The organism is Methanobrevibacter sp. (genome assembly GCF_030539875.1).
GTDB lineage: Archaea > Methanobacteriota > Methanobacteria > Methanobacteriales > Methanobacteriaceae > Methanocatella.
In genome coordinates, this window is the sequence record NZ_JAUNXI010000005.1 from 57,672 (window position 1) to 109,958 (window position 52,287).

At 33.3% G+C, this 52,287-nt stretch carries 48 protein-coding genes (1 of these 48 cut by a window edge); 31 read left to right on the forward strand and 17 right to left on the reverse strand.

Translation table 11 applies throughout. The features are described 5' to 3' along the window. Nucleotides 1–61 carry the 3' end of a magnesium transporter gene (locus Q4Q16_RS02880; RefSeq protein ID WP_303346122.1) on the forward strand. The gene continues 1,202 nt to the left of window position 1, outside the view, so 61 of the gene's 1,263 nt are visible here — the last part of the coding sequence; its start codon lies off the left edge, out of view; the stop codon is at nucleotides 59–61. 8 nt (nucleotides 62–69) lie between these two features. Here Q4Q16_RS02880 and Q4Q16_RS02885 read toward each other — a convergent pair whose 3' ends face one another. Both Q4Q16_RS02885 and Q4Q16_RS02890 read right to left on the reverse strand, forming a co-directional pair. Continuing rightward, the gene (locus tag Q4Q16_RS02885; RefSeq protein ID WP_303346124.1) at nucleotides 70–933 is read right to left on the reverse strand and encodes a hypothetical protein; all 864 of its coding nucleotides are present in this window, start codon (nucleotides 931–933) and stop codon (nucleotides 70–72) included. Next, complete coding sequence (locus Q4Q16_RS02890; protein WP_303346125.1) at nucleotides 926–1,864, reverse strand: hypothetical protein; 939 nt, start codon at nucleotides 1,862–1,864, stop codon at nucleotides 926–928. The genes Q4Q16_RS02885 and Q4Q16_RS02890 overlap by 8 nt, the downstream gene beginning before the upstream one ends. Nucleotides 1,865–2,038: 174 nt before the next feature. On the opposite strand from Q4Q16_RS02890, the gene Q4Q16_RS02895 reads away from it, so the two are divergent. From Q4Q16_RS02895 to amrS, 5 genes are all read left to right on the forward strand, one after another. Then, nucleotides 2,039–2,437 (forward strand): Zn-ribbon domain-containing OB-fold protein, encoded by a 399-nt coding sequence (locus Q4Q16_RS02895; protein WP_303346127.1) that lies wholly within the window; start codon nucleotides 2,039–2,041, stop codon nucleotides 2,435–2,437. Beyond that, complete coding sequence (gene cfbA / locus Q4Q16_RS02900; RefSeq protein ID WP_303346129.1) at nucleotides 2,409–3,323, forward strand: sirohydrochlorin nickelochelatase; 915 nt, start codon at nucleotides 2,409–2,411, stop codon at nucleotides 3,321–3,323. The genes Q4Q16_RS02895 and cfbA (Q4Q16_RS02900) overlap by 29 nt, the downstream gene beginning before the upstream one ends. Nucleotides 3,324–3,406: 83 nt before the next feature. Continuing rightward, nucleotides 3,407–3,886, forward strand: a complete 480-nt coding sequence (gene cfbA / locus Q4Q16_RS02905) for a sirohydrochlorin nickelochelatase (RefSeq protein ID WP_303346131.1) — start codon at nucleotides 3,407–3,409, stop codon at nucleotides 3,884–3,886. Nucleotides 3,887–3,944: 58 nt separating this feature from the next. Further along, nucleotides 3,945–4,871 (forward strand): thiamine-phosphate kinase, encoded by a 927-nt coding sequence (thiL, locus tag Q4Q16_RS02910; RefSeq protein ID WP_303346133.1) that lies wholly within the window; start codon nucleotides 3,945–3,947, stop codon nucleotides 4,869–4,871. After that, nucleotides 4,858–5,730, forward strand: a complete 873-nt coding sequence (gene amrS / locus Q4Q16_RS02915) for an AmmeMemoRadiSam system radical SAM enzyme (RefSeq protein WP_303346135.1) — start codon at nucleotides 4,858–4,860, stop codon at nucleotides 5,728–5,730. Before thiL ends, amrS begins: the two co-directional genes overlap by 14 nt. A gap of 41 nt (nucleotides 5,731–5,771) precedes the next feature. On the opposite strand, the gene Q4Q16_RS02920 is transcribed toward amrS, so the two are convergent. The 3 genes from Q4Q16_RS02920 to Q4Q16_RS02930 are packed head-to-tail and all read right to left on the reverse strand — an operon-like array spanning nucleotide 5,772 to nucleotide 10,269. Continuing rightward, nucleotides 5,772–7,028, reverse strand: a complete 1,257-nt coding sequence (locus tag Q4Q16_RS02920) for a UbiD family decarboxylase (RefSeq protein WP_303346136.1) — start codon at nucleotides 7,026–7,028, stop codon at nucleotides 5,772–5,774. A 7-nt stretch (nucleotides 7,029–7,035) separates the two neighbouring features. Then, nucleotides 7,036–8,061 carry a 5-(carboxyamino)imidazole ribonucleotide mutase gene (gene purE, locus Q4Q16_RS02925; protein WP_303346137.1) on the reverse strand — a complete coding sequence of 342 codons (1,026 nt, stop codon included), beginning with the start codon at nucleotides 8,059–8,061 and terminating at the stop codon, nucleotides 7,036–7,038. A gap of 60 nt (nucleotides 8,062–8,121) precedes the next feature. Then, a complete protein-coding gene (locus Q4Q16_RS02930) occupies nucleotides 8,122–10,269 on the reverse strand; it encodes a Tex family protein (protein WP_368660208.1) in 2,148 nt (715 codons plus the stop codon). A gap of 246 nt (nucleotides 10,270–10,515) precedes the next feature. Here Q4Q16_RS02930 and Q4Q16_RS02935 point away from each other — a divergent pair, with 246 nt between their 5' ends. After that, nucleotides 10,516–12,222 carry a glycosyltransferase gene (locus tag Q4Q16_RS02935; RefSeq protein ID WP_303346140.1) on the forward strand — a complete coding sequence of 569 codons (1,707 nt, stop codon included), beginning with the start codon at nucleotides 10,516–10,518 and terminating at the stop codon, nucleotides 12,220–12,222. Between the two features lie 36 nt (nucleotides 12,223–12,258). Here Q4Q16_RS02935 and mmp11 read toward each other — a convergent pair whose 3' ends face one another. From mmp11 to hacA, 5 genes are all read right to left on the reverse strand, one after another. Beyond that, nucleotides 12,259–13,194 carry a methanogenesis marker protein 11 gene (mmp11, locus tag Q4Q16_RS02940; protein ID WP_303346141.1) on the reverse strand — a complete coding sequence of 312 codons (936 nt, stop codon included), beginning with the start codon at nucleotides 13,192–13,194 and terminating at the stop codon, nucleotides 12,259–12,261. 8 nt (nucleotides 13,195–13,202) lie between these two features. After that, nucleotides 13,203–13,619, reverse strand: a complete 417-nt coding sequence (ribH, locus tag Q4Q16_RS02945) for a 6,7-dimethyl-8-ribityllumazine synthase (RefSeq protein ID WP_303346142.1) — start codon at nucleotides 13,617–13,619, stop codon at nucleotides 13,203–13,205. A 146-nt stretch (nucleotides 13,620–13,765) separates the two neighbouring features. Then, nucleotides 13,766–14,770, reverse strand: coding sequence for an isocitrate/isopropylmalate family dehydrogenase (locus tag Q4Q16_RS02950; protein ID WP_303346143.1), 1,005 nt, complete (start codon nucleotides 14,768–14,770; stop codon nucleotides 13,766–13,768). Continuing rightward, entirely contained in the window at nucleotides 14,748–15,224 is a 477-nt protein-coding gene (locus tag Q4Q16_RS02955) for a 3-isopropylmalate dehydratase small subunit (protein ID WP_303346144.1), read from the reverse strand. The genes Q4Q16_RS02950 and Q4Q16_RS02955 overlap by 23 nt, the downstream gene beginning before the upstream one ends. A 4-nt stretch (nucleotides 15,225–15,228) precedes the next feature. Further along, nucleotides 15,229–16,473 carry a homoaconitase large subunit gene (hacA, locus tag Q4Q16_RS02960; protein ID WP_303346145.1) on the reverse strand — a complete coding sequence of 415 codons (1,245 nt, stop codon included), beginning with the start codon at nucleotides 16,471–16,473 and terminating at the stop codon, nucleotides 15,229–15,231. 121 nt (nucleotides 16,474–16,594) lie between these two features. Here hacA and Q4Q16_RS02965 point away from each other — a divergent pair, with 121 nt between their 5' ends. Continuing rightward, the gene (locus Q4Q16_RS02965) at nucleotides 16,595–17,803 is read left to right on the forward strand and encodes a DUF2264 domain-containing protein (RefSeq protein WP_303346147.1); all 1,209 of its coding nucleotides are present in this window, start codon (nucleotides 16,595–16,597) and stop codon (nucleotides 17,801–17,803) included. On the opposite strand, the gene Q4Q16_RS02970 is transcribed toward Q4Q16_RS02965, so the two are convergent. Next, on the reverse strand, nucleotides 17,800–19,038 hold the full coding sequence (locus Q4Q16_RS02970) for a nucleotide sugar dehydrogenase (RefSeq protein WP_303346149.1): 1,239 nt from the start codon (nucleotides 19,036–19,038) through the stop codon (nucleotides 17,800–17,802). The genes Q4Q16_RS02965 and Q4Q16_RS02970 overlap by 4 nt on opposite strands. Nucleotides 19,039–19,113: 75 nt before the next feature. Here Q4Q16_RS02970 and rfbD point away from each other — a divergent pair, with 75 nt between their 5' ends. The 17 genes from rfbD to Q4Q16_RS03055 all read left to right on the forward strand — a co-directional run bounded on the left by rfbD (nucleotide 19,114) and on the right by Q4Q16_RS03055 (nucleotide 37,791). Then, nucleotides 19,114–19,953, forward strand: a complete 840-nt coding sequence (gene rfbD / locus Q4Q16_RS02975; protein WP_303346151.1) for a dTDP-4-dehydrorhamnose reductase — start codon at nucleotides 19,114–19,116, stop codon at nucleotides 19,951–19,953. A 163-nt stretch (nucleotides 19,954–20,116) separates the two neighbouring features. Beyond that, nucleotides 20,117–20,983, forward strand: a complete 867-nt coding sequence (gene rfbA, locus Q4Q16_RS02980) for a glucose-1-phosphate thymidylyltransferase RfbA (protein ID WP_303346152.1) — start codon at nucleotides 20,117–20,119, stop codon at nucleotides 20,981–20,983. Between the two features lie 4 nt (nucleotides 20,984–20,987). Then, a complete protein-coding gene (gene rfbC, locus Q4Q16_RS02985; protein WP_303346154.1) occupies nucleotides 20,988–21,548 on the forward strand; it encodes a dTDP-4-dehydrorhamnose 3,5-epimerase in 561 nt (186 codons plus the stop codon). 4 nt (nucleotides 21,549–21,552) lie between these two features. Next, a complete protein-coding gene (rfbB, locus tag Q4Q16_RS02990) occupies nucleotides 21,553–22,560 on the forward strand; it encodes a dTDP-glucose 4,6-dehydratase (RefSeq protein WP_303346156.1) in 1,008 nt (335 codons plus the stop codon). A 182-nt stretch (nucleotides 22,561–22,742) separates the two neighbouring features. Continuing rightward, the gene (locus tag Q4Q16_RS02995) at nucleotides 22,743–23,009 is read left to right on the forward strand and encodes a hypothetical protein (protein WP_303346158.1); all 267 of its coding nucleotides are present in this window, start codon (nucleotides 22,743–22,745) and stop codon (nucleotides 23,007–23,009) included. A gap of 1 nt (nucleotide 23,010) precedes the next feature. Beyond that, complete coding sequence (locus Q4Q16_RS03000) at nucleotides 23,011–23,289, forward strand: hypothetical protein (RefSeq protein ID WP_303346160.1); 279 nt, start codon at nucleotides 23,011–23,013, stop codon at nucleotides 23,287–23,289. Nucleotides 23,290–23,307: 18 nt separating this feature from the next. Then, the gene (locus Q4Q16_RS03005; protein WP_303346164.1) at nucleotides 23,308–24,393 is read left to right on the forward strand and encodes a CDP-glycerol glycerophosphotransferase family protein; all 1,086 of its coding nucleotides are present in this window, start codon (nucleotides 23,308–23,310) and stop codon (nucleotides 24,391–24,393) included. Between the two features lie 4 nt (nucleotides 24,394–24,397). Beyond that, the gene (locus Q4Q16_RS03010) at nucleotides 24,398–25,357 is read left to right on the forward strand and encodes a glycosyltransferase family 2 protein (RefSeq protein WP_303346166.1); all 960 of its coding nucleotides are present in this window, start codon (nucleotides 24,398–24,400) and stop codon (nucleotides 25,355–25,357) included. Nucleotide 25,358: 1 nt separating this feature from the next. Further along, nucleotides 25,359–26,318 carry a glycosyltransferase family 2 protein gene (locus tag Q4Q16_RS03015; protein ID WP_303346167.1) on the forward strand — a complete coding sequence of 320 codons (960 nt, stop codon included), beginning with the start codon at nucleotides 25,359–25,361 and terminating at the stop codon, nucleotides 26,316–26,318. 12 nt (nucleotides 26,319–26,330) lie between these two features. Continuing rightward, nucleotides 26,331–27,188 carry a glycosyltransferase family 2 protein gene (locus Q4Q16_RS03020; protein WP_303346168.1) on the forward strand — a complete coding sequence of 286 codons (858 nt, stop codon included), beginning with the start codon at nucleotides 26,331–26,333 and terminating at the stop codon, nucleotides 27,186–27,188. A 51-nt stretch (nucleotides 27,189–27,239) separates the two neighbouring features. Next, nucleotides 27,240–28,643 carry an undecaprenyl-phosphate glucose phosphotransferase gene (locus Q4Q16_RS03025; protein WP_303346169.1) on the forward strand — a complete coding sequence of 468 codons (1,404 nt, stop codon included), beginning with the start codon at nucleotides 27,240–27,242 and terminating at the stop codon, nucleotides 28,641–28,643. 155 nt (nucleotides 28,644–28,798) lie between these two features. Beyond that, entirely contained in the window at nucleotides 28,799–31,441 is a 2,643-nt protein-coding gene (locus Q4Q16_RS03030) for an OB-fold nucleic acid binding domain-containing protein (RefSeq protein ID WP_303346170.1), read from the forward strand. Nucleotides 31,442–31,463: 22 nt separating this feature from the next. Beyond that, nucleotides 31,464–32,399, forward strand: coding sequence for a DNA repair and recombination protein RadA (gene radA, locus Q4Q16_RS03035; protein ID WP_303346171.1), 936 nt, complete (start codon nucleotides 31,464–31,466; stop codon nucleotides 32,397–32,399). Between the two features lie 60 nt (nucleotides 32,400–32,459). Continuing rightward, entirely contained in the window at nucleotides 32,460–33,365 is a 906-nt protein-coding gene (locus Q4Q16_RS03040) for an AEC family transporter (RefSeq protein WP_303346173.1), read from the forward strand. Nucleotides 33,366–33,666: 301 nt separating this feature from the next. Beyond that, nucleotides 33,667–35,658, forward strand: a complete 1,992-nt coding sequence (locus tag Q4Q16_RS03045) for a CoB--CoM heterodisulfide reductase iron-sulfur subunit A family protein (protein WP_303346175.1) — start codon at nucleotides 33,667–33,669, stop codon at nucleotides 35,656–35,658. A gap of 165 nt (nucleotides 35,659–35,823) precedes the next feature. After that, entirely contained in the window at nucleotides 35,824–37,092 is a 1,269-nt protein-coding gene (gene glyA / locus Q4Q16_RS03050; protein WP_303346177.1) for a serine hydroxymethyltransferase, read from the forward strand. 6 nt (nucleotides 37,093–37,098) lie between these two features. Continuing rightward, a complete protein-coding gene (locus Q4Q16_RS03055; RefSeq protein ID WP_303346178.1) occupies nucleotides 37,099–37,791 on the forward strand; it encodes a dihydromethanopterin reductase (acceptor) in 693 nt (230 codons plus the stop codon). On the opposite strand, the gene Q4Q16_RS03060 is transcribed toward Q4Q16_RS03055, so the two are convergent. Together Q4Q16_RS03060 and Q4Q16_RS03065 are read right to left on the reverse strand one after the other, a co-directional pair. Further along, nucleotides 37,777–38,103 (reverse strand): DUF192 domain-containing protein, encoded by a 327-nt coding sequence (locus tag Q4Q16_RS03060; RefSeq protein ID WP_303346180.1) that lies wholly within the window; start codon nucleotides 38,101–38,103, stop codon nucleotides 37,777–37,779. The two genes, Q4Q16_RS03055 and Q4Q16_RS03060, sit on opposite strands and share 15 nt — an antisense overlap. A 63-nt stretch (nucleotides 38,104–38,166) precedes the next feature. Then, entirely contained in the window at nucleotides 38,167–38,826 is a 660-nt protein-coding gene (locus Q4Q16_RS03065; RefSeq protein ID WP_303346182.1) for a DsbA family protein, read from the reverse strand. 354 nt (nucleotides 38,827–39,180) lie between these two features. Between Q4Q16_RS03065 and Q4Q16_RS03070 the strand changes: the two genes are divergently transcribed. The 5 genes from Q4Q16_RS03070 to Q4Q16_RS03090 all read left to right on the forward strand — a co-directional run bounded on the left by Q4Q16_RS03070 (nucleotide 39,181) and on the right by Q4Q16_RS03090 (nucleotide 48,307). Beyond that, nucleotides 39,181–40,422, forward strand: a complete 1,242-nt coding sequence (locus Q4Q16_RS03070; RefSeq protein ID WP_303346184.1) for a methionine adenosyltransferase — start codon at nucleotides 39,181–39,183, stop codon at nucleotides 40,420–40,422. 114 nt (nucleotides 40,423–40,536) lie between these two features. Then, the gene (gene ileS, locus Q4Q16_RS03075; RefSeq protein ID WP_303346185.1) at nucleotides 40,537–43,773 is read left to right on the forward strand and encodes an isoleucine--tRNA ligase; all 3,237 of its coding nucleotides are present in this window, start codon (nucleotides 40,537–40,539) and stop codon (nucleotides 43,771–43,773) included. 10 nt (nucleotides 43,774–43,783) lie between these two features. Then, entirely contained in the window at nucleotides 43,784–45,922 is a 2,139-nt protein-coding gene (purL, locus tag Q4Q16_RS03080; protein ID WP_303346186.1) for a phosphoribosylformylglycinamidine synthase subunit PurL, read from the forward strand. Nucleotides 45,923–45,942: 20 nt separating this feature from the next. Further along, a complete protein-coding gene (gene glp / locus Q4Q16_RS03085; RefSeq protein WP_303346188.1) occupies nucleotides 45,943–47,160 on the forward strand; it encodes a gephyrin-like molybdotransferase Glp in 1,218 nt (405 codons plus the stop codon). 16 nt (nucleotides 47,161–47,176) lie between these two features. Beyond that, nucleotides 47,177–48,307, forward strand: coding sequence for a site-2 protease family protein (locus Q4Q16_RS03090; RefSeq protein ID WP_303346189.1), 1,131 nt, complete (start codon nucleotides 47,177–47,179; stop codon nucleotides 48,305–48,307). Nucleotides 48,308–48,403: 96 nt separating this feature from the next. Here the strand turns inward: Q4Q16_RS03090 and Q4Q16_RS03095 are convergent, their stop codons facing one another. Further along, nucleotides 48,404–48,817 carry a ferritin family protein gene (locus Q4Q16_RS03095; protein WP_303346191.1) on the reverse strand — a complete coding sequence of 138 codons (414 nt, stop codon included), beginning with the start codon at nucleotides 48,815–48,817 and terminating at the stop codon, nucleotides 48,404–48,406. 12 nt (nucleotides 48,818–48,829) lie between these two features. Next, a complete protein-coding gene (locus Q4Q16_RS03100; RefSeq protein ID WP_303346192.1) occupies nucleotides 48,830–50,056 on the reverse strand; it encodes an FprA family A-type flavoprotein in 1,227 nt (408 codons plus the stop codon). Between the two features lie 261 nt (nucleotides 50,057–50,317). Here Q4Q16_RS03100 and Q4Q16_RS03105 point away from each other — a divergent pair, with 261 nt between their 5' ends. Beyond that, nucleotides 50,318–51,379, forward strand: coding sequence for a site-specific integrase (locus Q4Q16_RS03105; protein WP_303346193.1), 1,062 nt, complete (start codon nucleotides 50,318–50,320; stop codon nucleotides 51,377–51,379). An 83-nt stretch (nucleotides 51,380–51,462) separates the two neighbouring features. Here the strand turns inward: Q4Q16_RS03105 and Q4Q16_RS03110 are convergent, their stop codons facing one another. Both Q4Q16_RS03110 and Q4Q16_RS03115 read right to left on the reverse strand, forming a co-directional pair. Beyond that, complete coding sequence (locus Q4Q16_RS03110; RefSeq protein ID WP_302512025.1) at nucleotides 51,463–51,900, reverse strand: type II toxin-antitoxin system VapC family toxin; 438 nt, start codon at nucleotides 51,898–51,900, stop codon at nucleotides 51,463–51,465. Next, nucleotides 51,897–52,130, reverse strand: coding sequence for an AbrB/MazE/SpoVT family DNA-binding domain-containing protein (locus Q4Q16_RS03115; protein ID WP_296807597.1), 234 nt, complete (start codon nucleotides 52,128–52,130; stop codon nucleotides 51,897–51,899). The genes Q4Q16_RS03110 and Q4Q16_RS03115 overlap by 4 nt, the downstream gene beginning before the upstream one ends. Nucleotides 52,131–52,287: the final 157 nt, after the last annotated feature.

Below are 52,287 nucleotides of genomic sequence, written 5' to 3' on the forward strand. Positions count from 1 at the left end.
TTCAATTTCAAGTCTGATTTTAATTTCCGTGTCTTTATTATTGTTGCATGTTCTTATCTAAAACAGAGTTTAATACCATGTTTTTAAAATAAATTGACATTCGTTTGTTCTAAAGTAATCGTATTTTAGATTATTCCTAAAATTTTTAGGAACGCTTACTAAAACGGCTTTTGGATGCGGTTTGTCTAAATGAACAAACACCACAGCATTTTCATCATCATAGAAATTGATTTTATCATTTAAACTAATACACTCAGACATCACGTTTTGCCATGGTTTTCCTTTAACAACTCTTGTTGTATCAATAATATACCTTAATTCATATTTTTCACTTTCATCAATTAATAAAAAGTAATTAGCATTTATTATGCTTTTCTTAAAAATTTTAAAGTAATTACAGCTATTAGATTCCTGATCGTGGTTATGGCGGCATTTTCCTTCATTTTGAAAATCTTTTATAACATATTTTTTGTAAAAATCACATTTTACAAGTCTATTTACAGCAAAAACATTGTCCGAATCATCATTAGAACCGATTTTTACACTTGAAATACTACTCTTCTGAGGGATTAGTTCCATTGAAGAGTGAAATTTTGAATCAAAAATTTCTTCATCAACAAATTTTTTATAATTTTTACCAAGTACAACGAATTTCTGATACGAAACGCTATTTGGTATTATTTCACCTTCTTCATTTATAATTGCAAGGCCTGCCATTCCTTTATTGTATTCAAACCATTTATTGGGATTTCCAGGATTGTTAATTAAATTATCTGCAATTTCTGATGTTAAACTTCCTATATTTTCATTTTCTGCCGTGATAATGATTTTTTCACTTGTATTTTCAATAAATGTTAGAATAATTACAAGAATCAGTAAAATTATTATTATAACTGTCATGATTTCTATTGTTGCACTTCCCTTATTATCCATCTTCAATCAACCCATATTTCTTTCTGTGAGATGAATCTAAAATTAAACTATTCCAGTCATCTGGATTAATCTTTTCCCCATTATAATGGTCTGCAAATACAACATGGTCAGAACAGGATAATGACTCATTTTTTAAAGGGGTATGTGTTTGAATAAAAACTTCTAAACCATAATGAGGACATTTTCCTTTTCCTTCCAATCTGCATAAATAACAGCTTCCATCAGCGCTTTCATGAAAATAGCCATTTTTAAGACAATCGTCAAGTATATCCGAATCCCCATGATGGATATATGGATCATAAGGACATTTTTTAATAATTAGTGGTGCCGTTGCTTCAATATATGATTCCGGGGAATCTAGATTATGTAAAAGCATATAACCTGATAGTGCAGTTTTATAATGTATTTTATTATCATATGTTAGGATTCCTGATAAAATAGTTAGTTTGGAAATCGGTAAAGGGTCTCTGAGCCCTTCAATTGAAGTATTTTTCGCAACGATTTTAGAGTATTTTTCTCTGCCTTTTTCAACGTTTAATTTCACTTTAAAAAGTATTTTCCAGGGGGAATTGGTATTTTCAACAGATAGCGTTTCTGAAGTAATCTTTACATCATATTTTTCCTTATATTCTTTATTTTTTTCATTCAATATGTTGTTCAAGTTCTTTTTTATCTGGTCTTTGCTGTTTAATACCGGCAGTCCGTTGTAGACTTTCTGAGTTGCTTTATCTATTGATTTTCTTTGATTAAATTCTAAGTTTTGTATGTAGTCATCAATAATATATTTGAAATTATCATTTTGCTTGAATTCAATATTTTTATTTTGGATGTAATTTATGGAAGTTATGACAAAAATGCAGATTAACAACAACGATATTATTAAAATAGCCGTTGTTCCTATAATCATATTTCCTTTAGAGTCGATTTTCATTTTTAAAATTATATGTCAAAATTTATAAATTAGTTTTGTAAGTGCGACTCTATGACTTAGCACACAAAATTATTACTTTTTTTAAAAAAAAGCTTAAAATGGTAATAAAAATAGTACTTATATATATAATTTAAAATATATATTATCGTATTAAAATATATATGGAGGATTCACATGTCTGATACTGTAAGAACATGGCGTCATATACAACAAAGATACAACCTAATTGGTACAAAATGTAACACCTGTGGTGAATTATTTTTCCCATCTCGTGTAGTTTGTCCTAATTGTAGAAGAAAAGGAAACCTTGAACCTTTCCAATTCTCAGGAAAAGGTAAAATATACACATTTTCAGTAATTAGATCAGCACCTGAAGATTTTAAAAAATCAGCACCTTACGCTGTAGCTGTAATTGAGCTTGAAGAAGGTGCAAAATTAACTTCACAGCTCGTAGACACCGATGTTGATAATATCGAAATTGGTGATGATGTGGAAATGGTATTTAGAAAAATAAGAGAAGATGGAGAGGACGGAGTTATCTCTTATGGGTACAAATTCAAAGTTGTCAAATAATGTTGGCGTAATTTTAGTTAGCCACGGCAGTACTTTACCTTTTGCTCAAGAGGTTTTCACTGAAATTAAAGAGAAGTTCATCAATAAAAGTGGTTTTACTACCGAAGTCGGCTACATGAAAGTATCCGAACCAACTATTTCTGGTGCTGTTGAAGTATTAAAAGAAGAAGTTGATGATTTAAATAAAATTATTGCACTTCCAGTATTTTTAGCTCCGGGAATTCATACTAATATTGATATTCCACAGTTATTAGGTCTTGAACCTTTAGAAGTGGATCCGAGATGCCCTGATGGAAATTATCCAAAAGATCATTACTTATCAATAGCCGGTGACGTTGATTTTGATGGTGAAATTGAGCTGTTAAATTCAATTGGTCCCCGTGATGAACTTTTAGATATTATTGATAAAAGGATTAATGAGGCATTATCCAAATCTAAATTGGATGATAGTGCAAAAACAGGAATTTTACTTGTTACTCATGGTTCCAGATTAAATTATAATAAAGAATTTGCCACAGCATTATATGATAAGTTTGAAAAAACTTGTGATTATCCATCTAGTTTTGGATTTATGGAATTATGCGGTCCAAGCATTCCAGAATCCATTAATAAATTGGTTGATGAAAATGAATTGGAAAGACTGATTGTTGTTCCGGTTTTCATTGCTCCGGGAATGCATACCACTCACGATATTCCACATATCTTAGGATTATTGGATGATCATGAACATACTCACAGCCACAATCACAGCCATGGTCACGACTATGACCATAGTCATGATTTAACCCCTGTTGAGTTTGACGGTGAAATCCTTTATCCGGATTCTATTAATGCAGAGGATATACTAGTTGATATTTTAGTTGATATGGTAAATGAAAAATTATAATTTTTTCATATTTTTTTTAAAAAATTATTTTCTCAAGATTAACTTAATAAAATTTAACTTCAAATTAATAAATAATAAAAAGGATGAATTTAATGTCTGATAATAAAACAGCTATTTTGCTTTTAAGTCATGGTTCTAGATTGGAAGATGGTAAAAAAGTAATTGAAGCTTATAAAGAATTGTATTTAGAAGAATTTCCAGAAGCTATTGTTGATTATGCCTTTATGGAAATTAGAAAACCGGGTATTCAAGAAACAATTAAAAAACTAACTGAAGAAAATGATTTGGATAGAATAATTGTTGTTCCTGTTTTTGTTGCACACGGACTTCATACTAAAAGGGATATTCCAAAATTGCTTGGTATTGAAACCGACTTTGATGCTGAAGAGGCGTCTTCTCATCACCACCACCATCATCACGGACACGATCACGGTCATCATCATCATCATGACCATGATGAGGAGTCCATTGAATTTGATGGTGAAATCATTTTAACCGATCCTCTCGGAATCGATAAGCGTATGTATGAAATTATCAAGGATAGAGTTTCAGAATATTTGTAATTCTGAAATTTCACTTTTTTTACTAAAATTTATTTATTTTAAAATTTATATTATATTCATGTCAGTTAAAGTCTCAGATATTGGTGAAAAAGAGTTAGTTAAATATATTATAGCTAATTCAAAAGATATAACTCCAGATGACACTGCCATTCTTCCAGTTAATGATTTTAATTTGATTTCCACATGCGACATGCTTATTCAGTCAAGGCATTTTCCGGAAAACATGTCTTATTTTGAAATGGGTTTTAAAGCTGTTACTGTTAATGTAAGTGATTTAGCAGCTATGGGTTCTAAACCAATCGGATTTTTATTATCCATTGCACTTTATAGGGATTTGGAAGTTGATAGTTTTAAGGAAATTATTGGTGGTGTATTGGATGCTTGTGAATATTATTCCATTCCATTAATTGGCGGGGATACTAATGAGGCGTCTGAAATTATAATTTCTGGGACTGCTTTAGGATTATGTGACAGGCCACTAATGAAAGACACTTATGGAAAAGATGATTTAATATGCATTACTGGAGATATTGGTCTTGCAGCATTAGGTTTTAATTTAAACACTTCAGATAATATTTACGTTGAAAAGGCACTAAAACCAAAAGCCAGAATTAAAGAAGGACAAATTTTAAAAGAGCATGGTGCAACTTCTGCCACGGATATCAGTGACGGGCTTGCAAGCGAATTATATGAGATTAAAAAAGAAGGCTTCGGATTCATGATACACGAAGAGCTTTTAGGTATCTCTGATGAATATAAAAAGTTAGCAAATAGCCTTAATCTGGATTATTTGGATTTGATACTTCATGTTGGTGAAGATTTTGAATTGCTTTTTACTATTTCAAAAGATAATTTGGATAAATTGCCGATAGATTTTAAGGTTATTGGTGTTGTAACCGATTCTGATGTAGTTGAAATTACCTTAGAAAATGGATCTGTTGAAGAGATTAAAAATAAAGGTTATGAACATTATGTTAGTAAGTAATGAATTATACAGGAAAAGTTCCAAATCCCAAAAAATTCGTTGTGAAATCTGTGCCAACTATTGTAAAATAGCTGATGGCAAGGTGGGAATTTGTCGCCAGCACAGAAATATTAATGGCGAGCTATTTGACGAATCATATGGGGTTGTTTCATCATTAAGTCCAGATCCAATTGAAAAAAAGCCTTTATATAAATTTTTACCTGGAACATTAACATACTCAATCGGGGGTTTTGGCTGTAACATGACCTGTTTGCATTGCCAGAACTATATGATTTCGCATGAATATGATAAAAATTCAAGAGCTATTAAAATAATGCCAGAGACAATTATAGAAAATGCACTTAGTTATGACTGCAAGTCAATTGCTTGGACCTATAATGAACCTACTATACATTTACCATTCAACAAAACTGCTTCTTTTTTAGCTAAACAACATGGCTTAAAAGTAATTTATGTGACAAACGGATATTTTTCACAAAAGTCTGTTGAAGAAATTTTAACTTTTGTAGATGCGTTCAATATAGATTTGAAAGCTATGAATGAAAATTTCTATAAAAAAATTTGTGGTGCAGAATTAAATGTTGTATTGGATAATATTAAAAGGGTTTATGATGAAAATAAACATTTAGAAATTACTAATTTATTAATTAATGGTTATAATGATTCAATTTCTGAAATTACACAACTGTGTGATTTTGTAGTTAATGAATTGGGATCTGAAGTTCCCATTCATTTTTCAAGGGCTTTTCCTTATTATAAAATGAACGATATTTCTCCAACAGATCCCGATATTCTCTTTAAAGCAGCCCAAATAGCTAAGGATAAGGGAATTGCTAATGTTTATTTGGGAAATATCTGATTTGAGGTAAAAAATAATAAAAAAATTTTAAAAAAGTTAATTTATTCAGAAAAACTAACCCTTTCAAATTTTTCAACTGTTTTAAGTGATTTAGTTGCGTCAACTCCAATTTTGGTTGTTGTTCCATCGCTTTCAGCAACGGGGTCAAGAGAAGAACCACGTACATTAGGAACAATCATGATGTCTCTATCTCCTTTAACACGTGTAGATATTGCATATTCAACATCTTCAGCATCAAAGACATTAACGTCAGTATCAACTACAACACAATGCTTAAGTGAAGGATGGGCAGATAATGCAGCCATAATAGCATTTTTACCGTCACCTTCAGTTTGCTTGTTGATGGAAACAACTGCGTGTAACCAGCAACAGCCTCCTTCAGTCAAAACAACATTTTCTACTGTAGGAACAGCATTTTTAACGGCTTTAAATATTCTTGGCTCTTGTGGAAGGCCTTGCAATAATTTATGTTCAAATCCAGCAGGTAAAATCGCATGGTATGCAGGATTTTCTTTTTTAATATGCATTTTTTCCAAGTTAATGATAGGCTGGTCACGAACAATATCATAGGTGTCAGTCAAATCCACGAAAGGACCTTCAGCAATAGTTTCTGTAACTGAAATTTTACCTTCCAGAATTATGTCTGCTTGAGGAACTTCAAGTTCACCGCATTTGATTAATTCCAATTCACCATTTTTAAACGCGTTTGCAACATCCATTTCATTATAATCGATTGGTATTGATGTGGTACTTGCAAGCAATATTGCAGGATCCATTCCAATAGCTATTGCAATTTCCAGGTCTTCACCTTCTTTTTTAGCGTTTTGGAAATAGGTATAGAGATTTCTTGGAACGATTCTAATAACTAACCTTTTATTGTCAAGAACCATCATTCTATGGATTGAAGCATTCTGAATTCCGGAAACAGGGTCACGTGCAAATACAACACCGGAAGTAATATATGCTCCACCATCTCTTTTATAATGGGTTAATATTGGTATTTTGTCCAAATCAATCTCTAAAGTATTATATTCAGAAAAATCAGTAAATTTATCTACTTTAATAGGTTTTTCCATAGCTTCAATAATTTTTTCAGTAATTTCAGAAACTTTACAGTTAATTGATTCTGCAATTTTATCCCTTGTATTACAGATTCCTGAAATAACCGGCATATCGAAGCCTTTTACATTATTGATAATAACTGTATCTTTCGGATATTTTCTCAAAACCTTTGCTACTTCAAATTCACTTGAAAGCTCATCATTGATTTCTATAATGTTTTTTTCATTTAGTTTCATAGTATCCCTACAAATTAATTTTTTTATTTTTCAATTTTCCAAGAAGTTCTGTAATATAATGATTGTTAATAGATAAGATTTCAGCTGCAAGAACGGCGGCGTTTTTACCGTTGTTTATTCCAACAGTTGCAACCGGAACGCCCGGAGGCATACTGACAGTGGTAAGTGGATATTCATCACCTTCTTCGTTGGTACATGGAACTCCAATAACCGGTCTGTCGGTTAATCCTACAAGTCCTCCTGTTACTTGTGAGGAGTTGGAACTAATTCCGATAAATATTTTTGCATTTTTCATTGATTTTACATAAGCTGTGAATTTTTTAGCGGACCTTATTGGACAAACAACTTTGGTGTCATGTGTAATTTTAAGCCTATCTAAAATTGCAGCTACCTTTTTGGCATTTATTAAATCAGTTTGTCTTCCAACAATTATTACAACTTCTGCATCTTCATTTTTGCAGTTAATTTTATCATCATCAAATTCAGGTTCCTTTATGTCGAGATTTTTAACTTTTAAAAAGTTATTTTGAAGGAACTTTCGGTTTTCAATTTTTTCAACAATTTCTTCATTGCTGTTTATAACTTTTAAAGCATATTCTTTTCTTAAATTAATAACTTTTTGACGTACTTCATCATCATGAATTCCAATATATTGGGCTGCAAGTATTGCCGCATTGTCTCCTCTGTCGATTCCTACAGTAGCGATTGGAGAAGGATAAGGCATTTGAATAATTGATTCTAATGCATCCTGACCATTGATTTTAACATCTACTGGCACGCCAATAACAGGTTTCGGTGTATATGCTGCAATTGAACCAGGTAGATGAGCAGCAAGTCCTGCAATACCTATAAATACTTCAATTCCAGCGTTTGTACCTTGAATAACAATTTCACGAACCAAATCTGGTGTTCTATGTGCTGATGCGATTTTTAAACTGTAAGGTATTTCAAGCTTTTCTAAAATATCCATACTTTTCTCAGCAATAGCAATATCTGATCCGCTTCCAAGAATTATCATTATCTTTGGTGTCATCTAAAAATCCTCTTTTGTCTTAATTTTTAATCATTTATGATGTATTGATTTTAAAATATATTAAAGTATCATTGAAAGATTAATTCTATTCCTTTTCAAATCAATATCCAAAACTTTTACATCAACAATATCCCCAACATTAACAATATCCAGGGGATGTTTTACAAATTTATCAGCAACCAACTGTGAAATATGAACCAGTCCGTCTTGGTGAACTCCAATATCAACAAAAGCACCAAAATCCACAATATTTCTAACGGTTCCCTGCATTATCATACCGGTTTCCAGATCTTCTATTGATAACACATTTTTTCTAAGTATTGGCTTTGGCATTTCTTCACGGGGGTCTCTGCCGGGTTTTTTAAGTTCTTTTACAATATCTTTAAGCGTTTCCTGACCAATTTCAAGTTCTTTTGAAATGTCTTCCAGGTCAATATTGTCCAATTTTAAGTTTGAGCTTCCAATATCATCAACAGTAGAATCAAGTTTTTCAAGTAGTTTATATGTGGCATCATATGCTTCCGGATGGATTGTTGTATTATCAAGGGGATACTCGGGGTTATTAACTTTAATAAATCCTGCGCATTGCTCATATGTTTTCTTTCCAAGTTTTTTAACTTTTAACAATTCTTTTCTTGAGGTGAAACTTCCATTTTCTTCTCTGTAGTTTATAATGTTTTTAGCTGTTGAATTTCCAATTCCGGATACATAATTAAGCAAGCTTACAGATGCCGTATTTAAATCCACTCCCACTTCATTTACAACTTTTTCAACAACGCCCGCCAATGATTCGTTTAACTGCTTTTGATTCATATCATGCTGGTATTGGCCAACACCAATAGATTTAGGGTCAATTTTTACAAGTTCGGCTAATGGGTCTTGCAGCCTTCTTGCAATTGAAATAGCACTTCTCTCTCCTTCCGAAAAATCAGGAAATTCATCATCAGCATATTTTGAAGCAGAATAAACTGACGCTCCTGCTTCATTAACAATAATATATTCTACATTAGTGTCTTTGATTATTTTTCCAACGATTTCTTCAGATTCCCTTGATGCGGTTCCATTACCGATAGCTATCACGTTAATGTCATATTTATCAATCAATTGACGTACAGTTTTTATTGATTCGGTAACTTTATTTTGGGGTTGTGTCGGATAAATTAAGGAGGTGTCAAGGACTTTTCCAGTATCGTCAATAACGGCTAGTTTGCATCCGGTTCTAAATGCAGGATCCCAGCCTAGGATGGTTTTTCCAACAAGGGGACTTTCCATTAACAGCTGATTTAAATTTTTAGCAAATACCTCAATTGATTTTTCTTCCGCTTTTTGGCTTAGGCAGTTTCTGATTTCCCTTTGGATTGCAGGAGAAATCAGTCTTTTATATGCATCTTCAATAGCTTCTTTTATGATTGGGGTGGTAAACGGATTGTATTTTATTTTTTCGGGAATTTCAGAGATATTTTTCAGGATGTGCCTGTTTAGATATTTAATTACTTCATCATCATCACAAGCAACTTTCACTTTAATTATCCCCTCTTTTTCAGCTCTGTTGATTGCTAGAATTCTGTGAGGGGGTATCTTTTTAATACTTTCTGCGTAATTATAATAAACTTCATATTCGCTTGACTGTTCCTTGTCTTTTGCTTTTGTCTCAACATGACCAGTATAGAATGTATTATATCTAATTTTTTTTCTGAAATCGGAATTATCTGAAATCTCTTCGCTTATAATGTCTTTGGCACCGTCTATTGCTTCTTTTATAGTTTTAACTTCATCTGTTAAATATTTCTTAGCAATATTTTCAACATTCTCTTTTATGTTTTGCTCTATAATCAGAGTTGCCAGAGGCTCCAAGCCTTTTTCACGGGCTTTACTTGCTCTTGTCTGTCTTTTGCTTTTAAAAGGCCGGTACAAATCTTCAAGTTCAACAAGAGTGTTAACAGTTGAAATTTTATTTTTTAAATTTTCATCTAATTTTCCAAGTTCACCTATTCTTTTAATGATTTTTTCTTTTTTGTCTTCTAAATTCCTTAGATATTTCAGCCTTTCATCAAATTTTCTTAATGTTGTATCATTTAAAGATCCTGTAACATCTTTTCTGTATCTTGCAATAAATGGAATTGTGTTTCCTTCATCAATTAGTTTGATTACTGTTTTTACCTGTCGGGTATCTAAATTCAATTCTTTTTCGAGCGTTTTTGCTATCATTTTTTCACTTAAATTAGTAATTTTTTTATGTAATTTCATTATTACTCCATTAACAATTACATATTTTAAATCATGTTTATTAATCTGTTGAGTAATGTTGCTTGAAAATTTAAAAATTAGAAATTTAGTTATAATACATAGAGTTTTAATAGATGTGGTGAATCTATTTTTCTTATTTTTTATTAACTATTTATATGTTATAAAAAATAATTAAATATTAGTAAATTGTTAATGGGAGAATTTTAAGTGTATTGGTTTTTTCTAATTATTTCTTTTTTACTGGCTAGTATAAAAACTCAAAAACCTAGAAAATATAAAAAAGTTTCAGTTATTATTCCTGCATATAATGAAGAGGATACAGTAGCTAAGGTTGTAGGTGTTGTTAAAAAAGTATCGTATGTAGATGAAATCGTTGTTGTTAATGACGGGTCATCTGACAATACTGAAGCTGAAGCTTTAAAAGCCGGAGCTAAAGTGATTAATCATGAAACTAATAAGGGAAAAGGTGAAGCTTTAAAAACCGGTTATAAAAAAACTGAATGCGATATTATAGTATTTATCGATGCGGATATCTACAATTTAACTTCTAATAAAGTAGAAGCAATGATAAGGCCTATTTTAGATGGAAAGACTGATATTACTAAAACTAAATTTTCTCGTGCAAGCGGTCGTGTTACTGAGCTTACTGCTAAACCATTACTTAATTTTTTCTTCCCTGAAATCTCATTTGAGCAGCCGTTAAGCGGTCAGTTCGCAGCACGCAAGGAAATTTTGAAAAAAATTAATTTTGAAAGTGATTATGGTGTGGATGTAGGTATTGTTATTGATGCTGATGTTTTGGGAATTTCTATTATGGAAGTTGACATTGGTGCTATTGAACATGACATGTCTCCTCTTTCAGATTTAAATTTAATGGCTAATGAGGTTGTAAGAACCATTATAGGTCGTGCTAATAAATATGGAAGAGTCACCATGATTGATGAAATCGGTTATTATATTAGAATGTCAATTGTTGGTTTGTCCTTGATTATTCTTGGTTTATTTACTATATTCTTCGTAAAGTTTGTTCCTTTATCTCTTGGAGTTATAATTTCAATAGTAGGTATTTTGATTTCAATCTGTTACATTATTAAAGTTATTATCAAATCAATCAACATGTTTAAAAAGACGCCAGGCCGCAATCTAGTAAAATCTTTTGTTAAAATCCATTTTCCAATGATTATTTCCATGATTGTATTGCTTTTGATGATTTCAACATTCATTGGAGCTGCACATTTTGATTACGGAGTTTTGTCAATTGAACCTAATTCTAGAAATCTAATCATATATGCAGATGACTCTTCAAGGGATAATCCTATTTCAGTTAGAGGACCTTATACTGTTGATACTGCGATTGAAAATGAATCTGATCAAATACGCGTGCCTGCAGAAGCAATGCTGACATTGGGTGTTAAGGTTAATGACACTATTCAGTTTGACAATGAGAAAATTTATTCAATCAATGAAAGCAGACCTGGCGAAGGGGATGTGTTTAGATTGCCTATCGGAGTTAAGAAATTGTTGGATGTTGATAACGGCGATGTAATTCAAAACAGTCGTTTAAAGGATATTTTCGAAGGCTCTTTGATTACCCATTATTATGATTATAATAATACAACAATTAAAGAAAAGTATATTGTTACATCAAGAGATAAACAGGCGGCAATGTTTGAAGTGTTCCTTAATAATGAATCTATTTTAAATTCATCCGGTATTTTTAAAAATAATCAAACATATGACATTTCTGTTGATGGAGATCAGATAACATCTTTTAATTTTGAAAATAATATGACCGAGTCATTTAAATATGACAACAGCAGTGTAAAAATAGTATTTAAGGATACGAACTCAACTTCAATAAGAGTTTTTGCTCGTGCAAATCAGGGCAATTTCTTAAATTTTTATTTTAAATAAATAGTATAAATCTAAAAGGAGTTGATTCCTTTAGATTTATTTATCATAAGCTTTTACTGCTTCTTCAACATCATCATAAAGGCCTAAAGCCGCAAGTGCGCCAACTTTACCCTGTTCACCTGTAACAGCGATTAATTGAATGTTCAATTCTTCTGCAACTGACTGTGCAGTTTCAACATCCATCATTCCAGATTTTGTGGCAATAGAATATTCTCTTAATTTTTCCGGAATATCTAATCCTTCCAAAATTGCAATTGCTGTTTTATCAGATAGGGTATCTCTTTTAAGAATTTCAATAACTCTATTGACTAACTCTTCTTTTCTAGATTCTTCAACAGCGAATGTTAAAGCGATTGACACACAATTTTGAGTTTTATGAGGGTTATGCGGATACAGCTGGACAATAATATGGTCTAAATATTCAAAATTTTCATTTTCAAGTTCAACACCTAAATTATGCGCCATTGTCCAGGTAGCTCCCGCATCTTTAGTGTCTGTATCGTCAATACCAATTACCACCTTTTCAAGTTTTGGTGTAACGACAGTAGCTTTTCCTGCTTTAGAACCTCCTCCTGCCTGAATAAGTTCAATGTATTTGACACCTTCACCCATTCCTCTGCACATTCCGGCTCCAACACCTGCACCTGCAAGACCTGTGTGAGTCACTTTAACTTCATCACCATCTACAACGATTTCATCTATTCCGGCAGCGTTAAAACTGGCTTTAAGGTCTAATGGTTTTTTGCCAGTATGGCATTTGTAAACATGTTTATTTCCGTCACGATAAGCGGAATCAATTAAATCGGAATTGTTTCTGTATTGATTTAACAGCCAATGTGATCCGGAGATGCATGGGTGATATTCAACGATTTCGACTTTATCACCATCTACCATAGTCAGCACTTTTTCATAAGGCGCAATCCATGGGTCGTTAAATTTTTCTCTTAATTCATTAGGTTTTAAAATTTCCATCTAATCATCTAAATTTCTTTTAGTCTGTCGCACATTTTAATAGCTGCTTCAACTGCACTTTTTGCGTTTTTAACGCGTCTGTGCGCATCTAATCTGGTCATTCCAGGACCGGTAATACCAAGTGCTACCGGAGTATTGTATTCTAATGCCAAATCAGCTATCTTACGGGAAGCATGTTGTGCTACAATTTGATCATGGTCAGTTGCACCTTCAATTACAGCACCTAAAGTGATAATTGCATCATATTCATCTTTTTGCAATAATTTCTTTATTACAAGAGGCATATCAAATACACCAGGAACTGTAACAATTTTTGTAATTTCACAATCTCTATTTTTTGCTTCTGCTTTTGCAAGTTCTAACATCATTTGTGTAATGTCATAATTAAATTCTGCAACTACTGCTGCAATTTCATATTTTACCATTTTAAGTCCCTCTTTATTTTTTTTAAACGTTTCCACTAAATAACAAAAGTAGGAATCCTGCAACCCCACTTACTACCATAATAAATATGATAAAAAGTGCAGCGAACTGTAATTTAGTTAATTTTTTATTCATTATATGTCTCCATTTATAAATTATTTTTAACTTCCTCAGCTAGCTCCATAGTAGTAGATAAACCACCTAAATCACCAGTTAAAATATTACCGTCATTAAGTACTTTTAATATTGCAGCGTCAAATTTATCCGCCGCTTCATCTTCACCAAGATATCTAAGCATCATAATTGCTGAAAGCATCATGGCTATTGGATTTGCTTTACCTTGGCCTGCAATGTCAGGTGCTGAACCGTGAACCGGTTCGAATAATGCTCCATCCTTGCCGATATTGGCGGATGGAATTAAACCAAGTCCTCCAACAAGACCTGCACCTTCATCAGAAAGTATGTCTCCGAAAAGGTTAGTGGTTACAATAACCTCAAAGTCTTCAGGTCTGGTTATCAGATACATTGCAGTTGCATCTACATAATAATCCTCAGTTGCAATTTCAGGATACTTTTCTGCAACTTCATAGAAAATATCTTTAAATAAACCGTCACTTTTCTTTAACACATTAGCCTTGTGAACGCCGGTCACTTTACTTTTATTATGTTCTTTTGCATATTTAAAAGCATAATTAATAATGCGCTCTTCGGCTTCACGTGTAATAATGCGTTTGGCCACAGCACCTTCATCTGTATATCTTTCTTCATCTGCAATATACATCCCTTCTGTATTTTCACGCACTATTATGAAATCTATTTTATCAGATAATGATTGGGTGTTTGGATAGGATTTTACAGGTCTTAAATTCGCAAACATCTTCAGTTCTTGGCGAATTTTAACAATCACATCAGCTGCAGTTTCACCTGCCGCACCAAATAAGCATGCATCTGCATTTCTGATAATGTCTAATGTTTTATCAGGAAGGGCAGCACCGTTTTTTTTCAAACATTCGTCTCCGGCTTCTGCATAAATATAATTAAAATCAATATCCAAAGCATCTAAAACATATATTGCCGCTTCCATTACTTCACTACCTATTCCGTCACCGGGAATAACAGCAATTTGATAATTATCTTTTTTTGAGGTATTCAATTAAACCACCTTTTTCCAGTATTTCTAACATGAATGGAGGCAATTTTTTAAACGTGATTATTTCTCCATTTTGAGATTTTATAGTAGCATTCTCCATGTCGATTTCAATTTCTTCCCCATTTTCTATAATTTTACTAACTCCAGGAGCTTCTAAAAGGGGAATTCCAACATTTATCGCATTTCTGTAAAATATTCTTGCAAATGACTCGGCAATTACGGCAACCACGCCAGCACCTTTAAGGGCTATTGGAGCATGTTCTCTAGAAGATCCGCACCCGAAATTAGTTCCTGCAACAATAAAATCTCCTTGTTTGCATTTTTCATTAAAATTAGGATCTAAACCTTCCATGCAATGAGCTGATAATGTTTCTTCATCAGTATAAATTAAATATTTTCCCGGAACTATAATATCAGTATCAATGTCATTTCCAAATTTCCATGCTGTTCCTTTCATATTTTCACTCCGGAGCCACTATTTTTCCTTCAATTGCTGAAGCGGCAGCAACAGCAGCAGAGGATAAAAATACTTTCCCGTCAGGACTTCCTTGTCTTCCTTTAAAGTTTCTATTTGATGTTGAAAGGCTTACTTCATCAGGTCCAATAATTCCTGTGTGTCCTCCAAGACAAGGACCGCAGCACGGAGCGGATACAAGCGCTCCGGATTCAACAAATATTTTAATTAGTCCTTCATCTAAGGCTTTTATATAAACTTCTTTTGATGCCGGAATAACCAACATTCTAGTGTCTTTAGCTATTTTTTTACCTTTCAATAATTTTGCAGCATCTCTCAGGTCACTTAATCTGCCGTTTGTACAGGAACCCAAAAATACCTGGTCAATTTCTTGGTCCACTTCACTTATCGGTTTTACATTATCCACGTTGTGAGGGCAAGCTACTTGAGGCTCTAAATCACCCACATCAATATCAATAATATTAAGTGAAGAGGAATCCAAATCAGTTTTAAATATTTCGTAAGGTTTATTAGAACGTTTTTCAACATAATTTATGGTTTTTTCATCAGGCTCGACTAAACCGGTTTTTCCGCCCATTTCAATTGCCATGTTGCATAAGACCATTCTATCTGAAACAGTCATTTTTGAGACAGTATCTCCTGCAAATTCACATGCTTTGTAAGTTGAGCCATCAGCACCCATTTTACCAATAACATGTAAGATTACATCTTTGGCATAAACATTTTCTTTTAAATCTCCTGTGATATTGAATCTATTTGTTTCAGGCACTTTTAGCCATAATTTGCCTTCAGCAAACACCATTGCCATATCAGTTGATCCAATACCAGTTGAAAATGCTCCCAATGCTCCGTGTGTACATGTATGGGAATCTGCACCAACAATCACTTCTCCAGGCACCACATGACCTAATTCCGGTAAGATTTGATGACAGACTCCTGCATTTACATCATAAAAATGTTCAATATCATGTTTTTTAACGAATTCTCTCATTATCATATGATTATTTGCTGAGTCAATAGAATCTGCTGGGACTTGATGGTCAAATGGTATAACAATTTTTGATGAATCCCAAACTTTTTCAGTACCAATTTTTTCAAAAGATTCAACTGAAAGGGGGCCAGTTAAATCATGGGCCATTGCTACATCAATATTTGCTATAACTATGTCGCCAGCTTCTACATTATCATTACCTGAAGCTTTAGCTAGTATTTTTTCTGACATTGTTGGCATATTGTAAACCTCTTATAATATTAATAATATATAATTCCTAAAATATATAATCGTTACTTTATTTTTTAAAATTTAAGTTTTAATAATATTTTATATAATATGTTAAACAAAAATAAGGCACATGAGCAACTCAATTTTCAATAGATTTAAAAAAAAAGAAACTCCTGTAATTGAGGAAAAACCTCCTATTTGGGAAGATAGGATTTTTTGGATTTCAACTTTACAAAAAATAGCTTTTCCAGTTTTGAGTAATTTGGCAAACGAGTCTCTTAGGAAAAAAATGCCTAATGAGTCAGCCACTGTTGACGGTAAAAAATTCACTCACTTTGACGCTTTTGCAAGAGTATTTAATGGAATTGCACCTTGGTTGGAACTTGGTGTTGATGCATCAGAAGAGGGCAAGCTCCGTGAAAAATATATTTACATGACCTTGGAAGCTATTTCGAATTCGATTAATCCAAGAAGTAATGATTATATTTTTGTTGTGGAGTCTAAACAATCGTTGGTTGATGTTGCTTTATTTGCTCAGGGATTGCTCAGAGCTAAAAATCAAATCTGGATTAATTTGCCTGTTAAAGTTCAGGCTAAAATTATTCAGGAACTTAAAAATTCAAGAATCATCGCTCCTTATGAAAATCACTGGTTATTGTATACTTCCATGATTGAAGCTGCTCTTTTAGAATTCACCGGTGAATGCGATAAGGAACGTTTAGTTTATGGTGTGCGCAAGTTCAGATATGAATTGTATAGAGGGGATTCAATTTATTCTGATGGTGGAGATTTTGAAGTAGGTTATTATAACAGTCTATTTATTCATCCTTTACTCAATGATATCTTGACTGTAATGAGAAAATATAACCTTCAGGACGGTGAATTTTTAGACGTACAATTAATGAGGTCTTCCAGATTAGCATCTCAACTTGAAAGAGTGATTTCGCCTGAAGGAACTTATCCATTAATTGGAAAATTCTTATCTTACCGTTGCGGCATTTTTCATCTTATGTCACAAGCGGCTTTACTTCAGTTACTGCCGAAAAACATTAATCCGGCTCAGGTTAGATCTGCTCTTACAAAGGTTTTAAAAACTCAATTTTCCAATAACAATAATTTTGATTCTGACGGATGGCTGATTATTGGTATGAATGGTTTACAAACTGATATTTCAGATATTAACACTAATACTGGCACTCTTTATTCATGCTGTGCAATTTTCTTACCTTTAGGTTTGAATATGGATGATACTTTTTGGAAAGCACCTTTTGCACAATGGAGCAGTCTTAAAGCATGGAATGGGGATTCAATCCCTCAAGACCAATCTATTAATTTTTAGTTTAGTTCATATAGGTTCCCGTAATTATATAATTTAATTTCATCTGGAACTTCACTTATTATATTTTTTGTATCAAATATTATTGGATCTTTCACACAATTTTTAATTAAATCATAGTCCAAATGCTTGAATTCGTTATGGTCACAAAGAACCAGAATCAAATCAGCATCTTTAATAGCTTCATCAAAACTTAAAAAATCAGGGTTTTTGATGTGAGGGTCATGAATGGCAATCTCATAATCTCCGTTTAATTTGTCTATTATATTATAAGCAGGACTTTCCCTATCGTCATCTGTATTTCCTTTATAGGAAACGCCAAGTATAGCTATTTTACCTTTTTTTATGATTTTTTTAACATTTTCACAGACGAAATCAGGCATTGAATTATTTGTATCTCTTGCCAGCTTAATAATCTTGGCAGTTTCTGGAGATTTTGCATATATGAAATACGGATCAATAGCAAGACAATGTCCTCCAACACCAGGTCCCGGTGAATGGAGATTAACTCTTGGGTGTTTATTTGCCATTTTGATAACATCAAGTGCATTAACGCCTATTTTAGCACAAATTTTAGTAAGTTCATTTGCAAGTGCAATGTTTACATCTCTAAAGGTATTCTCCATGCATTTTGATAGTTCTGCAGTTTTTGCTTCAGTAAGTATTAATTCTCCTTCAACAAACTGCCCGTAAACTTCACTTGCTTTTTTAGCACATTCAAGTGTAACACCACCAACAATGCGGTCGTTATGAATTAATTCGTCAATGATTTTTCCGGGAAGGACTCTTTCAGGACAATGTGCAAGATATAAGTCTTCACCAACGGTGAAACCGGCATTTTCAAATATTGGTTTTATAGTTTCATCAGTTGACATAGGAGCAATGGTGGATTCAATAATGACAACATTTCCTTTTTCTAAATAAGGCAATATTGATTTGCATGCATTAATGACATAGCTTAAATCGCAACTGTAATTTTCAACAATATATGGTGTCGGTACAGTTATGATAAAAGCATCTGCTTTATGTGGAGTTAAACTAGCAATATAACTCTTGTTTTCTATTGCATTTTTAATTAGGTCTTTTATTCCCGGTTCTTCAATGTGAATGATACCATTGTTTAAGTTGTTAATCATTTCTTCTGAAACATCTACTCCAACCACTTCACAGTGACTCCTTGAGAAAAGTGCGGCGGTTGGAAGTCCAATATAACCTTGACCTATAATACATACTTTCATAATTTTAGCTCCATTGTTTTAAATATTAAGTATAATATATATAAAAACTATATATTAAAGTTTTTAAGTGATTGTATGAGAATTTTAATAGCTGGTTCTAACGGAATGTTGGGCAATGATTTAAAAGAAGTTTTACAGGATAAACATGAATTAATACTTACAACTTCAAAAACAATGGATATTACAAATAAAAATCATACAATAGATTTTATTTCTAATGAAAAGCCGGATATTGTTATTAATTCAGCTGCATATACTGATGTTGATGGCTGTGAAGAAAATCAGGATGTTGCATATGCAGTAAACGGAAAAGGGGTTAAAAATCTCGCTCTTGCTTGTAGAGCGGTTGACTGTCCTCTTGTCCATATAAGCACTGACTACATCTTCAATGGTAAAAATGATAGGCCATGGGTCGAAAATGATGAAGCCGATCCGATTAGTGTTTATGGCAAAAGTAAACTTAAAGGAGAGGAAGCTATTTTAGAAATCCTTGACAAGTTCTTTATTGTAAGGACTGCATGGTTATACGGTGTTAATGGCCGAAATTTCCCAAAAACAATGCTTGAACTTGCAGAAAACCATTCTGAAATCACTGTTGTTTATGATGAGATTGGAACTCCCACATATGCCATGGATTTGGCTAATGCCATTAGCCAATTAATTGAAACCGATTTTTATGGCATCTATCATATTACCAATTCCGGAAGTTGTTCATGGTGCGAATTTGCAAGATATATTTTTGAAGTTGCTAATGTTGATGTTAATGTGATTCCAGTTACAGCATCTGAATTTGCCCGTGCCGCTCCGCGTCCAAGTTATTCTGTTTTAAAAAATAAAACTTGGGTTGAAAATGGATTCAAACCACTTAGAAGTTACAAAGATGCAATCAGTGAATACATAGGACTGATCAAATGAATTAATTTTGAATATGCATTGCTTTGTTGGGTATTGTGCCACAGGGGCAGATTTTTTGATTTTCTACATGGAGTAATAATTCAGGTAATGCTGTGAAAATGAATTTTTAAAATTTAAGATATTATATTAATTATAAAAAATAATATTAATTTAAGTGATAATTATGAAAGGTATAGTGCTTGCAGGTGGTTCTGGAACTCGTCTTTATCCTATTACAAAAGCCGTTTCAAAACAGTTATTGCCGTTATATGACAAACCGATGATTTACTACCCTATTTCTGTTTTAATGCTTGCCGGAATTAAAGAAATATTAATTATCTCAACTCCTAGAGATTTGCCTATGTACAGGGATCTTTTAGGCGATGGGACAAGCTTAGGAATTAAATTTTCGTATGCTGTTCAGGAAAATCCTAACGGTCTTGCAGAAGCGTTTATTATTGGTCAGGATTTTATTGGTGGGGATAATGTTGCATTAATTTTAGGAGATAATGTATTTCATGGTCACAGATTCACCGAAATTCTTGAAAAAGCAACTAATTTAAAAGAAGGTGCATTAATTTTTGGTTATTATACAAATAACCCTGAAGCATTTGGTGTTGTTGAATTTGATGAGGATGGAAATGTAATGTCCATTGAAGAAAAACCGGATAATCCTAAATCAAACTACATTGTTCCAGGTCTTTATTTCTATGATAATGATGTAATTGAAATAGCTAAAAATGTAGATCCATCTTCAAGAGGTGAAGTTGAAATTACTTCTGTTAATGAGGAGTATCTCAAACGCGGTAAACTTAAGGTCGAGCTTTTAGGAAGAGGTATGGCCTGGCTTGATACAGGAACTCATGAAGGGCTTTTAGAAGCAGCTAATTTCATCGAAACTATCCAAAAAAGGCAAAGTTTGTATATTGCGTGTCTTGAAGAAATTGCATTTCTTAAAGGATATATAACTAAAGAACAGTTGTTAAAAACTGCTCATGAACTTAAAAAAACTGATTATGGGCAGTATTTATTTAATTTAGCTAAAAAGTGATTATATGGCAAAGTTTGAATTTGCAAAAACAGATATTGAAGGCATATTTGTAGTTCAACCTACTGTTTTTGAAGATAACAGAGGATATTTCATGGAAACATATCATGAAAAGGAGTTTAAAGATGCGGGATATGATTTAACTTTTGTTCAGGATAATCAAGCAAAATCAACAAAAGGAGTCCTTAGGGGCTTACATTTGCAAGTTAATTATCCGCAAGGCAAATTGGTTCGTGTTATTAAGGGAGAAGTATTTGATGTTGCTGTTGATTTAAGAGCTAATTCTCCTACTTACGGCAAATGGTTCGGCACTATTTTATCTGAAGAAAATAAAAAACAGTTATTCATCCCTCCAAAATTTGCTCACGGTTATCTGGTATTGTCTGATGAAGCGGAATTTGTTTATAAATGCACAGAATTTTATAATAGTGAAGATGAAAGTGGGATTAAATGGAATGATGAGGATATATCTATTGACTGGCCATTGGATGATGTTGAAGAGGTAATTTTGTCAGATAAAGATAAAAAATGGCCTAGTTTTAAGGATTCTCAAATTAAATATGAGTGATAATATGTCAAAAATAATTGTTACCGGCGGAGCAGGATTTATTGGAAGTAATTTTGTAAAGTATATGGTTAATAAATACTCAGAATATGAGATTATTAACTTGGATGATTTAACTTACTGCGGAAATCTTGAAAACTTGAAAGATATTGAAAATATGGAAAATTATTCATTTGTTAAAGGCAACATTAGAAATAAAGACATTGTTGACGACTTGGTAAGGCAATGTGATTATGTTATCAATTTTGCTGCTGAAAGTCATGTTGATAGAAGTATTTCTGATCCTGAAATCTTTATTAAGTCAAATGTTTTAGGAACTCAGGTATTATTGAATGCCGCTAAAAAATACGGTGTTGAAAAATATATCCAGATTTCAACTGATGAAGTTTACGGCACTTTGGGAAAAACAGGATATTTTACTGAAAACACTCCATTACAACCTAATAGTCCATATTCAGCTTCAAAAGCAGGAGGAGATTTAATCACTCGTGCTTACAGTGAAACTTTTGATTTGCCAATTAATATAACTCGTTGTTCTAATAATTATGGGCCTTATCAGTTCCCTGAAAAATTAATTCCTCTAATGATTTCCAATGCGTTGGAAAACAAAAAATTGCCGATTTACGGTGACGGTAAAAACGTTCGTGATTGGCTGCATGTTTATGACCACTGCCAAGCTATTGATTTGGTATTGCATGATGGAAAACTGGGTGAAGTTTATAATATCGGAGGAAATAATGAAAAAGAAAACATAGAAATTGTTAAACTGATATTGAATCAATTAGATAAGGATGAATCATTAATTGAATTTGTAAGTGATAGATTAGGTCATGACAGGCGTTATGCCATTGATTCAACTAAAATCCAAAATGATTTGGGATGGGCTCCTGAATATAGTTTTGAAGTGGGCATAAAAGAAACAATTCAATGGTATTTGGATAATCAGAATTGGATTAATAATGTTAAAAGCGGCGAATATCAGGAATATTATAAGAAAATGTATTTGGATAGATAGTTAGTTTTACACTTGAAATACACCTCTATTTTTTCACTTTTTTCGCATTTTTTTATTTTTAAATTTTTAAATTAGTATTTTGTTTTTAATTTTAAGATAATTTTATATAGTATAATTCTTTAAAACTGATAAATAGGATATGGATAAAATTTACTTTATTTAATTCGGGAAGTGGTGATTTTATGTTAGAACAATTTTTACCTCTCATGGGGTTAATTATTTTTGGCAATATTGAAAATTTAATCTTATCATCTCAGGGTGTGGTAGCTGGTGTAAATCCTATTAAATTAGGAATAGCAAGTATTATATGTGTAATTATATGGTTATTAATCGGTACATTTGGAACACAATTGTTAATCGAATATTCTGCATTTATTGAGTTTATTGGCGGTTTAGCTATTTTCATATTAGGTCTTCAAGCAATGATTGAATCAGTAAGGGGTGTCTAGTGTGGATAAGGATTTAAAACCCTTCTTGTCATTAATTATTTTTGGAAACATTGAAAACTTAATTTTGGCTGCACAAGGTGTTTCTGCACATGTTGATCCGGTCGGTCTTTCTATTTTAAGTTTAATTGCTGTTGTTATTTGGTTTTTAATTGGAACATTCGGTACTAAAGTAGCAATGAAATATGCACGTTATATTAATTTCGTCGGAGGTCTTGCTATTTTCATATTGGGTCTTCAAGCAATGGTACAGTCAGTGCCGGGTATGTTATCATTCATGTAATCATTAAAATAGTTTAATATGAAATATATAAAGCATAAAATATATGGTATTTTATTTAAATTATTTAAAAATACATATATTGAAGAAAACAGAGTTTCCTTCATTGTTGATTCAAAAGAATCTTTTAAAGGTAATTTGGATTATATTAAAAAAGAATTTGAAAAAAGAGGAAACTTTGATTTTTACTATTTTTACAAGGATCAGCTTTCTATCGGTGGCTTTAAGAAGTTATCCAGTTCCAAATTCATATTTTTAAATGATAATTTTTTTCCGCTAGCATTTATGAAATTTAATCCTAGAACTACAGTAGTCCAATTGTGGCATGCTCCTGGGGCTTCTAAGAAATTCGGAGGATCAGTTGATTTTGAAAGTAGGGATATTCTTAAGAAAATTTCTAATAATACAGATTATTTAATTGTAACTTCAAACAACGTTAAAGATTATTACAGTGAAGCTTTTCAGATATCTAAAGATAAAATTAAGCCACTTGGACTTCCCCGTATGGATTACTATTTTGAAAATCATGATTTGAACAAGTTAAAATCAGATTTTTGCACTGAACATAATATTTCCCCAAATAAAAAGATTGTTCTTTATGCTCCGACTTTTAGAGATGAAGAACAATTCAATAATGTTTTTAACTATTTGGATATTGAGGAGTTCAATAAAAGATTAGGAGATGAATTTGTTTTAGCTTTAAGACTTCATCCAAAGATTAAAAATTTTTATAAAGACGATATTTTATCCAATGGGCAGTACATTGATGTAAGCAATTATGAAAATGAGCAAAAGCTGATGCTGATTAGTGACATGCTAATAACCGATTATTCTTCCATAATGATAGAATTTGTCACATTAAATAAGCCGGTAGCATTTTTCACATATGATTTGGATAGCTATTTGGACAATGAACGTGGATTTTATTATGATTTTAAAAATACTGTTCCAGGACCAATTGTTCGCACTTCTAGCGATTTAATTGATGTAATTAAAAATAATGAATTTGATGAAAACAGAATTTCCGAATTTCTTAAAACCCAATTTGATGTAATGGATGGCAAATCATCTGAAAGAATTGTCGATTTTCTATTAAATAATGGTTGATAAAATGGATAATATTAAAGTAAGTGTCATTGTTCCAGTTTACAATAGCTGTGAATATATAGGGAGCACACTCGACTCAATAATTAATCAGGATTTCACTGATTTCGAGGTAATAGTCATCGATGACGGGTCAACTGACAATAGTCTGGAAATTATTCATGAAAGGTTGTCTTCCTCATCAATACTTCATGAAATTATTCATCAGGATAATATGGGTGTAAGCAGTGCTAGGAATCGCGGGATTGAAATGGCTAATGGCGATTACATGGTTTTCATTGATTCGGATGATTGTGTTAGAAAAAATCACCTGTCTGAATTGTATAATGGTGTGACTGACTTTAGCTTAGTGCAATTGGTTAAAAAGGATGGTGATAAATTCTCAAATCCTCACCACTTTTCAAAAGGATTGATTTCTTGCCACGAATTTATTAAAATGGAATTGAATATGGAAATGCCCTTTAATTTCACACAATTAATGTATAAAACAAGCATAATTAAAGATAACAATATTAAATTCAATTCAGAGGTTATTTATGGTGAGGACACGGAGTTTGCACTTAAAGCTTTAAGTTTTGGGGAGGAAATATCCTTAAGCAACGAAGTAACCTATTACTATAATCAGCATGAGCAATCAGCTATTAGAACATCTGAACTTAGACGCTTTGAAGTTGTAAAGCTTTTTGAAGATTTGGCTCAATTTTATAAAAATCAGGGAAAAAATGATTTGGCCAATTTAATTACTGCTTCTAGAATTCCAAAAGCAATATTTGGAAACATGAATTATTTTTTCTATAATAACTATGATTTTGATGAGGTAATTGAAAAAATGAAGGACTTGGATTTATTTACAAAATTGTCTAAATTTGAAGGTAACTCTAAATTTAAATTCAAGATAAAATTATTCCTATTAAGTCCAAAAATATATTATAAAATATGGAAAAAATTTAAAAATTCAATTGATTAATATGAAAGTTTCTGTTGTAACACCAAATTATAATGGTGAAAAGTTTCTAAAAATCTTTTTAGAATCACTTAATAATGATGATGAGCATATTGGTGAAGTTATTATTGTAGATAATGGATCAGGTGATGGCAGTCTGGATTATCTTAAAAACAATAGCTTTAATTTCCCTCTTGTTTTAATAGAAAACAAAGAAAATGTTGGCTTTTCCCCGGCTGTTAATCAGGGAATCAAAAAAGCTCAAAACGAACTTGTCTTTTCAATAAATAATGATACGGAAATTAAAAAAGGTTCAATTAAAAAATTAATAGATTTAATCACGTCTGCTGATGATATTTTTTCTGTTCAAGCAAAAATGCTTCAATATAATAATAAAAATTTAATTGATGATGTCGGCGATGAGTATAATTTGCTTGCTTGGACTAAAAAGGTAGGTGAAAACCACCAATCCAGTGAATATGTGGAAGTTAAAGATATATTTTCAAGCTGTGCCGGTGCTGCAATGTATAAAAAATCAATTTTAGAAGAAATCGGGCTGTTTGATGATAACTTTTTTGCTTATATGGAGGATGTGGATTTGGCTATCCGGTCAAAGATTAACGGTTATAGGAATTTGTTATGCCCCGATGCTATTGTCTATCATATTGGAAGTGCAACATCCGGAAGCAGATACAACGAATTTAAGGTTAAGTTAGCAGCTCGCAATAATGTGTGGGTTGTTTATAAAAATTTCCCAGTTCCTCTAAAAATAGTAAATTTTATCTTTTTATTTTTAGGATTTTCAGTCAAATATCTGTTTTTTTTAAAAAAAGGGTTTGGTCCTACCTATCTTGCCGGTATTCGGGAGGGACTGTCCACAAGACATAAAATCAACAAAGTCAAATTCCAGTCAAAAAATACAATAAACTATTTTAAAATTGAATTCAGATTAATAATTAACACTATTAAATTTTTAAAAAGATAATTGGGGATTTATATGGACCTTTCAGTTGTAATTGTAAATTATCAAACATTTGAACTAACAAAAAATACCATTAATTCTATATTCGAATATGATTATCCATTTACTTATGAGATTTTGGTAGTTGATAATGCGTCCGGCGACGATAGTTTGGACCGCTTAAAAGAGTACTTCAGTGATAAGGTAACTTTTATAGCTTCAAAAGACAATAACGGTTTTGCAGCTGGAAATAATCAGGCTTTAAAAATAGCTAAGGGAAAATATGTTCTTCTTTTAAACTCAGACACTATTGTTTGGGAAAATACATTGGAAAATATTTATCACTACATGGAAAAACACACTGATGTTGGAGCATGCGGCTGCAGAGTTATTTTAGAAAATGGTGAACTCGATAAAGCATGTAAGAGAAGCTTTCCAAATGTTAAAAATTCATTTTTCAGGCTGTTCCATATCCCAACAAACAGCAAAGATAATGACTATAACTTGGACAATCTTCCGGACGACGGAATTTATGAAATAGACTGCCTTACTGGAGCATTCATGTTCATAAGGTCCGATGCATTAAGCAAAGCCGGTTTGCTGGATGAAACATTTTTCATGTATGGTGAAGACATTGACCTGTGTTATAGGATTAAAAAATCAGGATGGAAGATAATCTATTACGGGGAGTCCAGAATTACTCATCTAAAAGGAGCAAGCAGTAAAAAACAGAAATCTAAATTGATTTATGAATTTTACCGTGCAATGTATATTTATTATAAAAAACATCATGCTGAAGAATCTTTATTTATTGTAAACTGGATTGTATATTTGGGTATTGCTGTTTTATGCATTTTAAAACTATTTTTAAATATTTTCAAAAAGAAAGATTAAATAATTATTAATGTAATATATTTAATTGAAACTAGTTTTTAGGGTGCTATCATGATTAAAGAAAATCAGAAATTATTTAATTTATTATTGGTTTTAATTGATGTTTTTGTCATTGGTATTGCTCTTTTGTGTTCTATATGGTTAAGATTTAAAACCACTTTATTTGGCCCAATTGGCGGACATTTAGGTATGTTCAGTTACTTATTGTTCTTTGTCTTTGCAGTCATACCTGTGTATTTAATTTTATACTTTGCTTTGGGTCTTTATAAACCGCGTAGGACATATAAAAATATTTTTTCAGAAGCCACTCAGATTATTAAAGTAAATATATTGGCTTTCATCACATTAGTTTCAATCTTATTTATTATAAATCAGCCTGACTTTTCAAGGATAATGCTATTTTTATTAGGAATTATCGGTACATTCATTGGAATTATTGAAAGATTTACTATTAGGTCTGTTTTAAGAAAGGTACGTATTAACAATAAAAATATTAAGCATATTCTAATTGTCGGGGATAATGATTTGGCATTTACATTTGCACATAGAATTCGTGAAAATCCATATTTGGGTTTTACTGTAAGTGGCTTTTTAGGCCGTTCGGATCATATTGGAAATGAAATTGAAGGCAGCAGAATCATAGGAGCATTTAAAGATATTGATGAGATTTTAGATAGCAATAACTTTGACAGGGTTGTTTTAGCAATTCCTTTAAAGTACTATTATAAAATTGATGATCTTGTGGAAAGCTGTGAAAGAGTTGGAATTAAAGCTGAAATAATTCCGGACTATATCAGGTATTTTCCGGCCAAACCATCTGTAGATATGATAGAAAATATTCCAATTATCAATATAAGGTATGTTCCATTGGATGATGACTTTAACAAATTCCTTAAATTTCTCTCAGACTATATTATTTCAATTATAGCTATAATTATTACATCACCTATCATGATAATTACGGCCATTGCAATAAAATTATCTTCTCCGGGGCCTGTTATATTTAAACAGGAACGGATTGGGTATAATGGCAAACCGTTCATGATGTATAAGTTTCGCAGTATGGAAGTTCAAAATCCACTTGATGAAAAATCAGAATGGACTACAAAAGATGATCCGAGAAAAACCAAAGTGGGACAATTTATTAGAAAAACCAGTATTGATGAATTGCCTCAGTTTTTCAATGTGTTAAAAGGAGATATGAGCGTTGTAGGTCCGAGACCTGAAAGACCATATTTTGTTAAACAGTTTAAAGAAACCATTCCAAAATACATGGTCAAACATCAAGTTAAACCGGGACTGACCGGATGGGCGCAAATTCATGGGTGCCGCGGCGATACATCTATTACAAAACGTATAAAATATGATATTGAATATGTAGAAAACTGGCATATGGGTTTGGACTTAGGAATCATGATTAAAACTGCATTAAAGAAAAATCCTAATGCATATTAGCTATTTTTCATTTTTTAACAAAGTCACATTTAGGTAAAATTTATATTGGGTTTCTTTTAATTTTACTATATAGATTACTTTTCAGATGCTCTCTCTAATAATTTATATACATTCTAATTATAAAATAATAATTAACTTTCTATGAGGGGTTTGGTATGCAAGAAGAAATTTTAAAATTATACGAAAAAATCAAAGACCAACTTACTGAAGAAGAATTCCAAAAGGAAATGGATGAACTTCGTGAAAGCAATGCTGAAATATCATTTTTCGATGATTTGGATATTGCAAAATTGGTTTTACAAAATCACGGAATCGAATCTTCAGAAATTACACAAAATAATGAATCTAATGAAGTACCTTTTGAAATCAGTTTAAATGAGGAATCTGATGATGAAACCGGATTTATCATGACTGAAGAAATTTCGGAATTTTACGATAAAGTTAAAGATAAAATTTCTCAGGAAGACTTTTTAGCCAGAATGGAACATTATAGTAAAAATAACAAACAGATTTCATTTATGGATCCTTCTACATTTGCTGAAATGGTGGTTGGCGAATTTAGAGATGATGAAGTGGAAATGGTTTCTGAAAAACCTGAATTTGCTAATAATACAATTGACAAACTTGAAGATGGAAGTAAGGATGTCACTATTTCCGGTAGGGTCATCTCTATTTCAAATCCGAGATCATTTAAAACACGTAAAGGTCAGAGCGGTGAAGTCTGCAATGTGGAATTAATGGATAGCACCGGCAAAATCAGAGCAGTTTTCTGGACTCAAAATATTAAACTTCTTAAAAATGTTAATGAAGGAAACATTATTCAAATTAAGAATGTGGATATTAAGGAAGGTTATTCCGGACTTGAAGCTAATTTGAGACCGAGATCCATTCTTGTCCATTTGGATGAAGATCCTTCAAAATTCCCCGAATATAAAGAAATTATCACAGATATTGCAGATATTAAACCCGAAACAAAAGTTAATATAATTGCAAGAATTGTTAGAATCCCAACAATTAGAAGTTATGAAAAGAACGGCAAAGAGGGAAAAGTCGCTTCTATTGAATTACAGGATTATTCCGGAAAAATCACCTACACATTATGGAACAAGAATGTTGAGTTAATTGAAGATTTGAAACTTGAAGATGGAGATACAGTTAAAATCATCCAGGCACAAGCTCGTGAAAGAATGAATAGGGATGGTGAAAGTGAAATCTCATTAACCCATTGGGATGGCAGAATCATTAAAGGAGATTTCGATGTTCCTGAAGTTAAACAAGAATTCACACCTATCGGAGATGTATATGAATTAAAAGATGTTTCAATTAAAGGTATCGTCTCCAGACTTCAAGATATCAGAACATTTATAAGAAAAACTGATAATACCGAAGGAAGATTAAGGAATTTTGATGTAAGGGACATTACCGGTGAAATCAGAGTAACGTTATGGGGTGATGATACAGATTTGCCAATAAATAAAGGCGATATTATCAAAGTTATTGGTGGAGATGTAAGGTATGATGAATACACTCAGAGTCAATACTCAATGAATACCAATTTTAACACTCAGATTACTATTAATCCTGAAAATTTATCAACTGAGGAATTAGATGAATTAAACAAATTAAGAGAGGAATTAAGACCTATTCCAATTGGGGAAATTTATGAAATTGATGATGATGGAATTGAAATTGATGTTATTGGCAGGATTCTTTCAGTAGATGATGTTAACGAATTCCAAAGAGAAGATGGCACTGTTGGCACTGTACGTTCATTAATGTTTGCTGATGAATCCGGTAAAGTCAGATTGTCTTTATGGAATGAACGTGCTCAGGAAGAATATAGTGTAGGTGATGCCTACAGAATAGAAAATGCAAGAACCAGGCTTGGTATGTACAGTGTTGATTTAAATATCGGAAGCGGAGCCCGTCTTATTAGATTATCTGAAGAACAAGCTTCTGCAATGTTTATTCCCGAGTTATCTTCACTGGAAAAAGCATTATATGATTATAAGAAAATTTCTGATATTGATGAGGATGACCAGGATATTATTGTTATAGGCAGAGTTATTGAATTAAGTGAAATTCACGAATTTGAAAGGGATAATGGTGATTCAGGTTTTGTTAGAAATATAGAAATCGCTGATGAAACAGGTTCTCTTAGAGTGGTTTTATGGGATGCTGATGCAAAAAGAGAGTTTGAAATGGGTCAGCCAATTAAGTTACAAAATCCCCGCTTTGATTTAGATAATGATAGTAGGATTGAAGCTATTGTTAACAGAAATACAGCAATTTTAGAACCTAGTGAAAGCGAAATTGAAAAATTACCTTCTCAGGATGAATTAATGGAAGCGATATACGTTCCAAAAACCATTGAATCATTAGCTGAAGATGATGTTAATGTTTGTGTAACAGGTACTATTGTAGAGGTTGATTCTAATAGAATTATCAGCAAAAAATGCCCTTCATGTAATGGTTATGTAGAGGGTGGTGAAGATGAAAATGTTTGTGACAATTGCGGACATGTATTTGATGAACCGAAGACTCTTCTTATGGTTCCTTTAAGAATTGAAGATGACACCGGCGATATTAAAGTAACTTTCTTTGATAAGCTTGCTGAAGAATTAATCGGCATGAAAAAAGAAGAAATTGTCAATCTTGTTGATGACGGTTATGGAATTGAAGAGAAACTTGAAGATTTAAATGGTGAAACTATTGAAATTATAGCCAATGTCAGTTTTGACATGTATAGTGAAGAAAATAGGTTAAATCCTAAGAAAATTTTATCAAAATATTATTAAGTAAACATAAGGAATGATTATTATGGTTGAGCTAAGTGATTTACCAGGTGTTGGTGAAAAAACAGCAGAAAAATTAAAAGACGCTGGTTTTGCTGATATGATGAGATTGGCAACCGCCACTGCAAAAGAATTATCAGTAAAAGCAGAAATCGGTGAAGGGGTTGCTGAAAAAGTTATTGAAGCAGCCCGTAAATCTGAAAACATTGATTTTGAAACTGCATTTGAAGTCGATGAAAGAAGAAAAGATGTTGGTTACATTACTGTAGGCAGCCAGGAATTCAATGACTTAATTGGTGGGGGGATTGAAACTCAATCCATCACTGAAGTATTCGGTGAATTCGGATCTGGTAAAAGTCAGATTTCCCATGAATTGGCAGTAACTGTTCAATTACCTAAGGAATTAGGTGGTCTTGATGGTGAATGTGTATTTGTGGATACTGAAAACACTTTCCGTCCTGAAAGAGTTAGACAAATTGCTGAAGGATTTGAATTGGATGTTGATGAGGTCTTGCAAAAAATTCATGTCGCCCGTGCATTCAACTCTTCTCATCAGATTTTAATGGTTGATAAAATTAATGATCTGATTCAAAGTGGAAGAAATGTTAGATTAGTTATTGTTGATTCATTAATGGCTCATTTTAGAGCAGAATATGTTGGAAGGGAGTCTTTGGCTGTAAGACAGCAAAAATTAAACCAACATTTGCATTCACTTCAACAAATTGCTAATACATATAATGTTGCAGTATTTATTACAAACCAAGTTCAGGCTAAACCTGATTCTTTCTTCGGAAGTCCTACAAAAGCTATTGGTGGGCACGTTTTAGGACATGCATCTACTTATAGGATTTGGCTTAAAAAGGGATTGGCCGGAAAGAGAATTGCACGTTTAGTTGATTCTCCTCATTTGCCTGAAGGTGAATGCGTATTTAAAATTACTAGCGAAGGTATCGTTAGCTAATTTTAATATTTTATTTTTTTCTAGTTAATTTTATATACTTTTAATTTTATTATTTATAATATGGATGCAATTATTGTTACTATTTTTTCAATCGTTATAATGATCGGGCTCGGATATGTTCTTAAACGAATTGACTTCTTATCTGAAAAAGACATTGATCCTTTTAATAAAATAGTAATGTATATTTTAATGCCCTGCATGATTTTTCATGCAATTTACAATGCCGATTTATCCTCGCTTTCACAGCTGAGCGTATTGCCTTTAATTATTTTACTTTCATCATTTGCTACTGGAATCATTTCATATCTAATTTTAAAAAGATTAAATCTTGATGATAAAAAGTTATGGAGTGTTTTAGTTACAGTAATGATTGCAAATACTGCATTTATGGGGTATCCTGTCAATTTAGGTATTTTCGGCCAAAGCGGTTTTTTAAGAGCAATTTTTTGTGATATTGCAACACTATGTATCTTCTTGTTGCTGTCCTTTGTTTTAATTTTAAAATTCGGCGGAACTATAAAAACTGCAGTAAGAAAGATTGCGCTTTTCCCACCACTATGGGCAGTCATTTCAGGTATAATCTTCAATTTATTGAATATTCCTATAGGAGGAGTTTTAGAAAACACTATTAACTATTTAGGCCAAGGTGCTATTCCTTTAATCATGATTACTTTAGGTTTATCAATTGACTTTTCGGCCTTGTCTAGAAACAAGTCCATGATTTTTTTCACTTCAATCATGAAATTGTTGTTTTTCCCATTGGCTGCATTTTTAATTGCAACCCAACTTGGTTTAGTTGATTTGCAGTATAAGGTTTCAATTATTGAAGCTGCAATGCCTTCGGGAATGTTGTCCTTGCTACTTGCTATTTCTTATAATCTGGACTATGAAATGACATCTGACTGCATACTGATCAATACTGTAATCTCTTTGATTACACTTCCTATAATTATTGTATTATTGTAGTATAAAATTCAATTTTTTTCTTAATTTACAGTTTTTATTTTTTATGAATTTTATTAATCACTTTTTAATCACATAAAAAAACATTATTTTGCCTATAATCATTTTTTAAAGTCAATTTAAAAGGAATTTTTTTTATCATATATAAACTTTACTTCAAGTATTTTATAGAAATCTTTATAAATGTGTATTCACTACATAGAATATATCTAATACTATGTAAAATTTTTATAGTCTATTTTTAAAAAATTGCAATTTTTTATATATATTAGATATTTTTCACGACTTGTACAAGGTGAATTATATGGCAGAAGAAATAAAAGATAATAACGAAGAAATAAGGATTGGGGTTTACGTCTGTCACTGTGGTGTAAACGTTGGTGGAGTTGTAGACTGTCCTGATGTTGCAGAATATGCAATGACATTACCTAACGTAGTTTATGCGACTGACTACAAATACATGTGTTCTGACCCAGGTCAAGCTATGATTCAAGAAGACATTAAAGAGAAAGGATTAAACAGAATTGTTGTAGCTGCATGTTCCCCTCGTCTTCACGAACCTACTTTCCGTAGATGTGTAGAAGAAGCTGGTTTAAACAAATTTTTATTTGAATTTGCTAACTTAAGAGAACAAGACTCTTGGGTACACATGAGCCAACCTGAAGAAGCAACCGAAAAAGCTAAAGATTTAACTCGTATGGCTGTTGCAAAAGCAAGATTGCTCGAACCATTAGAAGCTACTAAAGTAGCAGTAGAAAACAAAGCATTAGTTATCGGTGGTGGAGTATGTGGTATTCAAACCGCTTTAGACTTAGGTGATATGGGATTCAAAACCTACATGGTAGAAAGAAACCCAACCATCGGTGGAAGAATGGGACAATTAGATAAAACTTTCCCTACTCTCGACTGTTCAATGTGTATTTTAGCACCTAAGATGGTAGACTGTGCAAAACACGAAAACATTGAGTTAATCTCCTATGCTGAAGTTAAAGAAGTTGACGGATACATCGGTAACTTCCATGTTAAAGTTGAAAAGAAACCTAGATACGTAGACGAAGAAGATTGTACCGGATGTGGATCCTGTGTAGAAGCTTGTCCTATCGAAATACCTAACTACTACGACGAAGGTGTAGGTATGGTAAAAGCTGCATACATCCCGTTCCCTCAAGCTGTACCATTATGTGCAACCATTGATAAAGATTACTGTATCGAATGTATGTTATGTGACCAAGCTTGTGAAATTGGAGCTATTGACCACAATCAAGAAGCAACTGAAATTGAATTAGAAGTCGGTACTATTATTGCTGCTATCGGTTATGACCCATTCGACCCATCTGGAATTTACCAATATGGATACGGACGTTACAGTAACGTTATTACTGCTATGGAAATTGAAAGGATGATTAACGCATCCGGTCCTACCGGCGGACACGTAGTCAAACCTTCCGATGGTATTGAACCTAAACGTATTGCATTCATCCACTGTGTAGGTTCAAGGGATGAAACTATTGGAAAACCTTACTGTTCCAGAGTATGTTGTATGTACTCCATGAAAAACGCTCAATTAGCTATTGACCACGAACCTGATACCGAAGTAACCTGTTACTACATGGATATCCGTGCATTCGGTAAAGGTTATGAAGAGTTCTACAAAACTTCTCAAGAAAAATACGGTATTGAATTTATCAGAGGTAAACCAGCACAAATCTTCGAAAACGATGATTTAACCTTAACTATCAGAGCAGAAGATACTTTACTCGGTAAAGTAACCGAATACACATACGACTTAGTTGTATTAAGTATCGGTCTTGAACACTCTGCAGGATCTGATGAACTCAGACAAACTTTAGGTGTTTCCAAATCCGCAGACGGATTCTACATGGAAGCTCACCCAAAACTCAGACCTGTTGACACTTTAACTGACGGTGTTTACATTGCTGGTGTAGCTCAAGGTCCTAAAGATATTCCTGACTCCGTAGCTCAAGGTTCCGCTGCAGCATCCAGAGCAGCAATCCCAATGGCTAAAGGTGAAGTAGAAATCGAACCTATTATTGCATCCAACGATGAAGCTATTTGTGGTGCTTGCCAAGTATGTGTCGAATTATGTCCATACGGTGCTATTGCTATTGCAACTGGCGTAGGTGGAAAAGAATTTGCACAAATCAACTCTGCATTATGTAAAGGATGTGGTACTTGTGTAGGTGCATGTCCATCTGGTGCAATGAACCAACAACACTTCAAAACCGAGCAAATTATGGCACAAATCAGTGCTGCTCTTGAAGACTTAGGTAAATAGATTTAGGGATTAATTTCTCTATTTCTTTTTTTTTATTTTTCTAAAACTTTTTTTTTAAGATACTTTATAAATTTTCACAATTTAGTCTATTTTTTCATAAATCTTATATTATAAGATTAATAAAAATAATATTGTATTAATTTAATTGGATATTAGGTGTAGTAAATGACTGATTATCATGATGAAATTTTAGACTTTGAAAAAATTGCAAAAGAACATACTGAATATATGAGAAACAGTATCAATCTTATTGCTTCTGAAAATGTAACTAGTGTTGAAGTAACCGAAGCAGTAGCAACCGATTTCGCTCACAGATATGCAGAAGGTCAGGCCTTCCAAAGACTTTACGAAGGTTGCCAATACGTAGATTTAATTGAAGATAAAACTAAAAAACTTTCCTGTAAAGTTTATGATTGTGATTATGCTAACGTTCAGCCGGTTTCCGGTGTAACTGCAAATCTCGCGGCATTTTTCGGATTTGCAAAACCTGGTGAAAAAGTAATGGCTCTTGAAGTGCCTTCCGGAGGACACATTTCCCACGCTGATGTAAGTGCAGCTGGTATTCGTGGATTAAAAACCGTTTTCCACCCATTGGATAAAAACATTATGAATATTGATATTGATGCTATGAACAAAAAAATCCTCGAAGAAAAACCTGAAATTATTTTATTCGGTGGAAGTTTATTCTTATTCCCTCATCCTATTAAAGAAGCTCGTGAAGCTGCTGATGAAGTTGGAGCTACAATCATGTACGATGGGGCTCATGTGTTAGGTTTGATTGCTGGAAAACAATTCCAACAACCTCTTAAAGAAGGTGCAGATGTCATGATGGGAAGTACCCACAAAACATTCCCTGGCCCTCAAGGTGGAATCATTCTCTCAGGCAAGGAAAATGAGGACAGAATTGATAATGCAGTATTCCCTGGTGTTGTAAGTAACCACCACTTGCACCATTTACTTGGTTTAGGTATTGCAACTGCTGAAATGTTGGAGTTCGGTGAAGCTTATGCAAAACAAATCATTAAAAACGCTCAGGCATTAGGTCAGGCAATGTATGAAAGAGGATTCAACGTTTTATGTGAAGATCAAGGTTTTACACAATCTCACCAAATTGCAGTGGATTTAACCAACATCAGATCAGCATCTGATATTGCACATGAATTGGCTGATAATAATGTTATTTTAAATAAAAATCTTTTACCTGGTGATAATAGGGATAATTCTGATGATCCGTCTGGTATTAGAATAGGTACTCAGGAAATTACCAGAAGAGGATTAAAAGAAAAAGAAATGGATGAAGTTGCTGAATTCATCAAACGTGTGGCTGTTGATAAAGAAGATATTGCTGATGAAGTTGCTGAATTCATGAATCAGTATACAAAACTTGATTACGCATTCTCTGATAGGGAAGCTTATCAATATCACAAATTATAGATTAAAATGAGAATTGCATTTGCATTTACTGGAGCAGGTCATTTACTTAGGGAATCAGTTGTATTAGCTGAAAAACTAGCTAAAGACCATGAAGTCACTATTTTATTATCAGGGGCTAGCGAAGAAGTTCTTAAGATGTATGGGCTTTATGAGCGTGTTGCAGGTTTAACTGGTGGTAAATACCGTGAACTTGCTACTGATTCCAATCAAAAATTTTCATATCCAATTACTGGCCGCCTTTCCCTTGGGAAATATGATTTATTAATAGTTTCACCAGCTACAGCAAATACAGTTTCGAAAATCGTTTATGGAATAGCAGATACATTAGTTACAAATGCAGTGGCTCAGTCTGGAAAAGGCGCTGTTCCAGTATATATGGTGCCGGTTGACATTCATCCGGGTCCAATAGATACTGTTCTTCCATCAAAAATTGAATTTTTGAAATGTCAGGACTGTGATGAATGCGTTGCATCTCTGGCTTGTGAACAGGGCGCTATTATCCCCCATGAAGAAATCGATTTGACAAAATGTATTGGTTGTGGCCTGTGTAGAAATACCTGTCCTTATGATGCAATTTCTGAAGGCAAAATCGTTACAATCTATATGAGGGATATTGATATTGAAAATACTCACAAATTAGCAGAAATGGATGCTATTCATATATTTGAAAATCCTGAAGAGATCTTAGATAAAATCTAAGCTATCTCCCATTTTTAATTTTAACTTGTCTTTTTTTGTTTCCAAGATGAATTTCGCTTGTTTTTTTGGTTTGTAAAATTTCCAAGGTTTTAAAGATGTTTTCTCAAAGATTGTTTTGTTTTCATCTAGAAAATATGCTTCAATTTCAAATCTCATAAACTGGGTATGGATGCTCGAATCCTTAAAATCAGTAAACAGCAATCCGCCTTCAAAATCTTTTTTCAACATCAATCCTTTAAAACGTTTAAAAAAAGTATCTGCCAATGTTATTTTGATATCGATTGTTGTATTTGTGGTTTTATTTAAAATCATTGATGATTATTTTTTCAATTAATATAATTTAAAGTTTTAATATGGTAAAATAAGTTTTGACTTTTAGATAAATGTTTTATTTTCAATTTCACCGCTAAGCAAATCCTCAAATGCAATTTTAAAATCTTTTTTTTCAAAAACACCGGGGATTATTAGTCTTTTATCTCCATGGTTTATGAAATAATATGGTGTTGATGTTATTCCATTTGAAATGGCTTCGTCCATGTCAAGGTCTACTTCAATTGCGTAGGATTCTCTTTTAAGAAATTTGCTTATTTCATTTTCATCTAATCCGCATGAACTGGCTGTTCTTATTAAAACATCATGTTCTGCAATATTTTCATTTTTAATAAAATTGGCTTCAAATATTTTTAAAATAAGTTCCTGTGTCAGTTTGGGATAGTTGTATTCCACATATTTAACGAGACGGTGGGCGTTTTTGGAGTTGGCAAGCTGAACATTGCTGTAATTAAGATTTAATCCGTCGTTTTTAGCAATTTTTTCTATTTCTTCAATTTCCTTTTTTGCATCATCGACTGTCAGACCATGCCTGGCAGCGTATCTTTCTGTTGCATTTAAAACAGTAGTTAATTTAGGTTCAAGTTCAAAAGATTTCATTTCCCATTCAACATCTAAATTAAGTTCATTACAAACGCTTTTTATTCTATTTAATCCGATATATGAATAAGGACAGTTAAAATCGCTTAAATAAATTATATTCATTTTTTATCATCTTTTGATTTTTTATTCTTCTTTTTAGCAACTTTGTATAACCTTGCGATGTTATCTACGGTTCTTAGAATTGTATTGTATTTTCTATAAAATCCCATATTACCTATTTTGGGAATTGTTTTATATCAAATTTTCTTTTATACATTATAATTTCATTCATCTTTTAATCTAAATCCCGCTAATAACTTTGGAATATCTTCTAAACAATCAATTCATACCTTATCCATTTATTTGAATTAATTTTTTTTTAATTTCCAATTTTTTGTGATATTTGCCATAACCTTTATTTATTAACTAAAACAAAAAGATATATATTATAAATTAATTGATATGTGTGCTGATAACATGAGAAATATTGTAGTAAAAGAATTAAATCAATCATATATTGAAGATTTAGAAATTGAAATCGTTGAAAGAAAAGGAATCGGTCACCCTGACAGTATCAGTGACGGAATTGCTCAGGCAGTCTCTAATGCATTATGTGAAATGTATCAAAAAGAATTAGGCGAAGGTTGTATTTTACACCACAACACTGATGAGGTTCAGATTACTGCCGGAGATTCTGATCCTGATTGGGAAGGGGGAATAATCAGAAAACCTATTGACATTTTATTGACTGGTAGAGGAGTATCTGAATTTGAAAAAGAGGATGAAAAAGGTAATAAAGAAATTATCAAGTTCCCTCTTGAAAGAGTAGCTATCAAAGCAGCTAAAGATTTCTTAAAAGAAACTATTATTAATTTAGATGTTGAACTCGACGCAGTTGTAGAATGTAAAATCGGACACGGTTCCGGAGACTTGGTCAACGTATTTGACAGATCTCCTGAAGCCATTCCTAAATCAAACGATACTTCATTCGGTGTAGGTTTCGCTCCTTTATCTGAAGTTGAACAACTTGTACTTGCTACTGAAGAATTATTGAACTCAAAAGAATTCAAAGTAGATTATCCTGCTGTTGGTCAGGATATTAAAGTTATGGGATTAAGAGAAGGTGATGAGATTAACTTAACCATCGCCTGTGCAATGGTTTCAAAATATCTCAAAAACAGAGAAGAATACATTGAAGTTCGCGAAAGCTTAAAATCAATTGTTGAGGAGCTCGCCCCTAAATACACATCAAGAAGCGTCAATGTTGATGTAAACACCGGAGACAACGATGAAACTGAAGACAAATCTGGTTACTACCTTACTGTAACAGGTACTTCTGCTGAAATGGGAGATGACGGTTCTGTAGGAAGAGGAAACAGAGCTAACGGATTAATCACTCCGTGCAGACCTATGTCCATGGAAGCAACTTCTGGTAAAAACCCTGTTAACCACGTTGGTAAAATCTACAATGTTTTAGCAAATAAAATGGCAAATGATGCAGTTGATGAAGTTGAAGGTATTAAGCAACTGCATATTATGCTTTTAACTCAAATCGGTTCTCCGATTAACGAACCTACCGCATCTATTCAGGTTATTCTTGAAGATGGTCTTAAATTAGAAGATGTGGAAGATGACATTAAAGAAGTTATTAACAGGAATTTAGATAATATTAGGGATATTACTAAATTAGTCATCGAAGGAAAAGCTAGAACTTTCTAGAATTTTACTTCATGTTATCCGCACATGTCAATTCTTTCGTTTAAATTTCTTTTTTAAGAAATTTTTTATTTTTTTTTATTAACACATATTAATTTTAATTTTTGAGGAATTACAATGCCAATACGCGAGGCAGAAAAATCATACAATCACGATAAAATAGAAAAGAAAGTACAAAAGTTCTGGAATGAAGAAGATACTTTTAAAAAAGTCAATGAACTTAGAAAGGAAGGTCCTAGATACTCATTTTTAGATGGTCCACCTTATTGTAGCGGTAAGATTCACTTAGGTACTGCTTGGAACAAAATTATTAAAGATTCATATCTCAGATATAAATCAATGAACGGATTTAGTTTAAGAAGACAGGCAGGATGGGATATGCACGGGCTTCCTATTGAAAATAAAGTAGAGCATTTAATGGGTATTCAAAGTAAACAAGAAATCGAAGACACAATTGGAATGGCTGCTTTTGTAGATAAATGTAGGGAATTTGCTATTGAAAATAAGATAGCTATGGAACAGCAGTTCGACCAGTTAGGTGTCTGGATGGATTGGGATGATCCGTATATGACTCTTGATCCTAAATATATGGAATCCTCATGGTGGACACTTAAAAGGGCAAATGAACAAAATTTGCTTATCAACGACCAAAGAGTAATCAGCTGGTGTCCTCATTGCGGAACCGCACTTGCTGCTGCTGAAATTGAATATGAAGAAAAAGTTGACCCTTCCATATTTATTAAATTCCCTGTAAGAGGTCAGGAAGATACATATTTCCTTGTTTGGACAACTACTCCATGGACATTGCCGGCAAACATGGCAATTTGTGTAAATCCGGAATTTGATTATGTCTATGTTTCTAAAGATGGTGAAACTTATATTATTGCTGAGAACTTAATGGAAGACGTATTGGGTCGCCAGATTAAAATTCATAGAACCAAAATACCTGCAGAAGTGGAAGGCGAGGAAGACCAAATCATCGAAGAGGAAGAGGTCTTATATGAAATTGTTAAAACAGTTAAAGGCGAAGACCTCATTGGAATGACCTATGATTATATTTTAGACGGGGAAGTTCCAAAACATAATGAATTTGATGAAATCGAAAACGTTCACAGAGTTTTACCGGGAGACCATGTAGAGTTAGGTGAAGGTACTGGATTGGTACATACAGCGCCTGGTCACGGGCCAGACGATTTTGAAGTGGGACATGCAAATAATATTCCTATTTTCTGTCCTGTTGGTGAAGATGGATGTTTTACAGAAGATGCCGGAAAATATGCTAATAAATTCACTAAAGATGCAAATCAGCAAATCATTGAAGACTTGGAAAACAAGGGTTTAATGTACAGGGTAGAAACCATTGAGCACAGATACGGTGTATGTTGGAGATGTAAAACTCCTATTATTTACCGTGCTACTAAACAGTGGTTTTTAAAAGTAACTGACATTAAACAAAAAATGTTGGATGAAATCAACCGTGTTGAATGGGTGCCTAAATGGGCCGGAGAAGGAAGGTTCTACGATTGGGTAGACAATGCACGTGATTGGACAATTTCAAGACAAAGATTCTGGGGTATTCCAATTCCTATATGGGAATGTCCTGACTGTGGTGAATTAAAAGTAATCGGATCTCTTAATGAGTTAAAAGAGGAATCCTTAAATGAAATTGACGTTTCAGATGCTGAACTCATCCACAGGCCATATGTTGATGAAGTTGAAGTTAAATGTGGGGGCTGCGGAAAAGCCATTAAAAGAATTCCGGATGTTTTGGATGTATGGATTGATTCCGGAGTAGCCGGATGGGCTTCACTTTATTATCCTGAAGAAAAAGATAAATTTGAAGAATGGTTCCCATATGACTTTATTACAGAAGGGCATGATCAAACCAGAGGGTGGTTCTATTCCCAATTAGGTACTGGAGTAATATCTATGGGTAAAAGCCCATATCAAAAAGTATTGATGCATGGATTTGTTTTAGATGAGAATGGAAATAAAATGTCTAAATCATTAGGCAATGTAGTATCTCCAGAAGAGGTAATTGAAAAATATGGGGCTGATGTTTTAAGATTCTATTTATTATGGGCTTCAAAACCATGGGATGATTTAAAATTTGTTTGGGATGAACTTTTAAACATTAATAAGATGTTTAATATTTTATGGAACGTTTACGTGTTCTCAACTACCTACATGTCACTGGATAACTTTGACCCGATCGGTCTTACTGAAGATGACATGATTTTAAGGTCTGAAGACAGATGGATTATATCTAAAGCAAACACTTTAGTTAAAGAGGTAGCTGAGGATTTGGATAACTTATTCTTCCATAAAGCAACAAGAAAAATTAATAATTTTATTTTAGAAGATTTAAGCCGATGGTATGTAAGACTTATTCGTGGAAGAACTTGGGTTGAAAGCGACAATCCTGATAAATTGGGAGCATATTACAGTTTATACACAGCACTTGTCAAATTAATTTCAGTATTATGTACTATAGCTCCTCACATATCTGAAGAAATCTATGAAAACCTTGTAAAAGGCGTTAACTCGGATGTTCCTGAAAGTATTCATATGAATGATTGGGGATATGATGAAGATGCAATTGATGAAGAACTTGAAGCTAAAATGGATGTTGTTCGTGAAGTAATTGATGCATCCATTAGGGCTCGTGATATTGCACAATACAAACTCAGATGGCCGGTTTCTGACATTACTGTTGTTTCTCAGGATGAAGAAGCCTTGAAAGCTATTGAAGAGTTGACTGATATTATTAAAGACCAATCAAATACCAAAGAGGTGCTCTGCGCCAGCGAATTTGAAAAACTGTCATTTAATGCCAAACCTAACCTTAAAACTTTAGGTCCAAGACTTAAAGGAGACATGGGCAAGGTAATGAAAACATTAAAGGAAAGTGACGGAAATCAAATTAAGGCTGACCTTGAATCAAATGGAAGTATCACTATCGAAGGTCATGAATTATCACAAGATGACATATTATTTGACTCAGAACTTCCAGATGATTTTGTTTCATCAGAATTTGAAGGCGGAAATGTATTTGTAAATACTAATATTACCTTAGAAATTAAACAAGAAGCTATGGCACGTGAATTAATAAGAAGAGTTCAGGATATGAGAAAAGATTTGGATTTGGATGTTGAAGCAAGCATTAATGTTGATGTCGAATCTTCTGACGAATTTAAAGATTTAATCGTACCTCAATCTGAAGTTATTTCTCATGAAGTCAGAGCTAAAAGCTTAATCATATCTAGCAGCAAAGAATGTAGTAAAGATTCTAAAGATTACACTAAAGAGTGGGATATCGAAGGAGAAAAAGTAATTATTTCAATTAAAAATTAAGGGTGTTAACATGACTTTAGCTGATCTTGAAATTGAATATATTGAAGGAATCCTTGGCAGGGAAATGAATGAATTAGAAGAAGGAATGCTTGATGTAATGTTTTCAGAACATTGCTCCTACAAAAGCAGCAGACCATTTTTAAGAGCTTTCCCTACTGAAGGAAAAAACATTATTTTAGGGCCTGGAGACGATGCAGGACTTGTATCCATAACTGATAAATATGCATTAGCTGTGGGAATGGAATCTCACAACCATCCGTCAGCTATTGAACCATATGGTGGTGCAGGTACTGGTATTGGCGGAATTTTAAGAGATATCATATCCATGGGAGCAATGCCTATTGCACTTTTGGATTCACTTAGATTCGGTCCTTTGGAAGATGAAAAATCAAGATATTTATTTGAACATGTTGTCAAGGGAATATCTGATTATGGAAACCGTGTAGGAGTTCCGACAGTTGCAGGTGAAATTGAATTTGATGAATCATTTAGAACAAATCCTCTTGTAAATGTAATGTGTGTGGGACTTGTTGAAAAAGACAAAATCGTCCGTGCTCAGGCGCCTAATATTGGTGATGTGTTCCTTTTAATGGGAGGAACAACTGGTCGTGATGGAATTCATGGAGTAACATTTGCTTCAGAAGAATTAACATCTGATTCTGAGACTGAAGACAGGCCTGCTGTACAGGTTGCAGATCCATTTACCAAAAAAAGAGTTTTAGAAGCTTCTTTGGAAATCCTTGAAAAAATCAATGTTAGCGGTGTTAAGGATTTAGGTGGGGGAGGTCTTACTTGCTGTATTTCTGAACTTGTAGACTCTTCAAATAATGGGGCATTGGTAAATTTACGCGAAATTCCCCTAAGGGAGACTGGAATGACTCCTTATGAAATCATGCTTTCAGAATCACAAGAGAGAATGGTATTTGTTATAAGTCCAAATGATGTAGAACTTGCTTGTGAAATCTGTGATAAACACGAAATTGCATCTTCAATTATTGGACAGGTAATTGAAGGAAACAACATGATTATTTCAGATGAAGGCGATGAAATTGCCAACTTGCCGACTATTCTTTTAGCAGATCCTCCTTCAATTGACAGGCCTATTGCTGAAATTCCGCAAGACAATGAGGAAATTGTTGTTAAGGATCCTCCGGTTTATGAGTCTTTACCTAAATTATTGGCCAGTCCTAATATAGCTTCAAAGCAATGGGTCTACAAACAGTATGACCATGAAGTTCAGGTAAGAACTGTTGTAAAACCTGGAGACGATGCTGCTGTTTTAAAAATTGATGAAAATACTGCTATTGCACTTACCACTGACTCAAACACAATTCACACTAAATTATCTCCATTTGACGGAGCTGCAGGATGTGTTGCAGAAGCAATCAGAAACGTAATTTCAATGGGTGCAACTCCATATGCAGTTGTAGACTGTTTAAACTTTGGAAATCCAGAAACACCGGAAATATTATGGCAATTCAAAACAGCTATTGAAGGCATGAGTCTTGTAGCTGAAAAATTCGATGCTCCGGTCATTAGTGGAAATGTAAGTTTTTACAATGAAACTGAAGGAATTAAAATCAATCCAACTCCTGCTGTTGGCGTAATCGGTGTGGAGGACATTGAAAATATCAGAACTTTGGACTTTAAAAATGAAGGGGACAAAATCTTACTGATAGGTAAAACTTATGATGAGTTAACAGGTTCTGAATACCACAGGACTATCCATAATATTGAAAAAGGAACAGCTCCTAAAATCAGAATTGAAGAGGAAGTAGCTAACGGTAAAACAGTTTTAGATTTAATTTCTAATGATAAAGATAAGAATATCACTGCAGTACACGATGTGTCCGCTGGAGGATTGGCTGTCGCCCTTTCTGAAATGGTTATTAAATCCGGACTTGGATGCGATGTGACTTTGGAAAGTGAAGGATTGGATAAAATTCAATTGCTCTACTCTGAAAGTCATGGAAGATATATTATAACTGTAAAAGCTGATGCATTGGATGATGTTTTATCACAGATTGATGTTGATGTTAGTGTGATTGGTGAAGTAAAAGGTAATTCCTTATTGGTCAATGGTCATGAATTTAAATTTGAAGATTTAGATGATGCATACCATGGTGTTATTGAACAGTACATGGCTTAGGTAACTTGGGGGAGTTTTGTTTGTTTTTATCTAAATTGGAATCTTTAAAAAATGCTATTAAATTGGTTGGTGATAATCAAAAGTTTACAGAAACTGAAGAAATCCCGTTAGCAGAGGCTCACAAAAGGGTTCTTGCAGAAGAAATCATAGCATTTCATGATTCACCGCCATTTGACAAATCTGCAATGGATGGATTTGCATTGATTGCGGAAAATACTTTCGGAGCATCCCAATCAGTTCCTAAGGAACTTAAAGTTGTTGATGCAATTGGAGCGGGGGATTTTTCAGATAAAACTGTTGGAGAAAATGAAGCTGTTGTCATAGCTACTGGAGCCCCCATACCTGATGGGGCTAATGCAGTTTTAATGAAGGAATACACTACCGTTGACGGTGATGACCTAACGATTTATTCTCAAGTAACTCCCGGTGAAAATATTACTCCGAAATCAGAGGATATTAAAAAAGGGGAAAAAATATTAGATAAAAATACTTTTATCAGGTATCAGGAATTGGGTTTAATAGCTTCTGCAGGGTATAATACAGTTAGAGTATTTAAAAAACCCAGAGTTAAAATCATTATCACAGGCAACGAATTAGTTGAACCGACAAAAGAAGAGATGGATAAGGCCAAAATTATCAATTCAAATCAGTTTACTACAAAAGCGATGGTTGAAGATTCAGGTGCAATTGCAGAAATTGCTCATGCAGGAGATTCATTTGATGAGGTAAGGGAAGCTGTTCTTGAAGCTTCAAAAGAGTATGATGTTGTCATAACTACTGGCGGAACAGCATTAAGCAAAGGGGATGTTGTTTTAGATGTAATTCAGGATTTGGGAGAAGTTTTGTTTCATGGTGTAGCTGTAAGACCTGGAAAACCCGCCGGTGTGGGTATCGTCAATGATAAAATGATTTTCGCTCTTTCAGGTCAGCCTGTGGCATCTATGGGTCAATTTGACATGTTTGTTAGAAAGTATTTATTTGAAATGCAGGGAAGATTTTTTGACTTTAACATTCAGAAAAGGTCTGCAATGCTTAAAATACCTTCACAACTTGGAAGGACTGATTTCATCCGTTGCGTTAGTGATAGTGAAAATGCAAAGCATGTCTTGAACAGAGGTTCCGGCATAATTAGGTCAATGGTTGAGGCTAATAGCTATATCATAATAGACGAAAACAACGAAGGATATCAAAAAGACGATATGGTTGACGTTGTCTTCTTTGATTCATTGCTTTGGTAATGTGAAGGTGCATTTAATGAATGGGATTTATTATTATTTGATAGCTTTTGTTCTTATCTGGGTATTGGTTACAGTATTTCATGAAAAATTGTCAAATCACGGCTTTGAATTGAATTTTCCAGTTATAATGTGGAAGACTAAAAAGCTTAGAGGGCTAATATCCAGGATTTCTAATTTTTCACCGACATTCTGGCGTTGGTTTATGAATATTGGAATCGTTGTAGCTTTCGCAGCCATGATGCTCATTTCATGGGTGCTTGTTTCATCACTGCCTTCTGTTTTTGAAACACCTTCGGTTTCAATTATAATCCCTGGTGTGGATATTCCGGGCTCTCAAATTTATGTTCCATTTGTTTACGGGCTGATTGCTCTTGCAACTGTCCTGATAGTTCATGAATTTTCACATGGTATTCAGGCTGTTTGTGAGAAAATTCCAATCAAATCAATCGGACTTTTGCTCTTTGCCATTCTTCCGGGGGCATTTGTCGAGCCGGATGAAGATAAGTTGAAAAGTGCTAAAAAAATATCCAAGTTAAGAATTTACGCTGCAGGTTCGGTTGCAAACATTTCGCTGGCAATTATTGCAATACTTTTGGTATCATTAGTGTCTATGGGCATCCCGCATTATTTTCAGGAAGATGGAATAGCTATTGACAGGGTTGTACCGGATTCCTCTTCCGACGGAATATTAAAAGAGGGTATGGTTTTACAATCCATTGACGGCCATAAAATCAATGATTCAGCATCTTATGTAAATATTATTAAATCTTTCAAACCTGGAGACAATGTAACGGTTCAAACAGATCAGGGCAGCTATTCAGTTGTACTTGGTAAAAATCCGAACAATGAATCTGTAGGGTTTTTTGGAATTCAGGCTAATAAGCATTTTGTCCTGTCAGACGATAGCTTAGGTCCGCTACCTTGGATTTTATTTGAGCTACTTGAATTATTTAATTGGGTGTTCATGTTAAACATGGGAATTGGTCTTTTTAATCTGCTTCCGCTTAAACCATTAGACGGAGGATACATGCTTGAGATTTTATTAAGTTATAAATTCCCTGAAAAGACAGTAAAACCTGTTGTTAATTCATTGTCTGCCGTTATGGCATTGATAGTTATATTTAGTATTGTGGCCGGTTTTATTTAATTATCAAAAAATTAGTATTGGAATATGAATCAATCAGATTCATCTTATTTTTTTAAAATAAAAAAAGGAAAGAATTATTAAATTCTTTCAAAGTATTTAGAAGTACCTTTCTAGGATTCCTTCTAAGATTTTGTAGTGACGACCTTCGTCTTTGGAACTTTCTCTGAAGAAATCTGCAGCAGTTTCAAGGCCTGCTTCTTTAGCTTTTTCAGAAGCTTCTCTTTTTTCAGCGTTAGCCATTTTTTCTCCACCCATCATCCATTCGATGTTTTCTTTGAGGGTGTCTTTAATGATTCCGTTCATTTCACAGAATCTTGCTGCATGTTCAGCTTCTTCCCATGCTAATCTTTTGAAAACTTCAGCTAATTCCCCATAACCTTCTCTTGAAGCTTGTCTGGACATAGCTAAGTAGATACCTACTTCATTTGTTTCTCCTTCAAAATTTGCTGCAACGTCTTTTTCAACAGCAGTGTCTTTTGTAGTTCCAATTTCATGTTCATATTTAACCATATTATCACCTTTTTATAACTCTTTACATGCTTTAGCTAATTTTACACCTAATTCATAGCTAGCTTCATCTTCATCAGCGTCTGGTACGTAGTAGATTTCCTGAGTATCTACAATATCAAATCCGCAGGTACTTAATTCATCTGCAATTTTTTGAGGAGATCCTCCTTTTCCACCCATTGAACCGAAGGTAACTGCTTTTCTTTCAATTCCGGTTCTGTTAAATAGGAGACCTTTTAAGTAGTATAAGATGTCTCCAATACTTGGGAATGGCACATCATTAATGGTAGGATCACCAAATGCAACACCCTTACTGGTTAAGATACTTTTTACAATTTCGGACCTTTCATCTTCGTGTAGGAAGAAGATTTCCACATCATATCCTTCAGACATTGCACCTTCAGCAATTTCGTGAGCCATTTGCTGGGTTGAGTAGTGCATTGTATCGTAAACGATTGTGATTTTGTCTTCACATACACCAGTAGCCCAGTTTTGGTAAGCTCCGATTACTTGCATTGGATCAGTCCAGATTTGACCGTGAGATGGAGCAATCATTTTAATTGAGTCAAGTAAACCTAATTCAACTACTTCATTTAACTTTTTAAGTACTAATTTTGAAAGTGGTGTGATTAAGTTCGCATAAAACTTTTGTGTTCCATCCATTAAGACACTTTCGGGAATTTCATCAGAAAACCTTTTGGTGAAACATAAGTGCTGACCGAATGCATCGTTAGGGAATAAAATTCCGGTTTCATCAGCAAGTAAGGTAAACATACTGTCCGGCCAGTGTAATAAGAATGCTTCTAAGAATGCCAATGGTCTTCCACCAACATCTAAAGAATCACCGGTTTTTACAGTGACAAACTCTGCGCCTTCAAGAGCAGGGTAGTGTTTTAAAAGACCTTTAACTGCAATTTCGGTACAGTAAATTGGTGCTTCCGGGAATCTTTTGTGTAAATCTACTAAAACTCCGGAGTGGTCTTTTTCAACGTGATTTTGGATAATGTAGTCAATCTTAACTTCTCTACCTTCTTGAGCGAAAGCATCATCAATACGTGCCATTAATTCTTTAGTTTTTCCAGGGTAGGCATTATCAATAACTGCAACTTCGTCCTCTCCGAATACAAGGTATGCGTTGTAAGTTGTTCCGTCTAATGTGTAACCGTGGTAAGATCTTAAGTCCCAATCAAGTACTCCGACCCAGTATACTCCTTCAGCTATTTTCTGTGCATTAGCTTTCATTTTTTTTATCTCCTTTTTATTGGTTAATTAATTCATATTATATGAATTTAATATTATTTTATCATTACTTATTATATATAGTTTTGTTTTATACGAACTGTTTCAAAAGTTCAGATACTTATTACTCTTCAAGCGCTCTCTCTCAAGGTTTTTAATAAATAAGAAATAAAAGTGGTTATTATGATGAATGACGACCTATTCAAAAATTTCACGATAAGTTGCAACCATGCAATTGGGACAACACAAATCTATGAGCTGTCTTTGAGAAAGTACTGTATCTATTTTGATATGTCTCTTAAAGAACTTCTTGAGGAAGCTGAAGAGGATGAGATGAACGGAGTGAAATGGAAACACAGTAGGTTGAAATCAAAACTGGTTGAATATAGGCATTACATGTTTCAAAACTATGCTGCAGGAACCGTCAGAAAGGAAATGAACTGCATAATCTTTTTTTACAAGTTCTATGATATAGAAGTATTGGATTTGCCTAAAGTCAATGACAAAAACATTCAAAAGCCTGCTCCGATATATTTTAAGGACTTGCCGGATAAGGAAGTTATAAGGGAAGCCTTTCAGATTGCATTTCCCCTGATGAAAGCTATCATATTGTTTTCCTGCTCCAGTGGATGTGCCAGAACAGAGACACTGAGCCTTACAATCGGAGATTACATTGAAGCATTGTCTGAATATCTGCCAAGACATAGAATGGACATATTTGAGGTTATTGATTATCTAAATGATGTCGATGATGTGGTTCCGACCTTCAGCATTTTAAGGAAAAAGACAAACAAGTATTATCTTACATACTGCAGTCCTGAGGCTGTTAAGGCTATCAATGCATATCTGTTGCTTCGCGATAAGCCAGTAACTGATGAAAGTCCTCTCTTTCAAATCAGCAGGACATATATGGTGCAGTTATTTGAGATGATCAATGACACTTTAGGCTTTGGTAGAGTTGGAAGGTACCGCAGGTTTCGAAGCCACATGCTCAGGAAGTTTCATGCTTCAGCGTTGTATAATGACGGCATGAGCATAGACAAGGTCAACGATTTGCAGGGAAAGGCAAAAAACAAAACCGATGCGGCATATTTCATGACAAATCCTGATGATTTGAAATATGAATATATACAGCATCTGCCGGCCGTTACTATAAACACAGATGTTGAAAAGCTATCTGTCAAATCACCTCAGTTCATTCAAATGGAAAAGGAAAATGAAGCGTTAAAATCAGAAGTGGGTGATATGAGAGGTGAACTTGAGGAGATGAGAGGTTTGAAAAAAGAACTTTTAGGTATCATAAATAAGGTTGGTGAAGGGTCATAATAGTAATATAAAAGTAAAGTGATAGCATTTGGCATGTTTTAGTATCTGTTGAATGCTATCAAAATATATAATGATTTTAATAATTATAAATAATCTAAACCAATTAAATTAATTTTATTGAAATTTTTGAATTGCTGATCAAAGCTGACTAAATCAGTAATGTTTGATTCTTTCATGGTTAGGATAATGCTTGAATCGGTGAAACTTAGTTTTGTCTTTTTACTGTTGGTTCCAACAATTTTTTTGAAGATGTCAAATGTTTTAGCAGTGTAGTTGAAAATAGTGTACTCATTTAGTATTTCAAAGCTATCTATCAGGCCGTAGTATATTTCTTCAGCAGCGTCAATGTTCATTTTCCTGCCAGTTAATGTTAAAACTTCGTTCAACACGTTATTGTTAATATAGCAGTCCTGTGAGAGAATGTTTTCCGCTTCTTCTAGTCTTAAAGCATTATCATGCAATTCATCATTTGAATTGACATAGGCCAGGATGAAAGATGTATCTAGGAATACTTTTTTCATTCGTACAAACTCCTTTTCAATTCTACAGCATTGGTCTTTTCATCACTTTTAAAAGCACCCGCTAGATTTTTAAAGCTTCTTTTTTTTCTGAAATTTATTTCAGGATTTCCATTTTCATTAATCGCCCATTCTACAACAGTGTCATTGTCAATGTCATAATTTTTTCTTATTTCCTTTGGTATTGTGGTTTGGTAATTACTTTGAATTTTACTAGTGGCTAATATAAGCATTTTTTCCACCTCTTGGTTTTTGTATCTATGATATTATCTATTCCTAATAGGATATAAATATATATGATAATGAAATTTTATTAGAAAAGTTTATATTATAGTAGGGTGTCCGCCAAAATTAATTTTTTTGATTTTGTGCTGAAAAATTTTTGACTTA

Excerpts from the sequence above, each read along its gene's own strand:
- Q4Q16_RS02885 (WP_303346124.1), bottom strand. The coding sequence starts at position 933 with ATGGATAATAAGGGAAGTGCAACAATAGAAATCATGACAGTTATAATA.
- Q4Q16_RS02890 (WP_303346125.1), bottom strand. The coding sequence starts at position 1,864 with ATGAAAATCGACTCTAAAGGAAATATGATTATAGGAACAACGGCTATT.
- Q4Q16_RS02895 (WP_303346127.1), top strand. The coding sequence starts at position 2,039 with ATGTCTGATACTGTAAGAACATGGCGTCATATACAACAAAGATACAAC.
- cfbA (WP_303346129.1), top strand. The coding sequence starts at position 2,409 with ATGGGTACAAATTCAAAGTTGTCAAATAATGTTGGCGTAATTTTAGTT.
- cfbA (WP_303346131.1), top strand. The coding sequence starts at position 3,407 with ATGAATTTAATGTCTGATAATAAAACAGCTATTTTGCTTTTAAGTCAT.
- thiL (WP_303346133.1), top strand. The coding sequence starts at position 3,945 with ATGTCAGTTAAAGTCTCAGATATTGGTGAAAAAGAGTTAGTTAAATAT.
- amrS (WP_303346135.1), top strand. The coding sequence starts at position 4,858 with ATGTTAGTAAGTAATGAATTATACAGGAAAAGTTCCAAATCCCAAAAA.
- Q4Q16_RS02920 (WP_303346136.1), bottom strand. The coding sequence starts at position 7,028 with ATGAAACTAAATGAAAAAAACATTATAGAAATCAATGATGAGCTTTCA.
- purE (WP_303346137.1), bottom strand. The coding sequence starts at position 8,061 with ATGACACCAAAGATAATGATAATTCTTGGAAGCGGATCAGATATTGCT.
- Q4Q16_RS02930 (WP_368660208.1), bottom strand. The coding sequence starts at position 10,269 with ATGATAGCAAAAACGCTCGAAAAAGAATTGAATTTAGATACCCGACAG.
- mmp11 (WP_303346141.1), bottom strand. The coding sequence starts at position 13,194 with ATGGAAATTTTAAAACCTAATGAATTAAGAGAAAAATTTAACGACCCA.
- ribH (WP_303346142.1), bottom strand. The coding sequence starts at position 13,619 with ATGGTAAAATATGAAATTGCAGCAGTAGTTGCAGAATTTAATTATGAC.
- Q4Q16_RS02955 (WP_303346144.1), bottom strand. The coding sequence starts at position 15,224 with ATGAAAGGAACAGCATGGAAATTTGGAAATGACATTGATACTGATATT.
- hacA (WP_303346145.1), bottom strand. The coding sequence starts at position 16,473 with ATGCCAACAATGTCAGAAAAAATACTAGCTAAAGCTTCAGGTAATGAT.
- Q4Q16_RS02965 (WP_303346147.1), top strand. The coding sequence starts at position 16,595 with ATGAGCAACTCAATTTTCAATAGATTTAAAAAAAAAGAAACTCCTGTA.
- Q4Q16_RS02970 (WP_303346149.1), bottom strand. The coding sequence starts at position 19,038 with ATGAAAGTATGTATTATAGGTCAAGGTTATATTGGACTTCCAACCGCC.
- rfbD (WP_303346151.1), top strand. The coding sequence starts at position 19,114 with ATGAGAATTTTAATAGCTGGTTCTAACGGAATGTTGGGCAATGATTTA.
- rfbA (WP_303346152.1), top strand. The coding sequence starts at position 20,117 with ATGAAAGGTATAGTGCTTGCAGGTGGTTCTGGAACTCGTCTTTATCCT.
- rfbC (WP_303346154.1), top strand. The coding sequence starts at position 20,988 with ATGGCAAAGTTTGAATTTGCAAAAACAGATATTGAAGGCATATTTGTA.
- rfbB (WP_303346156.1), top strand. The coding sequence starts at position 21,553 with ATGTCAAAAATAATTGTTACCGGCGGAGCAGGATTTATTGGAAGTAAT.
- Q4Q16_RS02995 (WP_303346158.1), top strand. The coding sequence starts at position 22,743 with ATGTTAGAACAATTTTTACCTCTCATGGGGTTAATTATTTTTGGCAAT.
- Q4Q16_RS03005 (WP_303346164.1), top strand. The coding sequence starts at position 23,308 with ATGAAATATATAAAGCATAAAATATATGGTATTTTATTTAAATTATTT.
- Q4Q16_RS03010 (WP_303346166.1), top strand. The coding sequence starts at position 24,398 with ATGGATAATATTAAAGTAAGTGTCATTGTTCCAGTTTACAATAGCTGT.
- Q4Q16_RS03015 (WP_303346167.1), top strand. The coding sequence starts at position 25,359 with ATGAAAGTTTCTGTTGTAACACCAAATTATAATGGTGAAAAGTTTCTA.
- Q4Q16_RS03020 (WP_303346168.1), top strand. The coding sequence starts at position 26,331 with ATGGACCTTTCAGTTGTAATTGTAAATTATCAAACATTTGAACTAACA.
- Q4Q16_RS03025 (WP_303346169.1), top strand. The coding sequence starts at position 27,240 with ATGATTAAAGAAAATCAGAAATTATTTAATTTATTATTGGTTTTAATT.
- Q4Q16_RS03030 (WP_303346170.1), top strand. The coding sequence starts at position 28,799 with ATGCAAGAAGAAATTTTAAAATTATACGAAAAAATCAAAGACCAACTT.
- radA (WP_303346171.1), top strand. The coding sequence starts at position 31,464 with ATGGTTGAGCTAAGTGATTTACCAGGTGTTGGTGAAAAAACAGCAGAA.
- Q4Q16_RS03040 (WP_303346173.1), top strand. The coding sequence starts at position 32,460 with ATGGATGCAATTATTGTTACTATTTTTTCAATCGTTATAATGATCGGG.
- Q4Q16_RS03045 (WP_303346175.1), top strand. The coding sequence starts at position 33,667 with ATGGCAGAAGAAATAAAAGATAATAACGAAGAAATAAGGATTGGGGTT.
- glyA (WP_303346177.1), top strand. The coding sequence starts at position 35,824 with ATGACTGATTATCATGATGAAATTTTAGACTTTGAAAAAATTGCAAAA.
- Q4Q16_RS03055 (WP_303346178.1), top strand. The coding sequence starts at position 37,099 with ATGAGAATTGCATTTGCATTTACTGGAGCAGGTCATTTACTTAGGGAA.
- Q4Q16_RS03060 (WP_303346180.1), bottom strand. The coding sequence starts at position 38,103 with ATGATTTTAAATAAAACCACAAATACAACAATCGATATCAAAATAACA.
- Q4Q16_RS03065 (WP_303346182.1), bottom strand. The coding sequence starts at position 38,826 with ATGAATATAATTTATTTAAGCGATTTTAACTGTCCTTATTCATATATC.
- Q4Q16_RS03070 (WP_303346184.1), top strand. The coding sequence starts at position 39,181 with ATGAGAAATATTGTAGTAAAAGAATTAAATCAATCATATATTGAAGAT.
- ileS (WP_303346185.1), top strand. The coding sequence starts at position 40,537 with ATGCCAATACGCGAGGCAGAAAAATCATACAATCACGATAAAATAGAA.
- purL (WP_303346186.1), top strand. The coding sequence starts at position 43,784 with ATGACTTTAGCTGATCTTGAAATTGAATATATTGAAGGAATCCTTGGC.
- Q4Q16_RS03090 (WP_303346189.1), top strand. The coding sequence starts at position 47,177 with ATGAATGGGATTTATTATTATTTGATAGCTTTTGTTCTTATCTGGGTA.
- Q4Q16_RS03095 (WP_303346191.1), bottom strand. The coding sequence starts at position 48,817 with ATGGTTAAATATGAACATGAAATTGGAACTACAAAAGACACTGCTGTT.
- Q4Q16_RS03100 (WP_303346192.1), bottom strand. The coding sequence starts at position 50,056 with ATGAAAGCTAATGCACAGAAAATAGCTGAAGGAGTATACTGGGTCGGA.
- Q4Q16_RS03110 (WP_302512025.1), bottom strand. The coding sequence starts at position 51,900 with ATGAAAAAAGTATTCCTAGATACATCTTTCATCCTGGCCTATGTCAAT.
- Q4Q16_RS03115 (WP_296807597.1), bottom strand. The coding sequence starts at position 52,130 with ATGCTTATATTAGCCACTAGTAAAATTCAAAGTAATTACCAAACCACA.